The following is a 57,671-nucleotide window of genomic DNA, read 5'->3' as shown; positions in this document are numbered from 1 at the left end:
TGAAACTGATGCATCTCAGCCGATTCCCCGCGCGAGCAATGTAAACGAAAACTATGATTATATTATTTCGCTTCTTTTAAAAGCAGCCGATAACCTTCCTTTTTTTTCCGCAATGAAACCTGCTGATTATGGTAAAGCACATAAAACTGCAGCATGGGCTTATTTGTCTAAGGTATATCTATTCAAAAAAGATTATGCCAATGCGGCTAAATACGCCGATATGGTGATCAACTCCGGCCAGCATGATTTAATTAATACAGGTTTTGCCGATGTTTTTAAAGCTTCAAACAACTGGTCAAAAGAATATATCTGGTCGGTAGTTTGTACACCAAGCGGTGGCGGAACGGGCTGGGGCAGCAAGCTGCCGGGTGTAATGTTGACCAACAAAGCCTGGGGCATTTATAACGGATGGGGTTATTACCTGCCAACCAAAGAACTTTACGATTCTTACGAAGCCGGCGATCAACGCAGGGAAGCAACTATTTTAAAACCTGGCGATAAATTTATGTTTTTCGGAGCAGAACGTAGCTTTACCAAAGATGGTGGCGCCACTTCAAATTATCAGTTTAAAAAATATATGGAGCCATTTTCTTACGCCAACCCGATCCCAACCCATGTTAACCCCAACGGAGATAATGGAACAACTGATTTAAATGTACCCTTAATGCGTTATGCAGAAGTATTGCTGATTAAAGCAGAAGCTGCCATTAACCTGAGCGGTGCGGGTGCGGGCGATACCGAACTGAACAAAATCAGGCTGCGGGCAGGTTTAGGGGCTAAAACGGGAATGACTATAGATGACCTTAAACGCGAACGTAGAAATGAGCTTGCCGGAGAATGGGCAGATCGTCACCGCGATTTAGTGAGGTGGGGCGATGCCCAGGCTACATATGCCAAACCTTTGCATGATTATGATGGCAGTGTGATTTGGCCGGCAAGAACTTTCAATCCACAGGTACACGATGTTTGGGCCGTACCACAAAGAGAAATTGATAACAGTGCGGGTGTAATTAAACAAAACCCAGGATGGTAAAAAAAATAGCAATAAACTTTGCGGCAATGGCCTTTGTGCTGGGGCTGCAAAGTGCATCTGCCCAGGTGAGGCTAAACGCGAACCATGGGCATAGCCACAATGATTATAAACAGGACATTCCGCTTCTTACTGCATATTATGCCGAAATGGGATCCATTGAGGCAGACGTTTTTTTAAAAGATGGCGAATTGTATGTCGCACATGAAGCTTCAGAAATTAAGCCGGGTTTTACACTTAAAAAAATATACCTCGATCCGCTGGCCCGGTTTTTTAAAGCAAAAGGAAATCATCCTTACACCAATGCGGCCTTAAGGTTGCAACTGGTAGTTGATGTAAAAGAAGATTACCGGCATGTATTCCCGGTATTGCTAAAGGAGCTGGAAGCTTATGGAGAAGTATTTGATGCCAAAAAGAATGCTAATGCCATTAAAGTGGTAATTAGTGGCGATATGCCTGCTCCGGCCGATTTTAAAAATTATGATGAAAAATTATCTTTTGATGGCAGACCAACAACCATTTATACCGATGCACAATTAGGCCGGGTTGCGATGATCAGCGATGATTTGAAAAATCATACTATATGGAATGGAAAGGGCAACCCGACCAAAACCGATGAATTGAAACTGAGGGCCACAATAGACCAGGCACATCAGAAAGGAAAACCTTTCCGGTTCTGGGCTTCACAGGATAGTCCGAATACCTGGATTGTGCTCGAAAGGTTAGGCGCTGATTGGATTAATACCGATAAACCAACCAAACTGAAAGATTTTTATCTGAATCAGGATAAATTGAGTTATACCAATCCAAAGCCGTATACAACTTACACACCCACATACAAAACCGACGGGCAGAACAAGGCGCCAAAAAAAGTCATTTTGTTAATCGGTGACGGGATGGGACTGGCTGCCATCCATGCGGGTTTGATTGCCAATCACGGTGAGCTGAACATGGCCAAATTCCATTACATCGGCTTTTCTGAAACCGCTGCTGCTGATGCCGGAAACACCGATTCGGCCGCGGGTGGGAGTGCCATGGCCATAGGTTATAAAACCAATAACCGTTACATCGGAATGGGGCCTGATAATCAGAATAAAACCAATTTGGTAGATACCTTAGCTGCTTTCGGTATTAAAAGTGGCATCATCACAGCCGGCGATCTGACCGACGCAACACCAGCGGTATTTTACGCGCATCAGCTCGACCGATCCTACAATGGAGCAATTGCGAATGATCTGTTGACCAGCAAGGCCGAAGTTTTAGTTGGTTCTAACCGCAAAGCTTTCGAGCAAAATAAAAACAGCAGGCTTTTGGCTGATTTAAAAGCTAAAGGTTTTCACTTAACCAATAATCTAAGTGATTTTGAAAAGCAGTATGAGGGTAAACAATTGGTTTTGCTCGACGATTCGGCCACCAGACCGGTTATAAAAGGCCGTGGCAATATGCTTAAAAATTCCTTATCACATACCCTGCAGATTTTATCGAAAAACAAACCTGGTTTCTTTATCATGACTGAAGGTGCGCAGATTGATTACGGTGGTCATAGCAACGATCTGCCTTATCTGGTTACCGAATTTCACGACTTCGACCGTACCGTTGCCGAGGCACTGCGCTTTGCTGATCAGGACGGCGAAACATTGGTTATTGTAACTGCCGACCATGAAACAGGTGGACTAACACTTTTAGATGGCGATGCCGATAAAGGAATGGTTAGGGGCGAATTTAGTACCAACGATCATACGGGGATCATGGTTCCGGTTTTCGCTTATGGTCCTGGCTCACAAAATTTCAGCGGTGTTTATCCCAATAATCAAATTTTTCATAAAATTATTCAAGCCTTTCATCTGGCAAAAGCTAAATAAGTAAATAAGGGAAAAATATCCCTATAGCGGTGCCTGTATCTACTACAGCGCCGCTTTTTTCTTAATCCAGCATGATATCACAATACTCGTTTTAAATAATAACAAACTGATGGAAAGAAGATCTGCACTCAGAAGTATCGGTGGCCTTTTTTTGCTGCCAGCATTGTCGAAAGTTTCGTTAACTACTCAAAAAAAGCCTGTTTTAAGGCTTGCGCATCTTACAGATGTACACCTGAAGAACCAGTTTAATGCACCGGCAAGATTTGCCAGATGTTTGCACCATTTACAGTCCCAATCGCCAAAAGTAGATCTGATTTTAAATGGTGGCGATATTGTTTTCGATATGAACAAAGAAAATATTGGTGCCATTAACGGCCAATGGAAACTGGTACAGGAAACCATGAAAAACGAATGTAGCATCCCTGTAAGTTATTGTTTGGGTAACCACGATATCTGGTGGAACGAAGATAGCAAAGGCGAAGTTTTTTACGGGAAAAAATACGCTATGGATAAATTGCAGTTGGTTAAACCTTATTACAGCCTGATACAGAACGGATGGAAAATCATTATGCTGGATAGTACCCATTTGGATATAGATAATACCTGGTATATTGGTAAATTGGGTGATGAGCAATTCAACTGGTTAAAAAACGAACTGGAAAATACCGGTAAAACAATGCCGATGATGGTGATGTCCCATATTCCAATCCTTACTGCGTTATTGATGATAGAGGATGATGTTGTGAACAAATGGACGATGTTGGGTGGAGATATGCATACCGATACCGCCAAGATTATTCATCTTTTTTATTCGCATCCCAATGTAAGATTGTGTTTAAGCGGTCATTTGCACATGCGCGATAAAGTGGTCTATAACAATGTAACCTATATCTGTAATGGTGCGGTATCTGGTGCCTGGTGGGAGGGGAACAGAAGAGAAACTGCACCTGGTTACGGAATAATCGATTTATACGCTGATGGTAGCTTTGCGGAGCAATATATGGAGTATTGATGACTGAATTTAACCTGCTGTGCATCGCGATGTACCGGCTATTAAATAGTTCGTATTTTTTTTGAACGCTTTTTGAAAATGCATAAAACAGAAATTTCGTCTGATTAATACTTAAACAGTTACCGTAATTTTACCCTTTTTATGTCTTTCTATATGGATTCGGATTAAGATATGTTAAGTTTGGTGTAACCTATCTAAATTTGCTTATGTATTATAGTTGTGCAATTGTTGACGATGAACAGCACGCCATAGATGTACTGCTTGATTATATTGAAGACACACATTTTTTAAAATTAGCTGATGCCTTTGATAATCCTGTTGACGCATTAAAAACAATTAGTGCGGGCGACCAAATCGACTTTCTTTTTTTGGACATTGATATGGATGGGATGAAAGGTACTGAACTATCTCAGCATCTCCGCTCTAAAGCGAGGTTCGTAATCTACGCTTCCTCTCACCTGGAAAATGAAGTAAGGAGAATAGATTCTAATTTTGAATGTTATCTCGGCAAGCCGATTTCAATGAAGCGTTTTACCGGTACAATTGATAAACTGTTACGACTTAATAATTTGCCGATAAACAATTGATATCGCTATGATCCAACTTACTTACCTTTTTGAACAGGAACTTTCAGCAGCTATACCCTATCAACTGATGCGTGCAGGTATGACAGATCCTTGGTTGGTTATATCCGGATGTAAGGTATTAGGTATTATTGATCAAGTTGAAGGAAACTGGACCCAGATTGTAGGTGAAGATATTCCCCCGGTGGTTATTGAAAAGATGGGTGATTTAATAGATACACAGCAGTTTAGCTGGTTGCCCGATTTAATCAAAAGACAATGGCCAAGGTATGTGCTTGATGTGATTGTAGAAAATTTGCAGCGTTATGAAATAATCTGCCATAAAGAGGCTTGTACCAAAAGTTTTAAACAACGTTTTACATTGGGCATCCATGCATTGGCCGAGCGGGAATCGGCCCTTGTTTTTAACATACGCTGCTTTCAGAAATCAGATTCTTACCAGATAATCAAAGCTCCGGCAATAGACCGGTATGTTTAACCTCTCAGGATATGTTCACCTGAAGACCTGAATTCGATCATTATTGATTTAAAATACGGTTTCATAAACCTTCCATACCTGACCATTCTCCAGGCTGAAACTTGTTTTTACAGGTAGAAATAATATTTACAATGACTTGTAGCGACTTCGTAGTTAGCATCTTTTTAACAGGAACGACGCTGAAATGAATTACTATCGCTGAGCTTGCCTAAGGCTCGGTTTACTGTATACCTTTCCGCTGCGCTGCAGCGCAGCGTTTGATGGCTCCTTAATCGAAAAGCTTTTACAAGCTGCGGAGAAGTAGTATTAACAATCAAACAATTTATTAGCTCGCCTACTATAATGCTTTTATTGAACCTAATTCCAACCAAAAATAACCTAAACATCGGTTTGTTTATTTTAAGATGTCGGTGTAATATTTAAATTTGACCCAATAAAACAAATCTTCGATGACCTTTGCAGAAAAATTACAGGCCGTACGCCAATTAATGTTCGCTCAACAAGTAGATGCCTATATTATTACCGCTGCAGATCCGCACATTAGTGAGTATTTACCTGCACATTATAAGGCCATCCCCTTCGCCTGTGGATTTACAGGCTCTGCCGGTACGCTGGTTATTACTCAGGATTTTGCCGGTTTGTGGACTGATTCGAGATATTTTACACAGGCCGAAGCACAATTGACTGGTACTGGTTACGAACTGGTAAGACTAAAAGTGCCGCACACCCCGGAGTACATCAGTTGGTTATGCGAGACGCTGCCAAGAGGAGCAAAGGTAGGTTTTAATTACGAACTCATCACAGTGGCATTGGCCCAGGAGTTACAGCATAATTTAGCTCAGAATGAAATAGAAACAATCCATGTTGATTTGATTAGCGACATCTGGCAGGATAGGGTAGGGCTGCCTGTAGAAAATGCTTTTTTAATCAATGAGGAAGCTGCAGGACTTAGCATTTCAGCTAAAATTAATGAGGTGAGGACAGTTTTAAGCATAAATAAAGCAGATTATCATTTAATTTCATCACTTGATGATATTGCCTGGTTGTTTAATTTACGAGGGCAAGACGTAGATTATAATCCGGTAACTTTAAGTTTTGCTTTAATAACAACGGAAGAGGTTCAACTATTTATAGACAAACAAAAACTATCACAAAGGGATATCCAGACATTAAACCAGCAAGGTGTGGCACTGCATCCCTATACTGATGTGGCTACAGCACTAAAAGAACTACCAGAAGATATCCGGATTTTTATTGATCCAAAACGTACCTGTTTCGGCTTATTTGAATGTTTGCCAAAAGGTTGTAAAATAATTTCAGGTATTAATCCGAGCACGAATTTAAAAAGTGTAAAGAACGATACCGAAATTAAGCATATCCGCAAGGCAATGTTGTATGACGGTGTAGCGTTAACGAGGTTCTTTAAATGGATGGAAGAGCGTTCAGGTAAAGAACAGATTACAGAATGGTCTGCGGCAGAAAAACTGGCTTCATTCAGAGCAGAACAAGAATCTTTCGTAGGTTTGAGTTTTAATACCATAGCGGGTTACAATGCAAATGGTGCATTGCCACACTATAACGTAACAGCAGAAAGCAATCAGGAAATTTTAGGTGATGGTTTGTTTCTTGTCGATTCAGGAGGTCAATATTTATACGGCACAACCGATATTACCAGGGTGATGCCCATTGGTAAATGTTCAGCAACCCAGGCCGATGATTATACTTTAGTGCTTAAAGGGTTAATAGAAGGCTCTAAAGTAATTTTTCCGGAAGGCACCAAAGGTTATCAGATCGATTCGATCTGTAGAAAACCGCTGTGGGAACATGCTGTAAATTTTGGGCATGGAACCGGACATGGAATAGGCTTTTTTCTGAATGTACATGAAGGACCTCAGAATATTAGTCCGGCTAATGTAGACGTAGTTTTTAAACCAGGCATGGTAACCTCCATTGAACCTGGTATTTATCGCCCGGGAAAACACGGTGTACGAATTGAAAACCTTGTTTTATGTGTACCTGGCAGCAGTAGTGAATTTGGTCACTTTCTCACTTTCGAAACCTTAACTTTATGTTTTATCGATACCACTATCATCAATAAAACGCTTTTATCGGCAGATCAGATCGAGTGGCTGAATCAATACAACCAGATGGTGTTCCAGCAGCTAGAACCCATGCTGTTCGAGGAAGAAGCCAAATGGTTGAAAGGTAAATGTCAGCCTGTTTAATTATTTATTAACAGTAATATAAATAACGGTCGTAAATTCGCACGGTCGGAACCTCAATGTACAAACCGTACCAATGCATTATCATTTTCCAATCAGGTTGGGAATGGTGATGCGGTGAGTAAAGTGCTTTTCACGCCAATGTTTTCGAATAAGCTGACTTCTTAAGCTATCATCGTTGCTGAGATGGTCTTTTCAGCAGCCTATGTAATCCACTCCTGTATTATCTGCGTTTTCTGCGGGAAATTAAATGGGTTTAATATAAACTTTGTCAGTCTGAGCTTACCGAGGATCCTTCCACTTATCGATCAATTTTTTTAATGTTCTTATATCCCTTATGTAGTTAATAATTTGACGTAGGAAAGCAATTCATGCTATTTACCATCTGATCTGCCATTCACTTATCTTAGGGCGCTGAACTTACTATAAATACACCAATTCTTTACCGATTTTGCGCTATTTTAAGATTTCGGTACATGCTTTACTTTTAAATTTTACTTTTGGTTAACTAAATTCACAAAATCTGCGTTTCGTCATGATTATTGAGCCAATAAAAAATAAATATTTATTCTTAAACACTTTTAAAGCAATATTTTGCTTTATTTTATTTTTAGTGAATATTGAGGTTGTCCAGGCCCAGTCGCCGTGGATTGCCTTAGGGAAAAGGCCTTCCACTTTAGGTTTGGAAAATGGTTTTTCATCTTATAATGCCGGGGCGTTTAATTTAAAGCTCGTTAAATCATCTCAAACCGTAGCAGGTCTTCAGCCAAAATTGGTTAAAGATTTCGATTTTGTACCCGGCGATAGTTTAAAAGTGCGGAGTTCAGATGGTCTGTACCACTTGGGCGATATCAATTTAAAATTACGCTACACTGGCGAAGAAGGCTGGAAGAGCTACAGCACTGCGGCAAAACGGAGCCCTGTAAAAAGCATCCAGGTAGGTAAAAATGCCCTTGCAGCTGCTGATCTTGCAGCTACACTTCCTGCTGATATTCCATTACAGGTGAAAAGGACCTGGGAAATGCTTAATGGGAAACTTGTACTGCGTTTCGAACTTAAAAATAAAACGGATCGAAACGTTGAAATTGGTGCATTGGGAATACCCATGATTTTTGACAATATTTTAGAAGGGCGTACACTGGAACAGACCCATGCCAAGAATGTATTTTATGATCCATACATTGGAAAAGATGCCGGTTATTTACAGGTTACCCGCTTAAGCGGACATGCGCCTTCGTTACTGGTTGCACCATTAGGGCATACACCGTTTGAGGCTTACAATCCACTTAACGACGACCGTACGCCAAGAGGAATTGCTTTTGAAGGTTTTTACGAATGGATGGTGTATAGTAAAGCCTATGCTGAAAACGAGTGGAAAAATGCCGAGCAATGGAACACCCCAACTTCAACAGTTTTAAAACCAGGCGAAAGCAGGAGTTACGCCCTTCAGTTTATTCTTTCGGGTACCGCGAAAGATATCGAGAATAAGCTGATTGAAAACAAGAGACCGGTAGCCATATCTGTTCCGGGTTATGTGCTAGCGAGAGATGTTGAAGGGAAACTATTCATAAATTACCCCAAAAAGATTAAAGCTATTCAGGTTCAGCCCAAAAATGCCTTAAGAGTTGTGGCGTCAGGCTCAACCAAAAACGGTTGGAAAAGTTATTCGGTAAAGGGGGATACATGGGGAAGGGCAAGGTTATCCATTACTTATGAAGATGGCTTGGAACAAACCATAAACTACAAAGTGATCGATCCTGAAAGCAGTGTGATTGCGAGTTATGGTAATTTTTTAACTACCAGGCAGTGGTTTAACCAGCCGGATCCTGTTTTTAACAGAACTCCTTCGGTGATTACCTACGACAATGAAAAGCAACAGCAGGTAGTTCAGGATAACCGGGCATGGATTTCTGGTTTAAGCGATGAGGGAGGTGCAGGTTCGTGGTTAGGCGCCATCATGAAACAATTGGTACAGCCCAAAAAAGAAGAAGTAGATAAACTAAAACAATTTGTAGATAGCGTAATGTTTGGCAGGTTACAGCTTAAAAGCGGCCCCCAGAAATATGGTGTAAAAAAGAGCTTGTTTTACTATGCACCAGATTCACTTCCTAAGGGTACTTATGATGCAAACATTAATTTTAAAGTATGGTCTGCATGGCCAAAAAAAGAGGCTGATAACCTCGGCCGATCTTACAATTACCCGCATGTTGCAGCAGCCCACTGGGTGATGTACCGTTTGGCACGTAATTATAGAGGTCTTATAACAGAGCAGAGCTGGAAACAACATCTTATTGATGCTGCCGAAACAGGTATGGCTATGGTTAATATTGCACCTTACTATTCAGAGTTTGGCCAGATGGAGGGTACAGTATTCTATCTCATCTTAAACGACCTCAAGAATGAGGGATTAACCGCAGAAGCTACCCGGTTAGAAAATGAAATGAAAAAACGGGCCAACCACTGGCGCTCGTTGCAATATCCATTTGGTAGTGAAATGCCTTGGGATTCTACAGGTCAAGAAGAAGTTTACGTATGGTCGAGTTATTTTGGCTACCAGGATAAAGCAAATGTAACGCTTGATGCCATCCTGGCCTATATGCCTGTATTGCCGCACTGGGCGTACAATGGTAATGCCCGTAGGTACTGGGATTTTCTTTATGGCGGTAAACTTTCGCGTATAGAAAGGATGATCCATCATTACGGTTCAGCACTTAACGCCATTCCCGTTTTAATGGATTACCGTAAAAACCCTGGCGATTTCTATCTTTTACGAGCAGGTTATGGCGGCCTGTTGGGCGGCATTTCTAACATTACCCAGGAAGGTTTTGCGCCAGCAGCATTCCATGCTTATCCATCAACTTTGAAAAATGACGGGATTACGGGCGATTATGGCTCTGGTTTTTTTGGCTACGCGGTTAATACCGCCTCTTACATTTTAAATCATCCTGAATTCGGATGGTTAGCTTTTGGTGGCAATCTGAATAAAACTGGCAATACGGTCAATGTTAAATTAACTACGGCAGCAAAATCATCAGTTTACATTGCGCCAGCAGGGCTTTGGATCAGTCTTGATGCCGGTACCATTGATGAAGTAAAATATAATACGATAAATGGTGAAATCCGGCTAAAACTTGCTAAAGCGGGTGAATATACGGCTAACGCCTTACTGCGGTTATCGCAACCTGCAAAAGTTAAAGGAACTGGTGTTTATTCAGTAAGAAGTAAAAGCACAGAGAAAAGGGGAGGGTATGAATTCCCGCTTGAAAAAGATCACACCACCGAAGTCATTCTTCAAAAATAATAGACCATCACCTTTAAACATCTATCCGTTTTATCCGTAGCGTTTTGAAAGGCGCTACGGATGATGGAATAAAATAGAGTCTCCGACTCGTTGTTTCGCTATCGAGTTTAAAACTCAACACCATTCATTAATCCGTAGTACACCTGACAATACGGACAGACTGGAATTGAATAGAGTCTCTGAATCGTTGTTTCGCTATTGAATTTAAAAATCAACACCATTCATTAATCTGTAGTGATGCTGCGCTTAACCCTAGGGACAAAATTGAGATAACGATTAGATAATAAGAAAATCTAATTATGAGTTATTGAAATAAGATAATGAGCGGTTTGAAGTTTCTATATTATAGATAGATTTAATACCGTTCATTATATAAATTGATAATCAAATTGATAAAATTATTATAATATCTTTTTTAAAACGATCTGCTAATAAAAAATTGTTAAAATAATAAGTAATACTTTAAATGAAATATGTCAATATTTTAAATTTCAATAATTTATATATAAATTTTATAAATAACAAGCATGACAGCAGTATATGGCTTGATTTTTAACTGATTCTTCATTTCTATTTCGTTAAAATGAAATTTATTGTGACTTTTAGGGCGGATTAATAGCTTATAATTTGCAGATACATCCCATATTTTAGCCAGTGCAATTAATTGTTATTGAATAAAATTAGCTTTTGGGATATTTGCTTAACTGAAAAAATATGTTTGAAAAGAAAGTTTACCTCGAAAGAAGAGCAGCATTAAAATCAAAAATAAATTCGGGAATATTACTCTTTTTGGGTAATGAAGGTAGCCCGATGAATTACAAGGACAATACCTATCATTTTAGGCAGGATAGTACCTTTTTATATTATTTTGGTATCAACGATCCATCCTTAGGCGCCATAATTGACCTGGATGAAGAGGAGACAATTCTTTTCGGTGATGAAATGGGCATTGATGATATTGTATGGATGGGCAGGCAGAAAACACTTGAAGAAAAAAGCCTGGATGCTGGCCTAACCAAAGTATTGCCCTATGCACAGCTAAATACTTATCTTAAACAATACTTAGATAAAAAACGTGAGATTCATTTCTTACCACCTTACCGATCTGAAAATAAAATTAAATTGGCCAGCTGGCTCAACCTGTCTATTGATCAACTTAAAGAAAAAGCTTCAGTTAGCTTTATTAAGGCGGTAGTAGCACAACGGTCAGTTAAATCTGTTGAAGAAGTTGACGAACTGGATCGTGCGGCAGCAATATCTGCTGATATTCATTTAATGGTGATGCAGCAGGCTAAACCTGGTATGTATGAACGCGAACTTGCCGCTAAAATTCAAGGTGCTGCATTGGCTTCGGGCGGAAATCTGGCCTATCCTGTTATTTTAACCGTTCGCGGAGAGATTTTGCATAACCATTACCATGGCAATCAGCTCAGGGAAGGGCAACTGGTATTAAACGATTCCGGTGTAGAAACCGGTTTAGGCTATGCTGGCGATCTTACACGTACTTTTCCTGTAGGCAAGAAATTTACTGCTGAGCAAAAAGATGTTTATGATATTGTATTGAATGCTTATACGCATGGCAAAAATATGCTCGCCCCGGGCGTAAGGTACTTAGATGTACATTTGGCTTCTTGTAAAATGCTGGCGCAGGGTTTAAAGGATATTGGCCTGATGAAGGGTAATATAGAAGATGCGGTACAGGCCGGTGCGCATGCCATGTTCTTCCAATGTGGAACCGGACATATGATGGGCTTAGATGTACATGATATGGAAGATTTAGGTGAGCAGTATGTAGGTTATACCGATGAGCTGACCAAAAATACTACCCAGTTTGGCTTAAAATCGTTAAGATTGGGCAAAGCGCTGGAAAAAGGATATGTGTTAACGGTAGAACCAGGTGTTTATATTATTCCGGAACTGATCGATCGTTGGAAAGCCGCTAATCAGTTTGCCGAATTTATTAACTACGATAAATTAGAGCAATTTAGAAACTTTACTGGCATCAGGGTTGAAGATGATTTTCTGATCACAGATAATGGAAGCCGGATGCTGGGGAAATATTTGGCCATAACTACTGAAGAAATAGAATCGGTTAGAAGCGAAGCTTATTAAGATAGGCTGCTATTTGGAATAAAAGATTTTTTTGTTTTGGAGCGCAGGGTCATTCGTTTTTTTTAAAGGAGGTTCCTGCCATCCGCTTTATTCCGATGCTAATTTCAGTGCCGATTTATCGGTAAAGGATCGGAATGCCCGCTCCTGTCAGGGCTAAAAACACAGGCTGATGCACGGGATAGAAACGGGATGTTTGGCACAAACCCAGGTTAAATAAACCTGATAGAACGGATGCTCCCGATTCTTCATCGGAGCAGGAGGGATAGCAGGGCTGCCGTAACCGATGAAAAGCTGAAAGTGCTTTTCAAATTAAGCATACGCTATTGCAACATGATAACCAGCAAAAAAATATGAAAAAAATAATCTCCTTAAACCTAGTTTTCTTAACGTTGAGTACCCTGCTATTTGCGCAGTCACCAACAAAAGTTTATACTTTGGCCGACACCTTAAGGGGCAGCCTGAATGCCGAACGGACCTGGTGGGATGTACAGCGTTACGAACTGGCTGTTAAGCCAGATTACAATGATAAAAGCATCATGGGTTCAAATAAGATCGTTTATAAAGTAGTGCGTCAAAATAATGGCAACACCCGCATGCAGATCGATTTGCAGGAACCCTTAATTATTGACAGCGTTTTATATAATGGCGGTTCAAAGTTAAAATTCGAACATGTAGGCAGTGTGTGGTATGTACATGTACCTGCACAAAAGTTATCTGCTTTGAATAATGTCCATATTTTTTACCATGGAAAGGTTCACCAAGCCAAAAAAGCACCCTGGGATGGTGGTTTTATTTTTACTACCGACTCGCTTTCGCGACCGTGGATGACAGTGGCCTGCCAGGGCTTAGGTGCTTCGGTGTGGTATCCGAATAAAGATCATCAAAGCGACGAACCGAATTTAGGTGCTTCTTTAACCATGACCGTTCCGGATACGTTGATCGCCGTGGGTAATGGCCGCCTGGTATTTAAGAAAGATAACCACGATGGAACCGCTACCTATCAGTACAATGTTAAAAATCCGATCAGCAATTATTGCATTATTCCTTACATTGGCAAATACGTAAATTTTAAGGAGAAATATGCCGGAGAAAAGGGCGCACTTGATGTGAACTATTGGGTACTGGATTATAATTACCCCAAAGCGAAAACCTACATGCCTGATCAGGTACATAAAATGATGAAAAGCATGGAGTATTGGTTCGGGCCTTATCCTTTTTATGAAGATGGTTATCAGTTGATCGATGCTTCGCATACGGGTATGGAACATCAATCGGCCGTTTCTTATGGCAACGGTTATAAATTCGGCTATAGAGGTAAAGATATGTCGGGTAATGGTTGGGGGTTAAAGTGGGATTTCATCATCATTCATGAAAGTGGGCACGAATGGTTTGGCAACAACATTACCACTAATGACCTGGCCGATATGTGGGTGCATGAAAGTTTCACCAACTACAGTGAAACACTTTTTGTAGATTATACTTTTGGCACTAACGCTGGAAACGAGTATAATTTCGGTATTAGAAAAGGTATCAGAAATGATAGCCCCATTATTCCGCCTTATGGCGTAAATGCACAAGGCAGCGGCGATATGTATCCAAAAGGAGGCAATATGCTGCATTCCATCAGGCATAGTTTAAATAACGACCAGCTTTTTAGATCCATATTGCGGGGGCTAAATCAAACTTTTTATCATCAAACGGTAACTACTGCACAGATTGAAAATTATATTTCCAAAAAAGCAGGTTACAATTTTTCAAAAGTTTTTGATCAGTATCTCCGTACGGTGCAGATTCCGGTATTCGAATATTACCTTAAAGATGGCAAAGCTTTTTACCGGTATAGCAATTGTGTTAAGGGGTTCAACCTGCCTTTAAGTCTGAAAAAAGAAGGCGTTACAACATTAAAAATAATACCTTCGCAAAACTGGCAGCAGGTTAGTCTGGCCAAAGGTCAGGATGCACTTTTTACAACATCGGGTATCGAATTTATGTATTACCTTCAGGTGAAAAATACAAAATAAATATCTTCGGATAGAATAGGTAACAGGTATTTTTCTATTCAGCTGATTTAGAGGAGTTGTTGTGCAATAGGATAACTTTTTTATTCATCTCTCGTTCTTTTTATTAATGAATTTTGCTTTCTAATACCAGATTTATCTGGTTGAAGTGGCGCATTTACGACCATTATCGGTTAAAATCTAACAATATTGCTGCCTGGTGATTCCCTAACTTTGAACATCATTTAAACGCATTGATTGTGGATCAATGATGGGGTAATATTTGCCGATGTATCCTGGCTTTTTGGGAATTGGCGAGATGAATTTTGAAAATATTTATTAAAACATAACATTAAAATGAGTATCAAATGGACTGGGGTTTTCCCGGCTGTAACCACTAAATTTACAGCAAACGATGAGTTAGATTTTCCAGCGTTCGATTTAAATATCGAAGCGCAATTAGAAGCAGGTGCTGAAGGAATTATATTAGGTGGATCGCTGGGCGAAGCCAGTGTACTAACGGATGAAGAAAAGTTTGGTTTGTTATCACATACCTTAACAGTGGTAAATGGTCGCGTTCCGGTTTTATTGAATATTGCAGAATCAACTACAAAAAAAGCAATCGAAGTAGCTAAAAAAGCAGAATCACTTGGTGCGCAAGGTTTAATGCTGTTGCCGCCAATGCGCTATAATGCCGCTCAGGATGAAACATTAGCCTTTTTTGGTGCTGTTGCAGAAAGCACCAGTCTGCCGATCATGATTTATAACAATCCTGTTGATTATAAAATCGAAGTAACTTTGGACATGTTCGAGGTTTTAACCAAATACGACAACATCCAGGCCATCAAAGAATCAACAAGAGATGTATCAAACGTAACCAGATTGATCAACCGTTTTGGCGACCGTTTTAAAATCTTTACCGGAGTAGATCCTTTAGCAATGGAAAGTATTGTAATGGGTGCACATGGATGGGTTGCAGGTTTGGTTGATGCTTTCCCTAGAGAAACCGTTGCTATTTTCAGGTTGGTTAAAGAAAATCGCATTGCCGAAGCATTGAAAATTTACCGTTGGTTTTTACCTGTGCTTGAGTTGGATATTCATGCAAAATTGGTACAATACATTAAATTAGCAGAGGTGGCAACCGGATTGGGAACTGAAGCGGTTCGTGCCCCGCGTTTACCATTAAGTGGTGCAGAAAGAGAGAAAGTATTGAAAATTATTAATGATGCATTAGCTGTTCGTCCGGAATTACCTGCAGGTAGTTGGGGCAAATAGTTTAAAAATCAAATATGAACGGAAAAAATATTGTAGCCGGTACTTATATTGAAGTTAATGAAAGAAGCCTTAAAGCTGTTAATCCCGCAACGGGATTAACGCTTGATGGCGAATTTTTCAAAGCTAACGAAAAACTGGTTGATGATGCCTTAACAGCAGCAACAGCTGCTTTTCAAAGCTACAGAAACTTAAACAAAGATCTTAAAGCAGCATTTTTAAATGCCATTGCCGATGAAATTGCCAATCTTGGTGAAGAACTGGTAAACAGGGCTTCAGCAGAAAGTGGTTTGCCTTTAGCCCGTTTACAGGGTGAGTTGGGCAGAACTACGGGTCAGTTAAGGTTATTTGCCAGTTTGGTTGCAGAAGGCTCTTGGGTTGATGCCATTATTGATACGGCATTACCTGACAGACAGCCTTTACCGAGACCAGATATCAGGCGAATGCTCATTCCAATCGGACCAGTAGTGGTTTTTGGTGCAAGCAACTTTCCGCTTGCTTTTTCTGTTGCAGGCGGCGATACCGCATCAGCGCTAGCTTCTGGTTGTCCGGTGGTGGTTAAAGCGCATCCCGCACATTATGGAACCAGTGCTTTGGTAGGTGGTGCCATTATTAAAGCAGCAGAAAAAACGGGAATGCCTAAAGGTGTTTTCTCTTTGTTATATGATGATGGTTACGCTGTTGGTGCTGGGCTGGTTCAACATCCCTTAACTAAAGCCGTAACGTTTACCGGTTCGTTTAAAGGCGGTATGGCCTTAATTAACCTTGCTCAACAACGTGAACAACCAATTCCGGTTTTTGCAGAAATGGGCAGTATAAACCCTGTAATTTTTCTCCCGTTTGCCATAGAAAATCAGGCAGAAGAACTGGCTAAAAAATATGCAGCATCCATTACCTTGGGAGCAGGTCAGTTTTGTACCAATCCCGGGTTATTGTTAGCCATACAATCGCCTGCACTCGAAAACTTTAAGACTGCTTTAAAAGAGGCCATTTCAACCGTTCCATCGGCAACAATGCTTACCGAAGGTATTGCCCATAATTATGGCAAACTTTCTGCTGAAGTTGTAAATGAAGATGGTGTCGTGCTTTTATCGGCATCAACGGTGAAAAATACGGAACTTCAAAATCAATCAGAAGCGAAAATAGCTCAGGTAAGTGCTGCCGATTTTATTAAAAATCCAAAACTACGCGAAGAAATTTTCGGACCATATTCTCTGTTGGTTGTTGCCCAGGATCATGCTGAACTGGAGCAGGCCGTTGAAGTGTTAGAGGGTCAGCTTACCGTTACTTTAATGGCCGAAAAACAGGAGCTTAGAGATTACCAGGCTTTGGTAAACAAGTTAACTGATAAAACCGGAAGAATTATACTGAATGGTGTGCCTACAGGTGTAGAAGTTTGTGCGGCCATGCAACATGGTGGTCCATTCCCTGCAACCAACGATAGTCGTTTTACTTCTGTAGGCTCTACCGCTATCAATCGTTTTGTCAGGCCTTTGGCTTATCAGGATTGGGAGCAGGAGTTATTACCAGATGAATTGAAAGATGGCAACCCGCTGGGTATTTTCAGAACGGTCAATCAACAATTAACGAAATCTCATGAGTAAAACTTTTTTTTGTGTAGATGCACATACCTGCGGAAATCCGGTTAGGTTAGTGGCAGGTGGAGGGCCTCAGCTTACCGGCTCGAACATGAGCGAAAAGCGTCAGCATTTTCTGCAAGAATTTGACTGGATCAGGAAAGGCCTGATGTTCGAACCACGCGGGCATGATATGATGTCGGGTAGTATTTTATATCCACCTCATGATCCGGCTAATGATGTAGCTGTACTTTTTATCGAGACCAGTGGATGTTTGCCAATGTGTGGGCATGGTACCATCGGTACCATTACCATTGCTATTGAAGAAGGGCTTATCCAACCGAAAATACCAGGGCAGATCAGAATGGAAGCGCCAGCAGGATTGGTATTGATCGAGTACAAGCAGGATGGAAAAAAAGTAAAGTCTGTTAAGCTGAAAAATGTAGCTTCTTATCTCGCGGCTGAAAATCTCCAGGTTGAATGTCCTGATTTGGGTACGCTTACTTTTGATGTAGCTTATGGTGGAAATTTCTATGCCATCGTCGATCCTCAGGAAAATTTTCCGGGATTAGAAAATTACAGTGCTTCGCAGTTGATTAGCTGGAGCCAGATCATCAGAAAACGCATCAATGAACTTTACAGCTTTGTTCATCCACAAGATCCTACGATAAACGGCTGTAGCCATATATTATGGACGGGAAAAACTATTGATCCTACATCAACGGCCAGAAATGCTGTTTTTTATGGTGATAAAGCCATTGATCGTTCGCCATGCGGAACCGGTACTTCTGCCCGTTTGGCACAGTGGTTTGCCAAAGGAAAGCTAAAACGGGGAGAGGATTTTATCCATGAGAGTTTTATTGGTAGTAAGTTTATCGGAAAAGTAGAGGAAGTTGTTGACCTAAACGGAATCCAGGCCATTATACCAAGTGTAGAAGGCTGGGCAAAAGTTTACGGCTACAATACCATCAAAATAGATCCCGAAGACGATCCATATGCATATGGGTTTCAGGTGATCTAAAAGTAAAAAAAAGAAATATCAGCAGAATAAGTTAAAAGCATGTCGAAAGTATTAATTATAGGTGGTGGAATAGTAGGTCTGACGTCAGCATATTATTTGCAGAAAAGGGGCTACGAAGTAACAATTTTGGATAAGGGAGATATTACCGACAACTGCTCATTTGGTAATGCAGGGATGATTGTGCCGAGCCATTTTGTTCCTCTGGCAGCGCCGGGAATGATACAGCAGGGGATCCGCTGGATGTTCGATAGCAAAAGCCCTTTTTATGTGCGCCCTTCATTAAACGCAAACCTCGTTAGCTGGGGCTTGAAATTTATGAAACATGCCACAGCAAAACATGTAAGCCAGGCGGCAGTACCATTACGTGATTTATCTTTGCTGAGCAAAAAACTATATGAGGGCCTGGCTAAAGAGCCGGAGTTCGATTTCGAATTAACCAAAAACGGCATTCTGGCATTTTACAAAACAGAAAAAGCTGCTGAAGAGGAGGCGCATTTAGCTGCACGTGCAATAGAACTTGGGCTAGATATGGCCGTACTTACTGCCGATGAATGCCGTGCTTTACAGCCAGATTTAAAATTAGATGTTTTGGGAGCAGTACACTATCGTTGTGATGCCCACCTTTACCCAACAAAATTGATGGACGCCCTGCTCAAATATCTAATAAAGAATGGCGTTAGTATACAGCGTAACAAAGAAGTTGATAAAATTGAAACATCAGGAAATCGCATTACTAAGGTTTTTGCGGGTAATACCTCCTGGGAAGCAGATGAATATATTTTAGCAACCGGTTCGTGGTCGCCTGCAGTGGCTAAAATGGCCGATGTTAAAATATCTTTAATGCCAGGTAAGGGGTATTCATTTATGGAGCCCGAACCTCAGCAACGCGTAACTATCCCGGCATTGTTATGTGAAGCCAGGGTGGCCATCACACCAATGAATGGTCAGATCAGGTACGGCGGAACAATGGAATTAGATAAGATCAATACCCGCATTAATATGCAACGGGTTAAAGGGATTGTTGAATCCGTTCCGGCATATTTCCCTGATTTAAAACCGGCAGTTCCTGCAGAAAAAGATATCTGGTATGGTTTCCGCCCCTCATCACCTGATGGTTTGCCATATATTGGCAGATGCAAAAAAAGAGAAAACCTGATCATTGCTACCGGCCACGGTATGATGGGCTTAAGCTTAGGACCTGCAACAGGTTTGTTGGTTAGTCAGATCGTTTCAGGCATCGCAACTGATATCAATATTGAACCCTACGCATTGGTTCGATAATTTTTAGATTTAAGTTAGTCGGGATTTTTAATCCCGACTTCAACTTTTCAGTCCTATAATAGTAGATTACAAATCCAGTTACGTCCGGATTTCAAATCCAAACCAGCCTGTTAGTCGGGATTTTCCGACATATTTCAGATCCCAGCCAGCATTTCCATTACCGGTTTTTTTAATTCTCCGTTAGTCCCGTCTTTAACTTTCAATCCTTTAACAGTGGATCACAGATCCAAAGTTCGCAGGGGTCTGGATTACAAATCCAGACAAGCTTTTGTTAGCCGGCATTTGTAATCCCGACATATTTCAGTCACTTTGGTTTGGTTATCCAACAGGCCGGTATAATCTTAAACATTGGATTTTTAACGGGTTATGATCGACCCAATTATATTAATGGTGCTTCATAATCATCTGGTTGAGGCCTAAAATCCGTCATATTTTATCAAATTATAGCAGTATTTTAACCTTATCTGAGTTTTATTGGGTTATTTGAGTTAATATTTATATATTCAATTCATAATAATCAACCAAACCAAACTAACTGGATTATGAAAGTATTACCTTTTACCATGCTTGTTCCTGATGACAAAAGTGTGATATCGGAACAAATCGAATCTCCATATTTTTATCAATACCTGCACCGCCACGATGAATGGCAGATCACGTATATAGAAAAAGGTGAGGGGACATTAATTGCTGGAAATGATATGCATGCCTTCCGGTCTGGAGATGTTTTTTTAATTGGAGCCAAACTTCCGCATCTGTTTAAAAGTAATCCCGAGTATTTCGCCATCGACAGTAATAAAACCATTAAAGCATGTTCTATTTACTTTAATCCAAATGGCATATTAGCTGCTTTGTTTAATCTCCCTGAAATGAAGCTGGCCAGTGCTTTTTTAGCTAAAAACAAGCATGGTTTCAAAGTTCCGGCTGCATTTACCAAAAATATAGTAGGTAAAATGCTGAATGTGCACCACGCAGCAGGGGTTGATGTATTGTTTAACTTCCTGAAAATGGTTAACAGCCTTCAGGATTTGAATGAGAATGTAGAACCTTTATGCTCCGATATGTATTCTTCCAACGTAACCGAAAATGAAGGTATGCGTCTAAGTAAGATCATTAATTTCATCACCGAAAACTATAACAGCCAAATTTCATTAGAAGATGTGGCGAATGCAGCGTTTATGACGCCTCAGGCTTTCTGCAGGTATTTCAAAAAACATACTGGTCATACTTTCGTGTCATTTTTAAATGAAGTTAGAATCAATGATGCCTGCAAAAGTCTGATATCGGGAGAAAAAGCGGATTGCATTTCAGGCGTAGCCTATAAAGCTGGTTTTAATAGCATTACCAATTTTAACAGGGTGTTTAAAAGCATTATCGGCCAATCACCAAGAGCATATATTGATACCTATAACAATGTAAGCAGGGTAAACTACATCGGCGCTTAAACAACTGCTTTTTTAATATAATGTAACCATTTTTTACAAATGGAGGCAATGCTATTGCCTGTTTTAACCAAACCACATGCAAAATAAACTAAACCTTTTTGCCCTTTTCTTATTGGTGTGCCTGTTATCGGGCCCTTTTGCATGGGCTCAAACTTCAAATGAAAGTTTGTACGAACAAACCAGCGAAATGGGTACGCTGATTGTAGGTTACCAAAAGGATGTTGATGCCATCAACGATTTCTACTATCCTTATTCAGCAGGTGTAACTTATTCTTATCCAATGGCTACTTTTAAAAGTCCGGCCCAAAGGAAACGCCTGCAGGATATTAATCACGATTACTTAAACAAGCTAAAAGCTGCACAATTTGAAAATTTCAGCATTTATGGCAAGGTGGATTATATTTTGCTTAAAAAACAGATCGAATCGTCGGTTTGGCTTTTAAGTAGAGAAGAAACAGATTATAATGCTTTATCAAAGTATTTTACCTTTGCAGACGCCATTTACGCACTCGAAAACCTAAGAAGAAGAGGTACTTATCAGGATGGTGCACTGCTGGCCGCCGGGATAGAAAAAATTGCGAAACAAGTTGATTCCCTAAATCTGAATTTCAAAAAAGGAGCACTTAAACCCGATCAGCTTAAAATGGCAAAAGCCATCAGTTTGAGTTTGAAACATCGGTTAAAGGGCTTTTACCAATTTTATATGGATTATGAGCCGGGTTTTACCTGGTGGGTGCCTAAACCTTACGAGAAATTAGACCTTGCCTTAGCCAATTACGCCAAACTTTTTGATGATGCTGATGCCGTTCCTGCTGTAAAATCAAGTAAACCGGAAATTAAAGGAAATCCTATTGGACGAGAAGAACTCATCAGGCAGTTAAATGCTGAGCTTATTCCCTACACACCTGAAGAACTGATTAATCTTGCCGAAAAGGAATTTAAGTTTTGCGATGAAGAACTTTTAAAAGCATCAGCCGCTATGGGTTATGGAAATGACTGGAAAAAGGCACAGGAAAAAATCAAAAATAGCTATGTGCCATTGGGCAGGCAGCCGGAATTGATTGTAAAATTACAGGATGACGCGCTCAATTTTATCAAAGCCAATAATCTGATCAATATTCCGGCACTTGCAGAAGAAACCTGGGGTATGGTGATGATGTCTGCCGAAAGACAATTGGTGAACCCATTTTTCACAGGTGGGCGCGAAATCAGCATTTCCTATCCTACCAATACGATGGAGGAAGACGATAAGTTAATGAGTATGCGTGGTAACAATCCTTATTTTTCGAGAGGAACGGTGCAGCACGAACTTCTACCAGGCCATCATTACCAGTATTTTATGAATAGCAGATATAAAAGCTATCGCGATCCTTTTCAAACCCCTTTTAGCATAGAGGGCTGGCCTTTATACTGGGAACTTTTGCTTTACGATAAAGGTTTTGCCAAAACACCTGAGGAAAAAATGGGTATGCTTTTCTGGCGGATGCACCGTTGTGCCAGGATTCTGTTTTCGCTGAACTTTCATCTGGGCAGGTGGACCCCTCAGCAGTGTGTGGATTTTCTGGTCGACCGTGTAGGGCACGAACGTGCCAATGCAGAAGGTGAGGTCCGCCGATCTTTCAAAGGCGATTATAGCCCTTTATACCAGGTAGCCTACCTTACCGGCGGTCTTCAGCTCTTTGCGCTGAAAAAAGAGCTGGTAGATAATGGCAAAATGAGCTTTAAGGATTTTCATGATGCCGTGATCAAACAAAACTTAATCCCTATCGAAATGATCAGGGCTACTTTAACTAATCAGCCTTTAACCCGCGACTTCAAAACCTCATGGTATTTTTACGATCAGCTTAAGTAAATAAAATCAACAACCAACCTTCGAACCACCAAGCAAACACAACATGACTGAAAAAGAAACCACACAATTTAAACCCTCGCTTAAGCTGATGGATGCAACGATGCTTGTAGCCGGAAGTATGATCGGCTCGGGTATTTTTATTGTAAGTGCAGATATTACCCGAAATGTAGGCAGCTCTGGCTGGCTATTAGTGGTTTGGCTAATTACAGGCTTCATGACGCTTACTGCTGCATTAAGTTATGGTGAATTAAGTGCCATGTTTCCAAAAGCAGGAGGACAGTATATTTATTTAAAGGAAGCGTACAACCCGCTGATCAGTTTTTTATATGGCTGGAGTTTTTTCACGGTAATCCAAACCGCAACGATTGCCGCCGTAGGTGTTGCATTTGCCAAATTTACTGCTTATCTCATACCTGCATTAAGTGAAGATCTGGTTGCCATTGATTTGGGCTTTTTTACCATCTCACCCGCACAACTGTTGGCCATTGGGGTAATCATATTACTCACCTACATTAACAATAGAGGGGTAAATGGCGGTAAGGTAATCCAAACGACCTTCACGGTGGCTAAATTATTAAGTCTGTTTGGTCTGATCGCTTTCGGATTGTTCTTTCTGAATAAAGGAATCTGGAAAACCAACTGGGAAAATATGTGGGTTTTAGGACCGTTATCTGCCGATGGAAGTATTGGTTCTTACACCACTTTCGCGGCTTTCGGTGCCATCGCTGCAGCGATGGTGGGTTCAATATTCAGCAGCGATTCCTGGCATAATGTGACCTTTATCGCCGGCGAAATTAAAAATCCTGCACGCAATATTGGTTTAAGTTTAGCCTTAGGAACCATTATCGTAACCGTACTCTACCTCCTCACCAACGTAATGTATACCGGGGTGCTTTCCTTACAGGATATTGCCCATGCAGATAAAGATCGGGTAGCTGTTTCAGCCGCCAACCATATTTTCGGTACAGCCGGTACTAACATTATTGCTTTAATGATTATGGTTTCAACCTTTGGTTGTAATAATGGTTTAATTATGGCTGGTGCAAGGGTATATTACTCCATGGCCAAAGATGGACTTTTCTTTAAAAAAGTGGGTATACTCAACAAAAATGCAGTCCCGGGATTTGGATTATGGATACAATGCATTTTTGCCTGTTTATGGTGCATTAGCGGAAAATACAGCGACCTGCTGGATATGATTTCTTTTGTGGTGGTAATGTTTTACATGCTAACCATTTTCGGAATCTTTATCCTCCGTAAAAAACGCCCTGAGGCAAACAGGCCTTACAAAGCCTTTGGTTACCCAGTGCTGCCAGTCGTTTATATCCTAATGGGACTTGCCTTTTGCATACTGCTGATCATTTTTAAACCCAAATTTACCTGGCCGGGATTGATCATCACTTTAATGGGAATCCCGGTTTATTATCTGATTAGAGGAGGTATCGTGCGTCAGGAATTGAAAACGAAAGACCCGGTTGATGTAAAGGGTTAAAATAATAATGATATTCATCAAAATTCAAAAAAGACCTGCAAAACAGCAATACTATATTTACCACAAAAAATCTGTAATGAGCATTTACGCTACCGTTAAAAAATCAATAGCCTTTACTTTATTAAGTTTTGTTTCCGTTCAGTTGCTTGCACAGCAAACAAAGTTGCAACCATATCAGCCTAATGCTGCTGAAGTAGCAGCTGCTTACCAGTTATCGTTGAGAATGGATACTACATTACGTAATATTCCAACCAACAATGAAATTACCCCCTTCTGGAAAAAAGATGGTACCGCATTCTGGTATAGGAAGAATCTTCCTGATAGAACATGGGAATATTATTATGTAGATGCGGCAACAGGTAAACGTCAAACCGCATTTGATCATGATAAACTTGCTCAAAATATAGAAAAGCTTACTGGCAAAAAACAGCATCCGCAAAAAATTCAGCTGGCAGAGCTATATTTTGCCGATCAGGGTACTGCAAAATTAAAAATAGCCGATAAATGGTATCAGTTAAATCTGAGCAATAATAGTTTAACCAATACCACCGATAGTAATATTTATCGCTACAATGCCAGGCGGCCTTTACAACAACGCAGATCGCGCTGGCAGGGAAACCGCGAAATCAAAAAATCGCCAGATGGCAAAAGTGAAATCCTGATCCGTGGTGGCAATCTGTTTGTAATTGATCTGGCTACAAAGGCAGAAACCAGGTTAAGTGCTGATGGAAGTGCTGATAAACCTTACGGTGAATATGCCTGGTCACCTGATAGCAGAAACATAGTGGCCTACAAAATTGATCCGAAAGAAATCAAAAATGTATATTATGTATTAAGTTCTGTTCCCGGAACTACACGTGGCGAATTAAAAACGAGGGAATATGCGCAACCTGGTGATGACTTTACGGCTTATCAGCCCTATGTTTTTAATGTAGCAAAGAAAACGGCCATTAAAGTAGATGCAGATCCGATTGATTTCTTTGGTGCACCAGAATTGCATTGGCGCGGCAATAACAGCAGGTATTATACTTATGAGAAAGTAGACCGCGGTCATCAGCGTTTCAGGGTAATCGAAGTAGATGTTTTAACAGGAAAAACGAGAAACATCATCGACGAGAAAACCAAGACCTTCATTTATGAAAGTCGCATTTATACCAGATACCTGCCCAAAACAAATGAAATATTGTGGACAAGCGAGCAGGATGGCTGGCAGCATCTTTATCTGGTAAATGCCTTAACCGGAAAGCAGCAGTTAATTACAAAAGGAAATTATGTGGTTAGGGACATTGATAGTGTAGATATTGTAAAACGCCAGGTATGGTTCAGGGCAAATGGCATGCATGCTGGTGAAGATCCTTACTTTATCCATTATTACAGAATAGGCTTTGATGGTAAAGGACTGGTAAACCTCACACCAGAAAAAGGTAATCATAGCCTCAGCTTCTCGCCTGATCGAAAATATTATATTGATACTTATTCTCAGGTAAATGTACCACCGGTTAGTGAATTAAGGCTTACTGAAAGCACCAAAAAGGTAAGTGAAATAGAACATGGAAAAACAGATGCCTATTTAGCTACAGGGGTTAAACTGCCAGAAGTATTTGTAGCCAAAGGAAGAGATGGCAAAACCGATATATGGGGAATTGTTTGCTTCCCTTCAAAAATGGATGCTAACAAAACATACCCTGTTATCGAAAATATTTATGCAGGTCCTCATGATAGTTTTGTGCCAAAAAGTTTCTTGCCGGCCAGTGAAATGCAGAGCATAGCCGAATTAGGTTTTATTGTGGTGCAGATTGACGGAATGGGTACGGCTAACCGCTCTAAAGCTTTTCATGATGTATGCTGGAAAAACATAGCCGACTCCGGATTTCCTGACCGGATATTATGGATGAAAGCGATGGCGCTTAAGTATCCAAATGCGGATATTTCCAGGGTAGGGATTTATGGTACTTCGGCGGGTGGACAAAGCTCTACTGGTGCACTGTTATCGCATCCTGAGTTTTATAAAGCTGCGGTTTCAGCCTGTGGCTGTCACGATAATCGCATCGATAAACAATGGTGGAACGAACAATGGATGGGCTATCCGGTAGGGCCGCATTATGGCGAACAGTCTAATATTACCAACGCGGCTAAATTACAGGGCGATCTGTTTTTAATTGTAGGTGAAGCAGATGAAAATGTACCACCAGAATCGACCTACAGATTGGCCGATGCACTGATCAAAGCCAATAAAAATTTCGATATTTTAAGCATTCCAGGCATGGGACACAGCGATGGAGGTGTTTATGGACGTAGACGTAAGCGTGATTTCTTTGTAAAACATTTACTCAATGCCGAAGCGCCAAATCCAAATATTTCAAAGTAAGGTTGGTTTGTTGGTCATTAGTTAATTGGTTAATGTTTCACTGGCTCATTAGTAACTGCGAACTGTTTATTGCCAAGTGTTAACTTCAACTGATCAATGCATACTGAAAATCGAACATAATTTGTTATTTTAGCTATGATAAATTAGGCTATGAAAAATAACTTTTTGGTTTTGGTTTTCTTATGCTTAGCTGTTTCTGCTTTTGCACAGGTGAAGAAAGCTGCAGTAAAAGATTTGGCATTTATGTCTGGAACCTGGGTGCAGAAAAGTGACTGGGGCGATCTGGAAGAATTTTGGAGTGAGCCAAAGGGCGAAAGCATGATGAGCAGCTTTCGGTGTGTTAAGGATGGTAAAGCCTTATTTTACGAATTTGTAGTCATTGAACTTGAAGAAGGTTTGCCCGTGATGAAAATGCGGCACTTTGAGCGCGGAAACATGGCTTGGGAAGACAAAGAAAAGCCCTTACTTTTTCCTTTGGTAACCTTAAAAGGAAAACTTGCGGTTTTTGAAATGAAAGATAAATCGGTAAGGTTAAGTTATAGATTGATTGCTAAAAATAAATTAAGCGTTATACTGGAAGAAAAGGATAAAAACGGTCAGTTAAAAAAAGATATTTTCAGTTTTACCCGAAAACTTTATTAATTTTCCATCTTAACAATCAATCCTAACATGTTGTCCAAAATCAAAATATCTTGTCTGCTTTTATTTTTACTGTTATCTAGTGCATTTGCAGCTAATGCCTCAATAGATTTCTATCAGATTAAAATTTACCACCTCAAAACCGATGCCCAGGAAGAGGTAGTAGACGATTATTTGCAAAAAGCGTATTTGCCTGCATTACATCGCAATGGAATAGCTAAGGTGGGTGTGTTTAAGCCAATAGTAAGTGATCAGGCCGGAGTTACCGAAAAACTCATTTATGTATTTATTCCACTAAAATCGCTTAATGGAATTTTGGAACTGGATAAAAAGCTTGCGAAAGATAAGCAATATGCAGTTGATGGTAAGTCCTATCTGGATGCCGTTTACACCGATGCCCCTTTCGAGCGGCTGGAATCTATTGTATTAAAAGCTTTTGAAGATGCACCTCATTTTATGCTGCCCAATCTAAAATCGCCAATGAAAGAAAGGGTTTACGAATTAAGAAGCTACGAAGCACCTACGGAGAAATACTTTCAGAACAAAGTTCAAATGTTCAATAAAGGCGACGAGATCGGTTTGTTCAAAAGGTTAAATTTTAATGCCGTATTTTATGGGGAAGTAATTGCCGGAAGCCGCATGCCTAACCTCATGTATTTAACCACTTTTGAAAACAAAGCCGATAGAGATGCACACTGGAAAGCCTTCTCAGCAGATGATTATTGGAAAAAATTATCGGCTATGCCAGAGTATCAGCATAATGTTTCTAAAAACGATACCAAATTTGTTTACCCAACAGACTATTCTGATTTTTAGGGAAGTGGAGAGTGTAAAGGCTAAAGCTTAAAGACCAAAGCTAAAAGACTAAAGCTGAAAGCAAAAAAGATAAACTATTCCGTGTAAATCTGTGCTTCCCCGCCTGAATGGTGGGGCAGGCGTGGCGAAAATAATGTAATCAAGAGAGATCCTGAAACAAGGCGCCATGTAAAGATTCGATTAGTGCGGTCGTCATCTCGACCGGAGCAAAGCGGAGTGGAGAGATCTTTGTAGCAGATTATTAAATCACTCATATTGTCTTTATCCAATAAATTATCGTTCATGATGGCGATTGAATGGTGATGACAGTTGCATGGCGATGATTGCGTGGGCTTGGATGGAAATCTAGATTTTCTTCATTCCGTGCGATTTTGCGTTTCCGTGGCAAAAAAAAAATGCAATTGGAAAGATACTGAAAGAAGTTGTCACTTACAGCTTCCTATAAATATTCGGTCGTCATTCGGCCTGAGCGGCGCGGAGTGAAGAGATCTCAATAATTATCCATCAATATGACGATTTCGGAGATGTGGAATGTATGGATTGAACCATACCTCGGCAAATTGTATCTTTACACCCGCTAACCAATTTTTAGCTACTGGTTTGCCTTTTAATGATGAAATTTATCAAAGCATTTGGTTTTACCCTGCAATGCCTGCTGTTTTTTAGCAGCATCAAAGCACAGGTAAAGGATCAAACGGCTATTCCGGAACATTATGTACTTAAAACATACGGTATTAATGACGGTCTCCCCTCTAAAAATACCACTGTTGCACTAAAAGATAAAAGAGGTTTTGTCTGGATCGGTACAGAAAACGGACTCTGTAAATTTGATGGTTATTCTTTCAAAATTTATGTAAACATCGCTGGCGATAGCACTTCCTTAACCAATAACTACATCAATGCAATGGTAGAGGATAGCCATGGCGTGTTTTGGGTGGGTACCATGAACGGCTTAAACAGGTTCGATCCGGTAACCGAGAAATTTGAACGTTTTTACCATAAAGAAAACAGTAAAACGTCACTCAGCAATAACAAGATCTGGTCTCTGCTGATCGATAAAACAAACAAATTATGGGTAGGTACCGATGATGGGTTTAATCTTTACAACAGCAAATCGAAAACATTTAAGGTTTATCAGCCCGATCCCAAGAACGCTTATGCCATTAAAGGAAAATCGGTGAATGCCATTGCCGAAGACGCGTCTGGCAATTTATGGCTCGGCAACTGGAGCAATGGGCTGAATAAATTCGATCAAAAAACAAAGCGGTTTACCAATTATATGCAAAAGGAAATCGCCGGTCAAAAAAATCCAAATGACATCTGGACGCTCTGCATCGACAATGAGGGCATGATCTGGATCGGGTGTTATTGGAAAGGCGATCTGTTTCGTTTTGATCCTGAAAAGGAGATGTTTACCACTTACAATAGCGGTAACACAGGTAATTCTGCTGTATTTAACATTTTGAGTTTAAGTGCCGGAAAATTACTGGTAGGCGGAAGCGCAGGAATATTTTGGGTAAATACAAAACTCAATAAATGGGATAAAATAGATAAACTCGAATTTTTTGCCAATGGAAGCTTTTACCGTGATAAAACCGGCGTGATCTGGCTATGTGGTAAAAATGGTCTTAGTAAAATTGATTTTAACCAGTACAAGTTTAATTTCATCTCGCTCCCTTTCGGACAGGCAGAAATCAAATCAATCATTAGCAATGAGGGCAATTTTTGGCTGGGTACCAACAAAGGCCTTTATAAATATAATCCGGATAACCGTTCCATTACCAGACTTTCGCACAATAACAACTTAAACAGTTTATCCAGTAATGATATTATCAAGCTTTCTGTTGATTTGAGAGGTGATTTATGGGTAATGAGCGAGAATGGGTTTGACCGTTATAACGAAAAAGAGAACAAGTTTCTACATCACCACCATCGTTCTGCACTGGGTATTTTTTTCAATGAAGATGTTTTTAGGGATCTGATAGAAGTAAACGATGGCGAATATTATTTAGCTACGGATGCCGGCTTAAAAATCTATAACAATAAAACCAAAGCTTATACGCATTATTATAACGATCCCAAAAATTTAAGTTCATTAAGTAACAATCATTTAAACTGCCTTTTAAAAGATGCTCAGGGCAACATCTGGATAGGAACCTACGGCAGTGGCTTGAGCCGTTTTAACACTAAAACCAAAAAGTTTACGAATTACAGGATCGATAATTCAAAAAAAGGCGGCATTAGCAATAATATTGTAACTCGTCTTTATCTGGATTCGCATCAAAATATTTGGATCTGCACCCGGGATGGATTGAATAAATATGTAGCCAAAACAAATACTTTCGAGGTATATTCAAAACAAAATGGTTTCGCCAGCAATGTTTTTACCGACCTGGTAGAAGATAACAATGGCAAGTTATGGGTAACTACCGAGCAAGGTATTTCGCTTTTCGATCCGGTATCCAAAACGGTTAAAAATTATGATGAAAAGGACGGCGTTTACGCCAATGAGGCCATCTGCAAAAATGCTAAAGGAGAAATTTATGTGGCAGGTAACAAAGGTATCGTTCATTTTAATCCACAACAACTCAAATATAATAAAGAAGCGCCTGCGGTTTACTTTTCTGATTTTTCGATTTTTAACAAACTGATTCTCCCTGGCGACGACTCCCCTTTAAAATCACCTGTTTACATGACGAAAAGTATTACCCTGCCTTACGATCAGAGTGTGCTTTCTTTCGGTTTTGTGGCCCTGAATTATACACTTTCAGAAAAAAACCAATATGCTTATTTTCTGGAAGGTTTTGATAAAAAATGGAATTATAGCGGTAGTGAACATAAAGTAACCTATACCAACTTAAATCCCGGTAAATACACCTTAAGGATCAGGGCATCAAACAATGATGGCATTTGGAATATGACCGGAAATTCGCTCCAGATTATCATTACGCCACCTTGGTACCGCACCTGGTGGGCTTTTTGTTTATATGGTTTGGCTTTCTTTGGTATGGTGTATGCTTATCTTAAATATCGCGAGTACCAATCTGATTTAAAATTTCAGATTAAACTGGCCCACATAGAAAGCGAAAAAGAAAAGGAGCTGAGCGAGAAGAAACTATCTTTTTTTACCAACGTATCGCACGAGTTCCGCACACCGCTTACCTTAATTATCAATCCGGTTAAAGAACTTTTGTACAAAAATGACAATAACGTTGATACTACCGATTTAAATATTGTATACCGGAATGCCAAGCGGCTGTTAAGTTTGGTTGATCAGCTATTGTTGTTTAGGAAGGCAGATACTTATGGCGAAAAGTTAAAGGTAGCACCGATAAATCTGGTAAATCTGTGTAAAGAGGTATTTCTTTGTTTTATACACCAGGCCCGGTCAAAAAATATAACGCTTGAGTTTAGCTGTACCGATGAGATGATTGCTTTTTATGCTGACCGCGAAAAAATGGAAATCGTGTTCTTTAACCTGCTTTCAAATGCAATAAAATTTACGCCAGAAGGCGGGACGGTGAAGATGATGGTAGATAACAGCAAGGAAAATGTAGTCATTAGTGTTGAAGATTCCGGCTGTGGTATTGTAGAAGTAGCAGGAGAAAAACTGTACGAGAAGTTTTATCAGGATCCCGGTAATAAATCAGCCAAAGGCGGTTTTGGTATAGGTTTATACCTGGCTAAAACTTTTGTTGAAATGCATGGAGGCACCATAAACTACACCAGCGCGGAAAATAAGGGAACTACCTTTAATATTGCTTTATTACGCGGTTTAAGTCATTTTAAAGATGCTGTTATATTGGAAGAGGCGTTAGTGGATACCGAATCTTCGTTGTTCAAAGAATTGATAGAGGATGAGATCAGTGCCAACAAAGTTGTAGAGGCTGCCGAGGGGCAGGTAATCGAAAACCAGCTCACCATTGATTCAAAAAGCATGATTATTATTGATGATAATCTGGAGATCAGAGAATACCTTAAACAGGTTTTTAAAATGGATTATCATCTTTATGAAGCCAGTAATGGAGAAAAAGGTTATGAAATGACGAAAGAGCTGTTACCTGATATTGTGATTTGCGATGTAATGATGGACGGCATGACGGGCATAGAACTTTGCAGCAAAATAAAAGAAGATGTTTCCATTTCTCATATCCCGATTATTTTACTTACGGCCATTTCTGCACCGGAAGTTAAACTTAAAGGGATAGAAGGTGGAGCCGACGATTATATCAGTAAACCTTTTGATAAGGATTTTTTAAAAGCAAGGGTGGCCAGTATATTAAAAAGTAAAAACGCACTGCAAAAGTACTTTTATAATGAAATTACACTTAACTCCAACCATATTAAAATCTCTGCAGAATATAAGGAGTTTTTAGATAACTGTATCCGCATTGTGGAAGAACACCTTACCGATCCTGATTTTAATATCGATACCTTATCGGCTTTATTAGGGATGTCGAGATCTAACTTATACCGTAAAATTAAATCCATTTCAGGTCAGTCTGCCAACGGCTTTATCCGTTTCATCAGGCTAAGGAAAGCGGCCGAAATTTTTATCAATACTGATAAAACCATTCAGGAAACTTCGTACCTGGTAGGCATTACCGATCCCAAATATTTTAGAGAGCAGTTTTATAAATTGTTTAATATAAATCCATCGCAGTACATTAAAAAATTCAGGAAGCCATTTTCTAATCATATCCAGGTAAACACAACGGGTAAAAAAAGTAAACCATAACTGTATTTACTCCCTGTTTCTCAAAATATGCCTTAAAACCTCATTTAAGCTCATTTTCGGTCTGTTTACCCCTTAAATTTGGATTGTTTGTACCCTTTTTATGTGGTTTGTTAGCACTACTTTAGCCCCTTATAAAGCAGTTCTATCACTATAAAATCTGATAACAACATTCTGTTTATCTAAGTGTAGATCTGATCTGCTAACCAAATATTAATGTGCAAACCAAATGAGAAAAAAAAATCTGAAGGAATTTTCGCCTTTAAAATGCTTTAAAATTAAAGCACTGGCTTTTCTATTTATCTTATCAATTAGTTTACCTGTAGCCGCTTCTTCCTTTGCTATATCGGCAGAAAAAATGAAACTGGCACGGGAGATTGTGGTAACGGGTACTGTTACAAGTGACGGAGTGCCATTTCCGGGAGTAGCAGTTAAGATTAAGGGAACTGAAAAAGCAGTTCAAACCGATGCAAAAGGTAAATATAGCATTAGTGTAGCATCCACAACTGATGTATTGGTTTTTTCTTACGTGGGTTACACCAGTCAGGAACAAACCGTTGGAGATAGAACAACCATTAATGTTCAGCTGAGTGCCGATACGAAAACTCTGAACGAATTAGTGGTGGTGGGTTACGGAACCCAGAAGAAAGCAACCCTTACCGGATCAATATCGCAGGTAAAAGGAGCCGACCTGGTGAAAAGTCCTCAACCCAACTTATCCAATTCTTTAGCTGGCCGTTTTTCCGGCGTAGTGATCAACAACAGAAGTGGTGAACCTGGTTATGACGGTTCCAACATCACCATCAGGGGCCTGGCTACCACAGGGAGTAATAATGTATTAATCGTTGTAGATGGAATCCCCGGACAGATTGGTGGACTGGAACGTTTAGATCCCAATGATATTGAAAGTGTTTCAGTACTAAAAGATGCCTCTGCAGCTATTTATGGTAACAGAGCGGCCAACGGTGTTATTTTAGTAACCACCAAAAAAGGTAAAACCGGCAAACCAACTATCAATTATAGTTTTAACCAGGGTTTTAGCTCACCAACAAGATTGCCCAAAATGGCAGATGCTGCTACTTATGCGCAGATCATGAACGAAATCAATTTTGATTCTAATCCTTCAGGCGGACTTAATCAGTCTTACACGGCAGATCAGATCGAAAAATTCCGTAACGGCTCCGATCCTTTGTTGTACCCTAATACCGATTGGATCGACCAAACCTTGAAAAAAACAGCTTTACAGAGCCAGCATAGCCTTTCTGTTAATGGCGGCAGCGAAGATGTTAAATACTATGTTTCGTTAGGTACAATTGCTCAAGATGGTATTTATAAAAATGGCGCAACCAAGTACAACCAATATAATTTCCGCACAAATGTAGATGCTAACGTATCCAAATACCTTAAATTGGGTTTATCGGTATCGGGAAGACAAGAAAACCGTGTGTTTCCTCAGGTTGGAGCCGGCGATATTTTTAGGTCTATTTACAGGGCAAAACCAATTGTAGCCGCATATTATCCAAATGGTTTACCAACAACCGGTATAGAAAATTCCAACCCTGCGGTGCAGGTTACCGATATCGGTGGAACCAGTAAATCGCCAACGCAGGTGTTAAATGGTATTTTAAGAGCTACTTTTATTATTCCTGGCGTAAAAGGACTTTCTGTTGATGGTTTCTTTTCGGCTGATAAATCTAACGTATTTACCAAAAGTTTCAATAAACCCTATCTATTATACCAATACAATTCTACATCTCAAACTTATAACAGTGTAATTACGGGTGGCAATAACCAAAGAGCTACCCTGACTGAAAGCCAGAAAAACGAGTCATTGCTTACTTCAAACATCAAGCTGAATTACGCACGTCGTTTTAACCTGCACGATATTAATGCATTTGTAGGTTATGAGCAAAGCGAAAACCATTTAGAATATTTCGATGCACAACGTTTTAACTTTCTGTCTACCAATTTGCCCGAACTTTCACAAGGGGGTGCTGCCGCTACCGATTATCTCAACTCGGGTTACAGCACCAACTATAACCGTAAGAGTGTAATTAGCCGTTTAGCTTATAGTTATGATGATAAATACCTTTTTGAAGGACAGTTACGTATTGATGGCTCATCTATATTCCCGGAGGGTAAGCGATATGGTTATTTTCCTTCTGCATCTGTGGGATGGGTAATCTCAAAAGAAAATTGGTTCAGCGATAATGTTAAATTTGTTGATAATTTGAAAATCAGGGCATCATACGGCGCATTGGGTAACGATAATGTGAAAGGTTTCCAGTATTTTGATAATTATGTATTGGTTGGAAATGGATTTGTAGCTCAAAGCCCGGGCGCCACATCATCAACCATACAACCGGGCGTAAATCTGGTTAAACTGGCAAATCCAAACATTACCTGGGAGGTAGCCAAAAAGCTTGATATTGGTATTAATGCCACGGTGTTTAAGAATTTTAGTATTGAGGCCATTTATTTCCAGCAGAAAAGATCTGATATCTTAACCACACGTAATGCATCAGTACCAGGTTCTTCAGGTATTGTAAATCCATTTAATGATAACAGCGCGAACTACACGCCATTAGTACCTTCAGAAAATATAGGTAAAGTGAATAACGAAGGTTTCGAAGCTACTTTAGATTACAACCACAACGGCGAAAACTTTAAATGGAATGCATCAGGTAACTTTACTTATGCTAAAAGTAAAGTGATTTTTATTGATGAAGCCAGTGGAACATTAGATTATCAGCGCCAGACCGGAAGACCATTAAATGCCGGCCTACTGTACAATGCGATCGGTATATTTAGAACACAACAGGAGTTGGATGCTTACCCGCATGTTAGCGGTGCCAAAGTTGGTGATCTTAAATACCTGGATTACAATAATGACGGTAAAATTACTGCCGATGACCAGACCAGAACACCATATAGCAACATCCCTCAAATTACGTATGGATTTACACTTGGTGCTTCTTACAAAAACTTTGATTTATCGATGGTATTAGCCGGACAAACCCAGGTAAGCCAATACGTTTTGCCAGAATCAGGTAGTGTAGGTAACTTTTACAGCAGTTGGGCCGATAACAGGTTTAGTGCTGCAAACCCTAACGGAACCTATCCAAGGGTAACCGACCGTGCATCTAATGCCATTAGCGGTGGGCAGTTTAATAATACCTTTTGGTTAAATGATGCCTCGTTCTTAAGGCTTAAAAACGTAGAGCTTGCCTATAACATTAAGGCCAGCTTCTTAGATCGCATCAACGTTTCCGGAGTAAGGGTTTATGCCAGTGCCTTTAACTTATTCACCATTTCTAAAGTGAAAGATTACGATCCGGAAGGAACCAGTGGTAGCGGACAGTTTTACCCTCAGCAACGCATCATTAACTTAGGCGCCAATATTAAATTTTAAACATCATGAAAATCAAATCAATATATATAACACTTTTAGGCCTATCCCTTGTTTCAGGGGCTATGGTGGGCTGTAAAAAAGAAATTTTAAACGTCGAACCAACCGATATTCTTTTGCCTGCTACCATAGAAAATGATACGACAGCATTAGAGGCTTATATAACCAACCGGTATCTGGGTACACGCTTACAGGATAAAGAAGGTGATGGATCTGTACCAGGTTTTGGCAGAGGTTTTGAATACAGCATGTGGAGTTCTTTTACCGATGAATCTGTTTACAATAATGATGATGCGACCTGGTTAATCCAGAGAGGGCAGCTGGCTCCCGAAAATTTAGGAAGCGCCGGCGTATATTGGGGAAGAAGTTATCGCGGTATCAGAGAATGTAATTACGCACTATCAGTACTGTCCAAAATTTCAATGAGTGCAACACATAAAAAACAATTGATAGCTGAGATTAAATTCATCAGAGCGTTTCGTTATCAGGATTTAATCAGAAACTACGGCGGCATCGTCTTAATGGGGGATAAGATAGTTGAACTTTCGGACAATCTACAAGATCCGGCATTGTTTCAACGTGCTTCGATTAAAGAATCTATAGATTATGTGGCCACTCAACTCGATCAGGCTGCTGCAGATTTACCTTTAGATAATAGTGGCAGCTGGTTAATTGGTAGAGCTACTAAAGGTGCGGCATTGGCACTTAAGTCGCGTTTACTGTTGTATGCCGCAAGTCCGTTGTACAATGCAGGTACCTGGCAGGCCGCTGTTACGGCAGCCCAGGCGGTGATCTCTTTAAATAAATATGGAATATATACCGGGGGATACGCAAACTTGTTTTTAACCGACCAAACCAATGAAGTTATTTTTGCAAGGTTGTTTACCAAGAATGCCAATCATACCCATTTGGAAATTGCAAATGGACCAAACGGTTATGGTGGTTGGGGTGGAAATTTACCGATGCAGAACCTGGTAGATGATTACGAAATGGCCAACGGTAAACCGATTACCGATCCTACCTCTGGTTATGATAGCAACGAACCGTATAAAGGTCGTGATCCACGTTTTGCAGCTACCATTTTGTATAATGGTGCAGCCTACCGTGAGCGTAACGTAGAAACCTTTGTTCCGGGAGGAAGAGATAGTAAAGATGGAAATGACAACTGGAATACAAGTAAAACCGGATATTACCTTAAAAAATTCATGAATGATGCCTATCCATTACAAAACCCTTGGGGCAATGCAGGTTTTCAACCATGGATTTATTTTAGATATGCAGAAATTTTGCTTAACTATGCTGAAGCTGCAAATGAAGCTTACGGACCTGATGCTGTTCCTTCGGGATCTACCATGTCTGCAAGAGATGCTGTAAACATGGTGAGGGCCAGACCAGGCGTTAACATGCCTGCATTGGCTGTCGGACTTACGCAGGCACAAATGCGCGATGCGGTTCGTTATGAGCGTAGGGTAGAGCTGGCTTTTGAAGAACATCGTTTTTATGATGTGAGAAGGTGGAAAATCGCAGAGGTAACCGAAAACAAACCTGCTGGCGGAATAATCGTGACCAAAACCGCTACTGGTTTTACTTACACCCCTAAAGTTGCTTTAGATGGACGTAAGTTTGAAACCAAACACTATTGGTTACCAATACCAAGAGCCGAAATTTTAGCATCAGGTGGTAAATTGCAGCAAAACCCAGGTTACTAATCAATAGAAATTAATTGTTTACATGTTGAAGTCATCCTCCAATCTAAACCGTTCTTTTATCTGTCTGGCCTTATTTTTATATGGTAGCGCAACGCTTGCACAAGAAACGCCTCTAAAAATAGAAATAGATCCTGCCGTCACATTCCAAACCATAGAGGGTTTTGGCGCTTCTGATGCATGGACTTGTCAGTTCGCAGGTTTATGGCCCGCAGAAAAAAAGGATAGAATGGCCGATTTGCTTTTTAGCACCCAAACCACCAAAGTGGGGCAACCCCTGGGCATTGGGCTTAACATGTGGCGTTTCAGCATTGGAGGCGGTAGTGCCGCCCAAGGTAAGGCAAGCGATATTGGCGACGAATGGCGTCGTCAATACGCTTTTCTGCAGCCTGATGGTACTTATGACTGGAACGCAATGCCCGGTCAAACCTGGTTTTTAAAAGCAGCCCAAAATCGCGGCGTAAAGCAGTTTATCGGCTTCGTAAACAGTCCGCACGTATTATTTACCAAAAATGGCAAAGCCTATTCTACAGATGGAAACTGCAACCTGAATTTTGATAAACTTCCGCAGTTTGCCGATTACCTGGTTAAAACCATTAAAGGAATAAAGAAAACAACAGGAATAGAACTCAGCTACCTTAGCCCTGCAAACGAGCCGCAATGGAAATGGAATGAACATAATCAGGAAGGCTGTCCGTATAACAATACCGAACTTGCTCAACTTTACCGGGGTGTTAATGATGCTTTGGTTAAGAATCAGGTGAAAACCAAAATACAGATAGGAGAGGCCGGTCAGCTCGATTATTTATATAATAACGGAAATAGTGCGAAGGGAAACCAGGTACAGCAGTTCTTTAATCCGGCATCTCCCAATTATGTTGGCAACCTTGCAAATATAGATGAATCTATCTCTGGCCATAGTTATTTTACCACCAGTCCGGAAGAAAAGTTTATTGGTGTCCGTAAGAAAACAGCCGAAGCCGTAGCGCAAATCAAAGGGTTAAGGTATTGGATGTCTGAATATTGCGTACTTGGTGATGAGGTGCTTAAAGGCGAAAAACGTGATTTGGGCATGGTTACAGCACTTTTTATCGCCAGGCTGATCCATCATGACCTCGTGATATCTAACGCAACCTCATGGCAATGGTGGCTGGGCGTATCCACCGGCGATTACAAGGATGGTTTGGTTTATATCGATAAAAATAAAACAGATGGACAGGTTTATGATAGTAAACTGCTGTGGGCTTTGGGTAACTATAGCCGTTTTATTAACCCTGGCAGTAAGCGGCTTCAGGTTAAAACCCTGGGGGCAGATGTGCCTCAGGTTAATATATCATCCTATCAGCAAAATAAAAAGATCGTAACCGTAGTGGTTAATCCTACAGAAAACGATCTTGAGCTGAACATGGAGGTAAAGGGAAGTAAGCAAAGTGCTGTACAAACCTATGTTACATCAGATCAATACAATTTGTCGCCCTATAAACAATATCAGGATACCAAACAGGTGCGTATTCCTGCTAAATCTGTTACCACCGTAATCAGCAATTAAACCTGATTAATTTGAAATGATAACGTTACTCATTTCATAAATCCTTAACATTTGGTTTGTGCTGTAAAGCATTTTACAAAATGATATGGGAAAACTATGCTTTTGATTTTTTAAATAATACCTTTTTGATGAAACCTACCTTAAAACACCTATGGATTAAAGTAATTTTAATTACTTGTTTTGCCAGCTTTGGTGCATTTGCGCAAAGTAAGCATACTTTTAAACTGGCAGACTCGGTTTTTCTGCTTGATAACAAACCCTTTCAGATCATTTCGGGAGAAATGCATTATCCCCGGATACCGAGAGAAGCCTGGCGCGATAGAATGAAAATGGCCAAAGCCATGGGCCTCAATACTATTGGTACTTATGTGTTCTGGAATGTACATGAGCCGCAGAAAGATCATTTTGATTTTTCTGGTAATAATGATATTACCGAATTTGTTCGTATTGCAAAAGAAGAAGGTTTATGGGTATTGCTTCGCCCGAGTCCGTATGTATGTGCCGAATGGGAATTTGGCGGTTATCCATACTGGTTGCAGAACATTAAAGGTTTGCAGGTAAGGAGTAAAGAAGCACAATATTTAAAAGAGTACAAGGAATATATTACCGAGATTGGTAAACGCTTGGCGCCTTTGCAGGTTAACCGTGGTGGCAACATTTTAATGGTACAGGTAGAAAACGAATATGGTTCTTATGGAAATGATAAAGAATATTTGAAAATTAATGAACAGCTCTTTAAAGATGCCGGTTTTGATGGTATACTTTCCACCTGTGATCCGGTTCCGGCATTAGCAGGCGGACACCTGGCTGGTTTACTTCCAGGCGTTAACGGGATCGATAATCCTGATCAGATCAGAACCTTGATTAACAAGTATAACAAGGGTAAAGGCCCTTACTTTGTACCAGAATGGTATCCGGCCTGGTTTGATTGGTGGGGTACCAAACACCATGAGGTAGATCCAAAAGCATATGCCAATAAATTAGATACTGCACTTAAAGGAGGCATTTCCATCAATATGTATATGTTTCATGGTGGTACAACCCGGGGTTTTATGAATGGTGCAAACTATAACGATTCAACCGCTTACGAACCGCAGATCAGCAGTTATGATTACGACGCGCCCTTAGATGAAGCGGGTAATGCGACACCAAAATTTATGCTTTTCCGCGAAGTGATCAAAAGGAATTTATCGGCGAACCAGGTACTTCCCGAGGTGCCAGCGGCTAAACCTGCTGCGGCATTGCCAACCATTAAATTTACCAAATCTACCGATATCTTTAGCCTGATCGGTAAACCAAAGTTAAATGAACAACCATTAACTTTCGAAGCACTTAACCAACCCTATGGTTTTGTGCTGTACAGCTCTACCATAAAAGGTGGACGTAAAGGTGTAATCAAAATTAACGAACTGCGCGATTACGGCCTGGTATACATCAATAAAAAACTGGTTGGTGTTTTAGACAGGAGGCTTTATCAGGATAGTTTGGCCGTTAGTCTTCCTGCCGGTAATGTACAATTGGATATCTTAGTTGAAAACCTGGGAAGGATCAACTTTGGTCCTTACCTGCTTAAAAACAACAAAGGGATTACCAAAAATGTAACTTTTAATGGTAAGGAGATTAAATCGTGGAAAATGTATTCTTTACCTTTTGATAATATAGACGCCCAAAAACTACAAGACAAAGTAAACAGCCCGTCGGCAGCAGCACTTAAATCAGCCAGCTTTAATTTAACCAAAGTTGCCGATACGTATCTGGATATGCGCCAGTGGGGCAAAGGACTGGTTTGGGTTAACGGACATAACTTAGGTAAATATTGGGGCATTGGTCCGCAACAAACCATTTATCTGCCTGCAGAATGGTTGAAAAAAGGAAAGAACGAAATCGTGGTTTTCGAATTGCTTAAACCAAGACAAAATATTTTAACAAGCCTGGATAAGCCTATTTTAAATGAGTTGAAAAGTAAATAATAGTCAGATCTTTTTAAGATTACAAAAGCCAGTACGTTAAATGAAAGCGTAATGGCTTTTTTCATTGTGAATTTCTGAAGATTATTTATTTATACAAAATGAGGTTGATTAAACTTTATTTCCTTCTCGTTGAGTCGTCATTGCGAGAAGGCTTTTTCAGCCGACGCAGCAATCTTTCATGCCAATGATTTTTGTCCGTAAAGATTGCTGCGTCGTTCCTTCTCGCAATGACGACTTTCCCAGTGGGGGTCCGTCGTAAGTACGAAGGATCTTTTAATAAAAGATTTGCTTCGCAGGGCCTACCTGTTCTCAACTGCGTTCAGAATGACAATTAAAGGTTTTCCTGGTTCAGATTATTAAGGCTTGTTCCGGAGTCTGCTCAATGTTTCCAGCCTCATCCCCACAAAGGAAGCGATATACTTCAATGGGATCCGGTTAATGAGGTGCGGATAAGAAACCATGAACCTTTGGTAGCGTTTTAACGCCGTCGGAAGCCTGCAGATATACGCCCTTTCAGAGGCGCCCTGAAAATAAATCTGGGTCATCTTTCTGCCCACATAATTTGCGATGGGGAAATTTTCATAAAGCATTTTCGACATTTCATGCGGAATGGCAATCGCAAATACCGGATCTATCGTTTCAATATATTCATCAGAGGCTTCATTCTCCCATAAATTTCTGATGGTTCCTGCCAGTTCATTTTCAGCAGCAATCCATGTGGTAATTTTTTTATTTCCCATTTTAAGGTAGCCATGCACTGCTCCTTGTAAAATCAGAAAAATGTAACGGTTGCGTTTTAGTGGTGAGGCAATATGTTTGTTTTTGGCAAAATGCACAGGAAATGTATCGCGGTTAATAATGTCTTCCATCTCTGGAGTAAGCGGATGGTAAGAACTAAAGACAGAAATAATTGGTGAAAAACCCCCAAGTGTAGCCCATTTATCTTCACCATAAATATTTTCAATATTCATTAAAAATCAAGTATGTATTAAAGAGTGAAAATAAGTAAGGAAATAAAAAAATCAATAAAATTATTTACAACAAATGGGAATTTTAATCATACATGCATACCGGTATAAAAAATATGAAGGTCGCTTATCCTTCAATTATGATGTTTGTACAAGGTTTTTAAGGAGAAAGAAAGATATTTTTTATCAAACCTTGTTCATTTGTGGTTAAATCTCTTCTAATAATGATTTTTTTGTCCTTGTTCAACCAAATGATTTCTAAATATTTAACCCTATTTTGTGATGTCAGCGTTAACTTTCTGTTAAATATTTTGCATTTACCTTTTGCAAGATTGAATTTAATTCCTAACTTCGCAGCCTCGAAAGGGAGAAAATGATTCCGTAGCTCAGCTGGTAGAGCATTACACTTTTAATGTAGTGGTCCTGGGTTCGAATCCCAGCGGGATCACAGAAACCTTCAAGCCTAAAGCTTGGAGGTTTTTTGTTTTTATACTGGCTTGACTTCGAGCAGAAGGGGAGACCGGGTTCGATTCAGGAAGGCTGCGGCAATGCGTTCGGGCCAATGCAAGCTTGATCACACCAAAAGACTATCAAAATGTAGAAAACCCTGCAATCGAACGATTAGCAGGGCTTTTTGCTTTTAGGGAATTGCCAAAATTCGCACGAATTCACAAAAATTGGTGAGTGATTCGGTGAGTAAGGCAAAACGGTTAAAATTGACTCACCGAATTGTATATAATCATTTATTGTACAGGTTGTTACAAACTGAACATCTTGTGTAGATTTAGTTGCAAAGCTATCTTTGTTTCACCTTTAATCGTTAGATTATGAAGACCAATTTTAGCCTGCTTTTCTATCTGAAAAAGCAAAAGAACTATGTAAGTGGAAATGTGCCGATCTACATGAGGATTACCGTAGAGGGAAACCGTGCGGAGATGGCCACCAATCGGGATTGCGACCCTAAGCGATGGAACGCCAAGGGTGGCAGAGCTATCGGCTCAAAAGAAGAGATCAAGGTGTTGAACACCCATCTTGACCAATTGCAGAATGCAGTGCATTATGCCCATCAACGTGTTTTCGATATGGGGTTGCCTATTAGTGCCGATGCCATCAAATCAAGTTATCAAGGTACGCTTACTAATTCACACACCCTTTTGGAAGCGGTTGCCGATCATAATTTAAAGATGGAACAGCTTGTAGGTAAAGAATATGTGCGGGGCACATTGAACCGTTATAAAGTTCTGGAAAGACACCTTAAGGTTTTTATCCCTTTGAAATATGGTGTAGCCGATATGGACATTAGATTTATCGACCAGGCATTTCTGAATGGATTTGACCATTATCTAAGGTCTGATAAGAACTGTGCGAACAACTATGTGGTGAAGAACATCAAAAACCTCGGGAAAATCCTTCGTATCTGTATGGAGAACGAATGGATAGACAAATCCCCATTTACTGCTTATAGGGGCAAAACGAAGAATGTTGACCGCTTTTATCTGAACAAAGAGGAATTGGCTCATATCGCGGGAAAAGAGTTTTTATCGGCGAGATTGAGGCAGGTAAGAGACGTTTTTATTTTCAGCTGTTTTACTGGTTTGGCTTATGTCGATGTTTTCAAACTGAAACAGGAGAATATCAGAAAGGGAATTGATGGCGACCGATGGATCTTTACCAATCGGCAGAAAACCAAAACAAGGTCATCGGTTCCACTATTGCCAACAGCGGTTGAGATTATCGACAGGTACGCAACCAACAAAGTTTGCCTTAACAAGGGCGCACTCCTTCCAGTTCCCAGCAACCAGAAAATGAACGAATACCTAAAGGAAATTGCCGATTTGTGCGGAATTGAGAAAAAACTCACCTCGCATATTGCCCGCCACACGTTCGCCACAACGGTTACGCTGTTGAACGGTGTACCGATAGAAAGCGTATCTAAGATGCTCGGACATACCAACATCAGGACTACCCAGCATTACGCGAAAATTTTGGATATCAAGGTAAGCGAAGACATGGCGGTGTTAAAGAAAAAGTTAGCTATGATATAAATTAATAAATTTAATAATAATAGTTAACTGACAAATATTTAAAAATATTAGGCATTAATTCCTGTTTTAGTTAGATTTGTAGGATGTTAAAGGAATTGAATAAAAGAGTAATCGTTGTGCACTGGAAAAGATTTGCCAGTACAGATATCGATGTGTTTTCAAGTCTGAAAGGATTTTGCGACAGCTACCCAACCTATAACTATCATACATTGAACAACTATCTTTCGAAAAAGAAGATTCCGTTCGAAAACGATGAAATCAAGATTGAAAGACAGCCACTGATACAAAAGGTCAGAAGACCAGACCTTCCAAAGGTACTATTCTGGGATTTCGATTTCGAAAAACTGGACTGGAACAGGAGTTACAAAACGGTTATCGAACGTGTGCTTGATAAAGGCAATACAATGGATTGGGAAGAGATGATCAGGTTTTATGGTAGAGAAAATGTTGTGAAAGCCCTTATAGAAGACATCACCTATCTTTCTGATATGACCATGGAGGCCGTTTGCAAATATTTTCAGTTGAGCAAAGAAAAACTTAGATGTTACACAAAGAAACAGTTACACCAAGGACACTGGATTTAATCCAGGCACTGATGGAAGACCATCAGCTCAGCTCCTTTTACCTTGTAGGCGGTACCGCACTATCTTTAAGGATCGGACACAGGGAATCCATAGATATCGACCTTTTCAGCTCATCAGACTTTGATGGTGATGAACTCGCCGTACACTTAAGGAACAGCTATGGCGCAGACGTAAAACGCCATAAGGGCAATTATGTAAGTGGTAGTATTGGCGAAGTTGATTTTGACTTTATCTCGCACAAGTATCCATCTATCAGGCCAATAGAAACCATTGAAGGAATACGGATGATGTCCAATCAGGATATATCGGCCATGAAAATCAATGCAATTGTGAATAGCGGACAACGGATAAAGGATTTTATCGATATGCATTACCTGTTAATGGAAATGCCTTTGAATGAAATATTAGATTACTACTGCCAGAAATATCCAAATGTCGACTCTAACACTGCTAAGTCGTCTCTAATGTACCATAACGATATCGACTTTAATGTTCCCGTAAAACTAATGGACACAAAGCTAAAATGGCAGGATGTGCAGGGAAGTATTTCAAAAGCGGTACTGGAATATACCCGTCTATTAGAAAGTAGTGAATTGTATCGTAAGCTTCAGGAAGCAAGAAATAGTCAGAAAAACGACCGTGGCAAAGGAATGAGTCGCTAGATTTTCACAATAAGATAGCTTGTCACGAATTGTGATAAGCTATCTTATTTTAAGGTACCAAATTGGCGCCTAAAGTTAGAGTAGATAATTGAAATAATTTTTAACGTTCAGTTTCGCATTAATTTGAAACAAGATGTGTTCTGCAGTGGGTGTCCGTTTAAATTATTATATATTTCCCATTTCTGATTTATTTAGCAAGTTTCTTGCTATCGCTACCTTTGTACATATTAAGTTAGAAATAATTGCCAAAGTTGCTTTTCGCTAGTTTGAGGGACTTCTTCTGTGGAACTTGCCTGCCTGTGATAAAACTTTCCGTTTAGTTTACACGGATCATCCTTTGAATTGACTTTCAATATGATGATTGACTTATCATTATAAGTAAAAATGTCGAAATTTTTTAAAATTTGCGATTTATAGTAATCTGGTTGAATCTCTTGACTTTTAATGTAATCTTTAATTTTCAACACATAATCGTCTATTGAAATACCTCTGGCTTCGACTTCACTATCAACTCCAAGGATGTAAAAATTTTCTTTTTTTGTGAAATTAGACCTGTAAAAAATTTTATGTGCATTTGCAATAGCTTCCTTGTCTCCGATTCCCAAAACAACGTATCCCACGGCATTTTTACCTTGATTTACAAATGCACTTAGAGTTTGTAATATCTTAGGAATAATATTCTTATCAGATTTATCCATTTGATATATCCCCTGTTTAAAATCATATGACGTGCTTTCTGCTTTCGCTGCAGACAGCAATGTTTCCAGTTTTATCGTTCCATTACTTAGAGCTGGGTCAGTTGACTCCCTTTTAGCAAAATGAATTTCTATATTGGCTGCAATTGATTTGATACACCTTTGTCTAGCTGCTCGATGCCTTAATTCATCCACTGAAGGAGTAATAAGCTTATCACCAATGCCAGATAATTCTCGGTTTAATTTTTCATAATTGATGATTTTCATCTCCTTTTCTACAAGTAGCTTATAAAAGGATAGGAAAATAATTTGATAAGCGTAATTATTATACTTACTTTTTTGTTTGAAAATCAAGTCTCTAAATTTAGATTTATTACAATCTAATACTCTCTTTATCTCACCGAAAATTGCTTCGAATTGAATTATTAAAAACTCACTTCCACCAAACTCCTTAATAAGCCTCTCGGTATCAATATTATCTTCTTCATCGTCACTTAATCCATATGCTCTGTTCAACGATGTGGAAGAAATATTAATTTCATTTTTCATTATTATTGCTAATATCAAATAAGCAATCAGCTCCTCGTCGCGCGAAGCTCTGATATTATTCTCAGTCAAGATATAATGGTTAAACCAAAATATGGTCTTTATATCAATACCGTATTTCAAACCCTTATTATTAATGCTGATGTTTCTCATATTACCCAGTAAAAGCTTATCAGATGGAGAAACATCTTTACGGATATTTTCCGCAATCGTTCTAATTACATAATTAAATGAGGTTAGGGAACCGGCCTGTCTAAGTTCGTGACTTGATAAAACTTTCCCGTAAGAGTTGATGCGACGAAAAATTTCTTCAATTTCAGCTTCATTCTCGTAGTTTGTGATGGAAAATGGAACTTGATAAGTAGTTATGGTCAAACAATCATCAACGGATAGCTTCGGAGCCCTTTGGACAAGTTTTCCTTCGTCTTTTAGTTTTTTAGTTAACGCAAAAGTTTCTAAATTGAAATAATTTCCATCAAGGTGAATTTCATTTTCTATAAAGGATATAATCGAATTTAATCTTTGCATACCATCTATTATTTCATAAACGGTATTTTCCTTATATTTTGTTATAGCAGTTAAAATTAATGGGATAGGTAAAGACTTATGTAGACTGTCGATGAATTTTTCTTTTTCTTCAATCGTCCGAACCAATTTGCGTTGGTATTTCCTATTAACCAATAACATCCGTTTACGATATAATGTGTAAATCGATTCAACAGATTCTGGTTTTACATCTAGTTTTGAAATGAGAGCCATATTTTATTAGATTTTTGTTTAAAGTACAAAGATATTTTTACTTCTAGCGAGTGAAATAACAATTAAAATTTGATCTAACACTTCAAAACCATTCTGGTAAAAATTCTTTCATTGAACACCCTAAATTATCTATAGTATTTTAATTATTCAATTCCATCATAGTCTTCATTAAAAAAATCGCTCAAACTCACGCCAAAACAATTTAAGATATTGATTAATGTGCCAATTGTGATATTGGTATTACCTGCCTCATATTTACCGTACTGCGAACGGTTCAGATTGTTCTCATAGGAAAACTTATCCGGACTAGTATAACCTTTAGATTTGCGGAGGGCTTTTAGTCTTAAGCCTATTTTCCTCAATTCTTTTTCGCTTGTTAAGAGATTGTCTTTTACCATGAAATAAAGTAAAACAAATACTCCATTTTAACACACTCCATAAAAAGAGTATTTTTATTTGGAGTATTGCAAATAACTGATTACCTTAGGGTATTGAATAATCGGAATATATAAGATTAGACAACGACAAAATACTAAGGGTCTTGCGGTTGCATTTCTGAAGCCGTAACGCAAGACAGCAGAACACCCAGCCTATTTATTAATATGCTATATTTGCGTATTCCTAAAATAGGTGCGGGACTGCTGTACACTCGTGTTACGTAAGGCTTCAGAAACTTTTATGCAACCACGAGATGCAGTTCCGCATCTATTTCTGCATCTCCAGGACTCATTTAAATGCTACTAACTAAATGAGATCAATATGGAACCAAAATTATCACCAGAAGCCGAACACGCTGTCCATTTCAGGGAGTTTATCCATCGGCTCGCCCAGAAGTTCGAACCGCTACAGATCTTCAACTTTTCGCAGAACAGCTACACTTATAACTCCCAAGGCTGCTTTAATCACAATCAAGGCTATTTTAAATGTGACCATTGCCTATTGGTAGTTACCGAAACTGCGACCCGAATAGATTATGAAATGCAGGATTTTGCCAATAGATATTATCAGCATGGATCGATTACTGTGATCTCCCATGGCAAGCAATCCGTTCTCGACGCGGTACAGCAAAACAGCCGCTTTTTTATTGGCGTGCTTACATACGGAAAACAGCTCTATAGTAAGGATGGACTGTTAGATAGTGATCCAATACCTGCGTTTATCCCCACAAACGGCGCAATCAAGGCAATAAGGCATTATGAACACCACATACCAATGGCTGATGGTTTTCTGATGTGCGCATCTGAATGTTTGGAGAAAGAACAGTTTGGGATTTGTGCCTTTATGCTCCATCAGGTCGTAGAACAAACTTGTATCTGTTTGGTGCGGGTTCACATTGCTTACCGTTCGGAGTTCCATAATCTTTACCGCCTGCTCCGTTTGTGTCAATGCTTTTCCGAACGCCCTTTTCAACTTTTCTTGTCCACTCTCGAAGATGAAAGACTGTTTGATATCATGGCAAAAAGTTATTCTGGTTCCCGTTACAAAGATGATTTTACAGTTTCCCGGCGAGATGCGGAGTCTCTCTATCAAAGGGTGGCTTCTTTTCTTTTGTTGGCAAAGGAGATGTGCAACGAGAAAATAAAACTGTTTGCCAAATCGGCATCAGGTCATGCAGCTTTAATAAGCACCGACCAAGTATAGATCGAAAAAGTATTACAGACCAATATGTGAAACCATGAAGAAGCATACAAATAAAACATCGGATAACAGGATCGTTTATCTTGAAAGTGATGAAATAACAGATCCGATAAACGTGGTACACGAGTTTTTTAGTCACGCATGGTTGCCCTATCATTTAAAGATGCTAAAACGCTGGCGGAACGATGTTGCATTTAAATCTGAAGAACCAAAAAAATTTAGCCCAGCCTTCCTAGTGTATCATTACGAACTAACCATAAAGCTGATAGAAGCCGCCTGGCTCTTAAAGCAACAAAAGCTTGGCAAGCTTGACTTCAATGATAAGCAAGAAAGTGAATTCATAAAATGCTATATCAAAACGGAAAAGAAGAAGCTAAGAAACTATCCTCAAAATCTGAGCATTCGAGAGATTGTAAAGCCTTCATCTGTACTCAAGAAAATGTTCAGGATTTATAAACTGGACGGTTACAAAACAATCCTTCACACATGGCTTCACAATGCGCTCAGTACTTCCTTTATGGAAGAAAGCCTTTCCAAGGGTGAAGTATTACCGTTTACGAACAATTGGTTAAACTGTTCGAGGCTACGTGGCTGATCAGTCAGCGAATAAAAGATGGCAATTAGAACTTTATTTTCTGTGCCGACGGAACAAATGGCCTAACAGAAAGGTGATTAAATGTTCGTGTGACTTGGTTGATATTGATTCTTATGGCCTTGAGTTCCTTTCTGATGCTGGTGAGTTCTTCCATGGGTGCATTCATGGTTACATCCCTATGCATGCAGTTGATCTTTTCCCTTTTAATGGGCTTTCTGGCAAGTTCGCCCACGCTCTTGCAGTTGCTACTAGCAAGCAGATTTTACAATCGTCGATAAGTCTCTTTATTAACCCTTGTCCTGATTGGGCAGCAAAAATTTTTCCGTCGCTTATCATTTTTTACGTTACTCATATTGGCACATATCAAAAGTTCAGGCAGGCACGAGTTCCGAGTGGCTGCTCCGACCATAAGGGCGGCAAGATTTTTTTGTCCTGTGGACAAAAATACATCTTGCCAAACACTCGGGTGTTTGCACTTGGCCCATAGAACAGTGGTGCTGAACTTGGATTTTACTTGATTAATGGTTATTAGGATTGTAGTATTTCGATCTGTTTTTTTTAAAAAAATCAGTGGCGAGCACTTTTATTTTTTCCCTCGATCAGTGCCGCCACATCATCGTACTTGTAAAACATTAAACCACCGACTTTGCTGAATTTTAATCTCCCCGAATCACGTAGACTTTGTAACGTTCCAGGTGATATGCTCAAAAGTTTGCGGACTTCATAGCTTTTCAGCAACTCTTTTTGCTCGCTGTTTTTGTGCAGCTTTTGCCCTGGTCTTCTTAATTCCGAAAACAGTTCCTGTTTGAAGTGTTCTAAATCTTCTTTTGTGATGAGTTCTATATTTGCCATATGCTTTTTAAAATGATAATCCAAAGTTGGGAATGACAAATGGGAGTTTTTGGGTACTACTTGGGTAGTACCTAAAAATAAATTAAGAATATTCGGGTGTGTGTGTATTTGTAATGGAAAGCTTTCCCGTAGTAAGATAGCTTAATCTTGTAACGCTACAAGTTTGGATAAGAAAGCTAATTATACCTTAAATCACAGAAAGACTTTTTTAAGTAATTTGTCTCCAAACGTTGCTGCTCAATACGGTGAGATATGTAATATATGAATTTATAACATCTTTTTTAGAAGCCTAAACAGAGATGCTCTATAGTTTTGTGTAGAACTTTAACTTCCCATTTTATTCAATTCATTTATATCAGTATATTTGGCAATTACTCATCTAAGTTAAAAGCTAAATTACAATGAAAAAATTAACACTCTCTAAAGGCAGGGCTATGGCTTGCCTAATTCTAATGTTCCTATCATTAGCACAAGCCTGTCGAAAAGACAGAGGTTACCTACCCGAACATGAAATTAATAATGGACAGCTGATTCAGCATACAGAAATTATAAAATGGTTTGAGACCAGCAAAAATGCCCAGCTCGTAGCGCTAGACTGGAAAAAGGCAAGACAGGGAATTGTGGATGGGAAAAATGTCGTTCGAATTCCAACACTCAATGTAGATAAGATCACAAAGCTGAGTAGTCCGCCAAGCCTTAAAAACAACTCATTGAGCAGTAATGGTATAGCAAATGGTATCAGCAATAAAGCAGCTGCAGATGTAAATAGCGGCAATATCAACTATAATGCTGCGCACCCACCGGAACTGTTCCTAATACAGGATGGCCCCAAAGGTAAGATTAATTCATTCCTCCTCAATTTTATTCCAAAGAGCAAAAATAGTGAAGCAGGAGAAAATGGTATATGGACAGGAAAGCTATTGGAATGGAATCTTAAGGGTGATACTATTTTAGTTCAGCAGCTGGAAAGGAGTATAGTGAAGGATTTTTATGCTATGAAAGTAGGCGCTTCTTCACCTAGCAATCTAAACGCTATAGTAAAAAACAACAAACTTCAGTCGCTTAAACCAATAAAAGATAAACAGATCAGTGGTTTCTTTGGATGGTTGATTGATAAACTTGGCGAGTTTATAGGCTGGGCTGGAAGTGCGTTTGGTTTATCAACTTACCAATATTATACTTATGATGCATATAACGACTCGTTTGATAGTGAATGGCGACTTGATATTGATTTTAGCTGGCTCACAGGAAGTGGTACACCAACTACGCCAGGCACCCAGGTAACCATCCCTCCTCGTCCACTTGTTATGCTTTATACCGGAGCTGGACTACCTATATATGAAAGTTATGCTATCGGTTACAACGGCGGTGGCGGTGGTAATCCAGGCAGTTATAATCCTAATGATCCGAATAACTTTGAGCCTTCTCCGATAGATTATGGTGAAGGTCCGATTGACGACCAGCCGCATGGGCCAAATGTGAATTTCAACAATCTTTCGGCACAGTACCTTGTTAATGAAGGTTGGGTAACCGGAGATGCTAATATTTCATTTATCAATACCCACAAAGACATTGCAGATGCAATTGTCACCTATACAGAAAAGATAATTAACCGAACTCAAGGTGATATCGATTTTGTCAACTGGGGGATAGAATATTTAAATGCAAATAAGAATATCAGCATTGAAGTTTTTAAAAATCAATTTCTTGGTAAATCGGAAGGGCAAGACGGTGGCTTCAATGAAGCTTATTGGAATGATTCAATTTTAAGTATTCCTAAGCAAGATTTACCAACATGGACAAATTTTTCCAGCAATTTTCCAGATAACAAAATAGGATCACCTTACCCAACATACGTAGATTTATTAACTCATTTAGGTGGGGATGTTGGAGCATTGTATACACCTGGTGGTACCGCTATCAATACATGTGCGATAAGAGTTTCTTATGCTCTTTTAAAAAGCGGCATATCCATTCCCAATATTGCAGCTACAACTATAAATGGAATAAATTATCCTGCTCAAACCTTAAAAGATAAAGATGGAAAATATTATTTTATCAGAGCTAAAGAGTTAAATGCTTGGATGCGACGAACATTTGGAACAAATGATGGAGATACTAAAACGCCTCATAATGCGAATCATTCAAAAATTACAGGAGCTCAGGCAGGGGAAAGAGGAAAAAATCTTCCATCATTGTTATCAAATAAAAAAGGAATTTACTGTTTAGTTTCGAGTAACCCTCTTTGGGCTAGCGGACACGCAGATTTACTTTATGATAACGCAACATGTGGTGTTGAATGTCATTTTGGCGATGCACCTATTGATTGGATTGACATATGGATTTTAAATTAACTTTATGAATATAAGAAGAAAAATTTTCATACCTTTTTTGGTAATACTATTCGGGTGTAATACAAGTTACCAATACCCAAAATTTGATTATATAAAAAGTACAGGTGCGAATCCCTGTATAACCGCATTTAAAGACCGTGTATTTTATTGTATAATGAGAGAAAGTTTAAAAGGCACAAATGCCATATCAGAAATAAGCAAAAAAGATGTCGGTAACACTTTTGAAGGTATTTATTCTGCAGAATTATTTAGAAGAATTGATACCATTGGTCAGAATTTTGTTAAAAATATGCCACCACCAGTGTTGTGCGATGAATGTGTTAAAGGTCAGAATTATTATATCGCTCAAGCACTACATTTTTATACAAGCAGAGATTTAGATTCAATCGCTAAAATTGAACTGCAAAAATTTGGTATGTATAAATGCAAATGATACATTCGGCATATTACATCTAATGAAACAGATTGTCTCGAAATTTAAAGCAACCTTCTTTATATTCATGTTTATATATAAGTGTCTGGAATTTCAAATAACTTTGTGGATTTCTTCAGCTTTAACGCTTTGCTAGCAATAAATTGTATGAAAATAACTGCTTTGTATTGATGCTAATAATAAATGGGAAATAAAGATAAGATAATAAATGACTTTTTTAAACAGTTTTTTAGCCAAGAATTAAATGCCGTTTTTAAAGAGCAAACACCAAAGGATATGATGGCCTCAACTGTGGATGATAACGGTTGGCATAATTGGAAGCCTATGAATGGGACATTTAACCTGGAGGATTATCAAAATATCGAAAAAAAATTCAAGGTCAAATTTCCCGAAAGTTTTATAGAATGGCATAAGTTATACTTTTTCTTGGATTGTGACTGCGCTCTAGTGCGATTACCGCATTCTTTTCCCAGTGAACCGTTGAAAGAGATCATAGATGTTTTAGACAATGACGTTGCGGAAGAATTGATTGCTATTAAAATTTACCCATTTGGGGCTGAAGGAAATGATATGGGCCCATTGGTTTTTGACGGGAGAAAGGAAATGATAAATAATGAATTTCCAATAAGGTTTTTTGATTATGATTATTATAATGATTTTGAAGGATTAAGTGAAATTATATTTTCTTCGTTTTTAAAATTACTAGAATGTATAACTTATTTCCTAAAAGAAATTGAGACTAGAAAAATCCATGAAATAATTCCTGATTTTTTTAAAATTGATCCAGATGGGGCTGGAAAAACAGGTATAGATTATTGGTTAGCACAATCTGCTATGGCAAAAGAAAATGATGAACTTTTTGGAAATCAATAGAATTATTAAAAACTTCTCTAAATAATGCTAGAAAAAACTCTAAGTTACCAGTTATGGTATATTTGTTCTTAGAATTATATCCATCATAGCTTTTTCCATCTGCACAATTGAATTGTTGATATCGCTACTTGCCTATGTTGGGTATTTTCCATCAGATAAAAGAGGTCATGTTTAAACCAGTAAAAGAATATCATGAGATGTCTATTAGTAGTGTACAAACCTTGGATAATTGGAGGTGAGGATACTTAAGTTTATGAATAAAATTAACTCGATAGGCTATTTTTCTCTTTATTAGGGGCATATTCATTTTTTCCGTTGAGTACGCTAGATAGAGAGACTAAATATATCATCGGGATAAGCTTTTCCGATGCATAATTAACATTTTCCTTAATTATCGGGCAAATCTGGAGGTACCAGGCATCATATGCCAGGTGATCCAAACGCTGTTCAAGGCTCGGTAAGAATGTTTCGGGGGGCTGCCGTAATTAAGTCAGAACATATTTATTATCAGAAAATAAATGAATATACGGACTTGGCAGAAGAAATGCGTGATGAATTTATTCTGGTACTACAGATAGATCTATGCGATAAGCGAATCAGTCTATCAAATTATCATGAAAATTGTTAATACTTTGGTATTCATAAGGATGGTTTAAAATGCAAAAACTTCAATAATACAAAGCTTGTTATTCAAAGTACTTAAATTGATGACTTCAAGTATATTCAATAGGCTGGCAATGTATTTCAACAAAACAAAAGAAGATAAATAATAATAAGTTTTTAAATATCAAATCAATAAATTATATTTATTTACAAAACAAATTGTTCTTTCAAAATTAGTCAAATCGTATCAAAATAACTGGTGCCCTATTTGGTGCCCAATAGGAAATGACGATTAGCTATTATTTATAACTTGCTCATATAGTACCGCTTAGATTATTAAGTTATTATCCCAGCGGGATCACAAAAAGCCTCAACGAAAGTTGGGGCTTTTTTGTTTTTATCCCTGCTCAGGTTCGATCAGAACGGCAGGCCGGGTGTTCGGGCCGAAAGTGACTTAGCCACTCCCAGCGGGATCACTATCTAAAATTTAAATGAATCACCAATCCGGGTATCCCTTAAAAAAGCATACATATTTTTTAAATTAATTATATAATATCGCTCTTACTTTTTGCAAAAATGAATTTATTTTGGCTTCTGAACGGTTTTGTAGGATGATGATCGTTTTGTCATTGTCCAAATGCCTTTCTATATAAGTGGAATACCCTGGCCAGCCACCAGAATGATACACGATTTTGCCATATTTTTTCGAATTCCCTACGAACCACCCAAATCCATAATGAGTTTCCTTTCCATCGTTGGTTTTTACAGAATTAAATATAAGGTCTTTATCTTTTGCATCTACCAATTTGTCAGTATAAAGTGCGCTGTCCCATTTTAACAGGTCCTCTGTTGTAGAATTTACTGTTCCGTCCCCCACAATTCCATCCAGATAATAAGTATAAAATTCTTTTCCAAAACTATCAGTAAGCATCTGGTGGCCTAAACTATCTGTAACATACCCAATCGCGTAATTCTTTATTTCTTTTGGTTCAAATCTCCTCCTGTAGATAAACGTATTTTTCATTTTTAAGGGTTGAAAAATATTTTCACTTAAAAATTTTCCAAAGGTCTTACCTGATATTCTCTCTATAATCAAAGCTAACAAAGTGTAACCTGTATCGCTGTACTGGTATTTTTCACCTGGTTCAAAAATAACTTTTGGTCTGTATTTAGCGAAGACATTAACAATATCCTGATTGGTCGCAATTTTTGTTTTATCCCATTTTTCTTCAAAAATCTCCATATAGTCAGGAAGCCCGCCAGTGTGATGAGGTAAATTTCTGATGCTGATGTTTCCGTAGAAATCCAATTCAGGAATATATTTTGAAATTTTATCGTCATAGTTAAGTTTTCCCTGTTTTGCTAACAAAACAATTCCCATGGCCGTAAATTGTTTGGAAACGGATGCCAATTCAAATATGGTTTGGTTATTAATTTTTTGCCTGGTTTGCTCATTAGCAAAGCCATAACTCTTTTCAAATAGGATTTTCCCATTATCCGCAATCAGCACATTTCCATTAAACATTTTCTGCTTAAAAAGAGCATTGAATAAGCTGTCAAACTGTTTGTACTGAACAGATTGGCCAAATGTAAGGTTACATAACAACAGTCCAATGGTTGTCAGTAAAAAGGTTCTTCTCATAGCGTATTATTTAAAATTGCCGGTAGCGGGGCAGTTATTTCCGAATGGCAGCATTTGATGTCTTTTAGTTTAGTAAATATACAAATTATGATACAAGGACATTCTCATCAAATAGTTGGAATATAAACTTTGTTCTTTTGAAGTTAATTTCACGTCTGGCAATTGTAGCTAAAACATATTGAAAAAAAGGTTAGCGATTGGGTGAGTCAATATCAACAATCCCATTAATGTAATTTAAAGGCTGGCTGTGGCACCAGTTTTAAGTTTTGGCAGGATTATACAATTGCGAAATAAATCACTAATGAACTGAAAATTGATTTTTTGAAAAATGTTGCACGTGATCGAAAAGAGATGATGAGCACCAGTTAAGTTCCCATATGCATAGGGCGATTTTTGCGTTAATTTGTTAAAAAATCATCAAATATGGAGTTCAGTCCCAACCATCCGGTCATCAAGCTTTTAATGAAAGGTATGCACCTGAATAAAACAAGGAATGCAGAAGAAGCCGCTAAAACATTCCTCCAGGCCTGGAATGAAGCCGCAGACGATTTTGAAAAGTCTATCTCAGCCTGGTACATGGTCAGCCTGCAAACCGCTATTCCCGGTAAAATTGATTGGTATAAAACTGCATTGGAGCATGCCTTGAATGTACATCCCAGCGGGATCATGAAAAGCCATACAGAAATGTGAGG

Annotated in this window: 39 protein-coding genes and 1 tRNA gene (1 of these 40 only partly in view); 35 read left to right on the top strand and 5 right to left on the bottom strand. The window is 39.2% G+C overall.

The window, feature by feature from the left end; all coding sequences use genetic code 11:
• The 24 genes from ACIQXP_RS00965 to ACIQXP_RS00850 all read left to right on the top strand — a co-directional run.
• On the top strand, nucleotides 1-1,033 hold the 3' portion of the coding sequence (locus ACIQXP_RS00965) for a RagB/SusD family nutrient uptake outer membrane protein (protein WP_387504345.1). 491 nt of this gene lie to the left of the window's left edge; only the last 1,033 of its 1,524 coding nucleotides appear in the window; its start codon lies beyond the left edge, outside the window; its stop codon occupies nucleotides 1,031-1,033.
• Nucleotides 1,027-2,892: an alkaline phosphatase gene (locus ACIQXP_RS00960; protein ID WP_387504346.1), complete on the top strand. Its 1,866-nt coding sequence runs from the start codon at nucleotides 1,027-1,029 to the stop codon at nucleotides 2,890-2,892. Before ACIQXP_RS00965 ends, ACIQXP_RS00960 begins: the two co-directional genes overlap by 7 nt.
• Nucleotides 2,893-3,001: 109 nt before the next feature.
• A complete protein-coding gene (locus tag ACIQXP_RS00955) occupies nucleotides 3,002-3,904 on the top strand; it encodes a metallophosphoesterase family protein (protein WP_387504347.1) in 903 nt (300 codons plus the stop codon).
• 206 nt (nucleotides 3,905-4,110) lie between these two features.
• The gene (locus tag ACIQXP_RS00950) at nucleotides 4,111-4,491 is read left to right on the top strand and encodes a LytR/AlgR family response regulator transcription factor (protein ID WP_293743535.1); all 381 of its coding nucleotides are present in this window, start codon (nucleotides 4,111-4,113) and stop codon (nucleotides 4,489-4,491) included.
• 7 nt (nucleotides 4,492-4,498) lie between these two features.
• Nucleotides 4,499-4,966 (top strand): hypothetical protein, encoded by a 468-nt coding sequence (locus ACIQXP_RS00945; protein WP_293743536.1) that lies wholly within the window; start codon nucleotides 4,499-4,501, stop codon nucleotides 4,964-4,966.
• Between the two features lie 449 nt (nucleotides 4,967-5,415).
• The gene (locus ACIQXP_RS00940; protein ID WP_387504348.1) at nucleotides 5,416-7,191 is read left to right on the top strand and encodes an aminopeptidase P family protein; all 1,776 of its coding nucleotides are present in this window, start codon (nucleotides 5,416-5,418) and stop codon (nucleotides 7,189-7,191) included.
• Nucleotides 7,192-7,801: 610 nt separating this feature from the next.
• Nucleotides 7,802-10,489 carry a DUF5695 domain-containing protein gene (locus ACIQXP_RS00935; protein WP_387504349.1) on the top strand — a complete coding sequence of 896 codons (2,688 nt, stop codon included), beginning with the start codon at nucleotides 7,802-7,804 and terminating at the stop codon, nucleotides 10,487-10,489.
• 714 nt (nucleotides 10,490-11,203) lie between these two features.
• On the top strand, nucleotides 11,204-12,601 hold the full coding sequence (locus ACIQXP_RS00930; RefSeq protein ID WP_387504350.1) for an aminopeptidase P family protein: 1,398 nt from the start codon (nucleotides 11,204-11,206) through the stop codon (nucleotides 12,599-12,601).
• A 350-nt stretch (nucleotides 12,602-12,951) separates the two neighbouring features.
• Nucleotides 12,952-14,622: a M1 family metallopeptidase gene (locus tag ACIQXP_RS00925; protein WP_387504351.1), complete on the top strand. Its 1,671-nt coding sequence runs from the start codon at nucleotides 12,952-12,954 to the stop codon at nucleotides 14,620-14,622.
• A gap of 333 nt (nucleotides 14,623-14,955) precedes the next feature.
• Complete coding sequence (locus ACIQXP_RS00920) at nucleotides 14,956-15,873, top strand: dihydrodipicolinate synthase family protein (protein ID WP_387504352.1); 918 nt, start codon at nucleotides 14,956-14,958, stop codon at nucleotides 15,871-15,873.
• A gap of 14 nt (nucleotides 15,874-15,887) precedes the next feature.
• The gene (locus ACIQXP_RS00915) at nucleotides 15,888-17,474 is read left to right on the top strand and encodes an aldehyde dehydrogenase (NADP(+)) (RefSeq protein WP_387504353.1); all 1,587 of its coding nucleotides are present in this window, start codon (nucleotides 15,888-15,890) and stop codon (nucleotides 17,472-17,474) included.
• Nucleotides 17,467-18,468, top strand: coding sequence for a 4-hydroxyproline epimerase (locus ACIQXP_RS00910; RefSeq protein WP_293743543.1), 1,002 nt, complete (start codon nucleotides 17,467-17,469; stop codon nucleotides 18,466-18,468). The genes ACIQXP_RS00915 and ACIQXP_RS00910 overlap by 8 nt, the downstream gene beginning before the upstream one ends.
• Before the next feature lie 39 nt (nucleotides 18,469-18,507).
• Nucleotides 18,508-19,749 (top strand): NAD(P)/FAD-dependent oxidoreductase, encoded by a 1,242-nt coding sequence (locus tag ACIQXP_RS00905; RefSeq protein ID WP_387504354.1) that lies wholly within the window; start codon nucleotides 18,508-18,510, stop codon nucleotides 19,747-19,749.
• A 542-nt stretch (nucleotides 19,750-20,291) separates the two neighbouring features.
• Nucleotides 20,292-21,194: an AraC family transcriptional regulator gene (locus ACIQXP_RS00900; RefSeq protein WP_293743545.1), complete on the top strand. Its 903-nt coding sequence runs from the start codon at nucleotides 20,292-20,294 to the stop codon at nucleotides 21,192-21,194.
• A 76-nt stretch (nucleotides 21,195-21,270) separates the two neighbouring features.
• Entirely contained in the window at nucleotides 21,271-23,046 is a 1,776-nt protein-coding gene (locus ACIQXP_RS00895; protein ID WP_387504355.1) for a DUF885 family protein, read from the top strand.
• A 43-nt stretch (nucleotides 23,047-23,089) separates the two neighbouring features.
• Nucleotides 23,090-24,538 (top strand): APC family permease, encoded by a 1,449-nt coding sequence (locus ACIQXP_RS00890; RefSeq protein WP_387504356.1) that lies wholly within the window; start codon nucleotides 23,090-23,092, stop codon nucleotides 24,536-24,538.
• A 7-nt stretch (nucleotides 24,539-24,545) separates the two neighbouring features.
• The gene (locus ACIQXP_RS00885; protein ID WP_387504357.1) at nucleotides 24,546-26,906 is read left to right on the top strand and encodes a S9 family peptidase; all 2,361 of its coding nucleotides are present in this window, start codon (nucleotides 24,546-24,548) and stop codon (nucleotides 26,904-26,906) included.
• A 150-nt stretch (nucleotides 26,907-27,056) separates the two neighbouring features.
• A complete protein-coding gene (locus ACIQXP_RS00880) occupies nucleotides 27,057-27,548 on the top strand; it encodes a DUF6265 family protein (protein ID WP_293743549.1) in 492 nt (163 codons plus the stop codon).
• A gap of 27 nt (nucleotides 27,549-27,575) precedes the next feature.
• Nucleotides 27,576-28,361, top strand: a complete 786-nt coding sequence (locus ACIQXP_RS00875; RefSeq protein WP_387504359.1) for an NIPSNAP family protein — start codon at nucleotides 27,576-27,578, stop codon at nucleotides 28,359-28,361.
• Nucleotides 28,362-28,971: 610 nt separating this feature from the next.
• On the top strand, nucleotides 28,972-33,099 hold the full coding sequence (locus tag ACIQXP_RS00870; RefSeq protein WP_387504360.1) for a hybrid sensor histidine kinase/response regulator transcription factor: 4,128 nt from the start codon (nucleotides 28,972-28,974) through the stop codon (nucleotides 33,097-33,099).
• Between the two features lie 226 nt (nucleotides 33,100-33,325).
• Nucleotides 33,326-36,508, top strand: coding sequence for a SusC/RagA family TonB-linked outer membrane protein (locus ACIQXP_RS00865; RefSeq protein ID WP_387504361.1), 3,183 nt, complete (start codon nucleotides 33,326-33,328; stop codon nucleotides 36,506-36,508).
• 5 nt (nucleotides 36,509-36,513) lie between these two features.
• A complete protein-coding gene (locus ACIQXP_RS00860) occupies nucleotides 36,514-38,214 on the top strand; it encodes a RagB/SusD family nutrient uptake outer membrane protein (protein WP_387504362.1) in 1,701 nt (566 codons plus the stop codon).
• A gap of 22 nt (nucleotides 38,215-38,236) precedes the next feature.
• Nucleotides 38,237-39,760: a glycoside hydrolase gene (locus tag ACIQXP_RS00855; protein ID WP_387504363.1), complete on the top strand. Its 1,524-nt coding sequence runs from the start codon at nucleotides 38,237-38,239 to the stop codon at nucleotides 39,758-39,760.
• A 128-nt stretch (nucleotides 39,761-39,888) separates the two neighbouring features.
• On the top strand, nucleotides 39,889-41,730 hold the full coding sequence (locus ACIQXP_RS00850) for a glycoside hydrolase family 35 protein (protein ID WP_387504364.1): 1,842 nt from the start codon (nucleotides 39,889-39,891) through the stop codon (nucleotides 41,728-41,730).
• Nucleotides 41,731-42,086: 356 nt separating this feature from the next.
• Here the strand turns inward: ACIQXP_RS00850 and ACIQXP_RS00845 are convergent, their stop codons facing one another.
• The gene (locus ACIQXP_RS00845) at nucleotides 42,087-42,701 is read right to left on the bottom strand and encodes a Crp/Fnr family transcriptional regulator (RefSeq protein WP_378936009.1); all 615 of its coding nucleotides are present in this window, start codon (nucleotides 42,699-42,701) and stop codon (nucleotides 42,087-42,089) included.
• Between the two features lie 372 nt (nucleotides 42,702-43,073).
• Between ACIQXP_RS00845 and ACIQXP_RS00840 the strand changes: the two genes are divergently transcribed.
• The 4 genes from ACIQXP_RS00840 to ACIQXP_RS00825 all read left to right on the top strand — a co-directional run bounded on the left by ACIQXP_RS00840 (nucleotide 43,074) and on the right by ACIQXP_RS00825 (nucleotide 45,989).
• Nucleotides 43,074-43,146: transfer RNA gene (locus ACIQXP_RS00840), tRNA-Lys, on the top strand.
• A 379-nt stretch (nucleotides 43,147-43,525) separates the two neighbouring features.
• Nucleotides 43,526-44,743 carry a site-specific integrase gene (locus tag ACIQXP_RS00835; protein ID WP_387504365.1) on the top strand — a complete coding sequence of 406 codons (1,218 nt, stop codon included), beginning with the start codon at nucleotides 43,526-43,528 and terminating at the stop codon, nucleotides 44,741-44,743.
• 83 nt (nucleotides 44,744-44,826) lie between these two features.
• Nucleotides 44,827-45,327, top strand: coding sequence for a DUF6922 domain-containing protein (locus ACIQXP_RS00830; RefSeq protein WP_391527774.1), 501 nt, complete (start codon nucleotides 44,827-44,829; stop codon nucleotides 45,325-45,327).
• Nucleotides 45,285-45,989, top strand: coding sequence for a nucleotidyl transferase AbiEii/AbiGii toxin family protein (locus ACIQXP_RS00825; RefSeq protein WP_387504367.1), 705 nt, complete (start codon nucleotides 45,285-45,287; stop codon nucleotides 45,987-45,989). Before ACIQXP_RS00830 ends, ACIQXP_RS00825 begins: the two co-directional genes overlap by 43 nt.
• Before the next feature lie 227 nt (nucleotides 45,990-46,216).
• Here ACIQXP_RS00825 and ACIQXP_RS00820 read toward each other — a convergent pair whose 3' ends face one another.
• Together ACIQXP_RS00820 and ACIQXP_RS00815 are read right to left on the bottom strand one after the other, a co-directional pair.
• On the bottom strand, nucleotides 46,217-47,989 hold the full coding sequence (locus ACIQXP_RS00820; protein WP_387504368.1) for a GmrSD restriction endonuclease domain-containing protein: 1,773 nt from the start codon (nucleotides 47,987-47,989) through the stop codon (nucleotides 46,217-46,219).
• A gap of 143 nt (nucleotides 47,990-48,132) precedes the next feature.
• Nucleotides 48,133-48,387 carry a helix-turn-helix domain-containing protein gene (locus ACIQXP_RS00815; protein WP_387504370.1) on the bottom strand — a complete coding sequence of 85 codons (255 nt, stop codon included), beginning with the start codon at nucleotides 48,385-48,387 and terminating at the stop codon, nucleotides 48,133-48,135.
• A 361-nt stretch (nucleotides 48,388-48,748) separates the two neighbouring features.
• Between ACIQXP_RS00815 and ACIQXP_RS00810 the strand changes: the two genes are divergently transcribed.
• From ACIQXP_RS00810 to ACIQXP_RS00800, 3 genes are all read left to right on the top strand, one after another.
• Nucleotides 48,749-49,630 carry a HEPN domain-containing protein gene (locus tag ACIQXP_RS00810; RefSeq protein WP_387504372.1) on the top strand — a complete coding sequence of 294 codons (882 nt, stop codon included), beginning with the start codon at nucleotides 48,749-48,751 and terminating at the stop codon, nucleotides 49,628-49,630.
• A 34-nt stretch (nucleotides 49,631-49,664) separates the two neighbouring features.
• Complete coding sequence (locus ACIQXP_RS00805; RefSeq protein ID WP_387504373.1) at nucleotides 49,665-50,222, top strand: hypothetical protein; 558 nt, start codon at nucleotides 49,665-49,667, stop codon at nucleotides 50,220-50,222.
• Between the two features lie 94 nt (nucleotides 50,223-50,316).
• Nucleotides 50,317-50,709, top strand: a complete 393-nt coding sequence (locus tag ACIQXP_RS00800; protein WP_293743563.1) for a hypothetical protein — start codon at nucleotides 50,317-50,319, stop codon at nucleotides 50,707-50,709.
• An 80-nt stretch (nucleotides 50,710-50,789) separates the two neighbouring features.
• On the opposite strand, the gene ACIQXP_RS00795 is transcribed toward ACIQXP_RS00800, so the two are convergent.
• On the bottom strand, nucleotides 50,790-51,074 hold the full coding sequence (locus ACIQXP_RS00795) for a helix-turn-helix domain-containing protein (protein ID WP_387504374.1): 285 nt from the start codon (nucleotides 51,072-51,074) through the stop codon (nucleotides 50,790-50,792).
• 401 nt (nucleotides 51,075-51,475) lie between these two features.
• On the opposite strand from ACIQXP_RS00795, the gene ACIQXP_RS00790 reads away from it, so the two are divergent.
• The 3 genes from ACIQXP_RS00790 to ACIQXP_RS00780 all read left to right on the top strand — a co-directional run bounded on the left by ACIQXP_RS00790 (nucleotide 51,476) and on the right by ACIQXP_RS00780 (nucleotide 54,734).
• Entirely contained in the window at nucleotides 51,476-53,428 is a 1,953-nt protein-coding gene (locus ACIQXP_RS00790; RefSeq protein ID WP_387504375.1) for a T6SS effector amidase Tae4 family protein, read from the top strand.
• 4 nt (nucleotides 53,429-53,432) lie between these two features.
• Entirely contained in the window at nucleotides 53,433-53,861 is a 429-nt protein-coding gene (locus tag ACIQXP_RS00785) for a hypothetical protein (RefSeq protein ID WP_293743566.1), read from the top strand.
• Nucleotides 53,862-54,044: 183 nt separating this feature from the next.
• Entirely contained in the window at nucleotides 54,045-54,734 is a 690-nt protein-coding gene (locus tag ACIQXP_RS00780; RefSeq protein WP_293743567.1) for a hypothetical protein, read from the top strand.
• A 1,144-nt stretch (nucleotides 54,735-55,878) separates the two neighbouring features.
• Here the strand turns inward: ACIQXP_RS00780 and ACIQXP_RS00775 are convergent.
• Nucleotides 55,879-56,979 (bottom strand): serine hydrolase domain-containing protein, encoded by a 1,101-nt coding sequence (locus ACIQXP_RS00775; protein WP_387504376.1) that lies wholly within the window; start codon nucleotides 56,977-56,979, stop codon nucleotides 55,879-55,881.
• A gap of 423 nt (nucleotides 56,980-57,402) precedes the next feature.
• Here ACIQXP_RS00775 and ACIQXP_RS00770 point away from each other — a divergent pair, with 423 nt between their 5' ends.
• Nucleotides 57,403-57,669 (top strand): hypothetical protein, encoded by a 267-nt coding sequence (locus ACIQXP_RS00770; protein WP_387504377.1) that lies wholly within the window; start codon nucleotides 57,403-57,405, stop codon nucleotides 57,667-57,669.
• Nucleotides 57,670-57,671 lie beyond the last annotated feature (2 nt).

Origin of the sequence: Pedobacter suwonensis, assembly GCF_044762335.1 — a bacterium.
Taxonomy (GTDB): domain Bacteria; phylum Bacteroidota; class Bacteroidia; order Sphingobacteriales; family Sphingobacteriaceae; genus Pedobacter.
The sequence above is the reverse complement of the archived record's forward strand: the minus strand, read 5'-3'. Positions and strand labels throughout refer to the sequence as shown.

Excerpts from the sequence above, each read along its gene's own strand:
- ACIQXP_RS00960 (WP_387504346.1), top strand. The coding sequence starts at position 1,027 with ATGGTAAAAAAAATAGCAATAAACTTTGCGGCAATGGCCTTTGTGCTG.
- ACIQXP_RS00955 (WP_387504347.1), top strand. The coding sequence starts at position 3,002 with ATGGAAAGAAGATCTGCACTCAGAAGTATCGGTGGCCTTTTTTTGCTG.
- ACIQXP_RS00950 (WP_293743535.1), top strand. The coding sequence starts at position 4,111 with ATGTATTATAGTTGTGCAATTGTTGACGATGAACAGCACGCCATAGAT.
- ACIQXP_RS00945 (WP_293743536.1), top strand. The coding sequence starts at position 4,499 with ATGATCCAACTTACTTACCTTTTTGAACAGGAACTTTCAGCAGCTATA.
- ACIQXP_RS00940 (WP_387504348.1), top strand. The coding sequence starts at position 5,416 with ATGACCTTTGCAGAAAAATTACAGGCCGTACGCCAATTAATGTTCGCT.
- ACIQXP_RS00930 (WP_387504350.1), top strand. The coding sequence starts at position 11,204 with ATGTTTGAAAAGAAAGTTTACCTCGAAAGAAGAGCAGCATTAAAATCA.
- ACIQXP_RS00925 (WP_387504351.1), top strand. The coding sequence starts at position 12,952 with ATGAAAAAAATAATCTCCTTAAACCTAGTTTTCTTAACGTTGAGTACC.
- ACIQXP_RS00920 (WP_387504352.1), top strand. The coding sequence starts at position 14,956 with ATGAGTATCAAATGGACTGGGGTTTTCCCGGCTGTAACCACTAAATTT.
- ACIQXP_RS00915 (WP_387504353.1), top strand. The coding sequence starts at position 15,888 with ATGAACGGAAAAAATATTGTAGCCGGTACTTATATTGAAGTTAATGAA.
- ACIQXP_RS00910 (WP_293743543.1), top strand. The coding sequence starts at position 17,467 with ATGAGTAAAACTTTTTTTTGTGTAGATGCACATACCTGCGGAAATCCG.
- ACIQXP_RS00905 (WP_387504354.1), top strand. The coding sequence starts at position 18,508 with ATGTCGAAAGTATTAATTATAGGTGGTGGAATAGTAGGTCTGACGTCA.
- ACIQXP_RS00900 (WP_293743545.1), top strand. The coding sequence starts at position 20,292 with ATGAAAGTATTACCTTTTACCATGCTTGTTCCTGATGACAAAAGTGTG.
- ACIQXP_RS00895 (WP_387504355.1), top strand. The coding sequence starts at position 21,271 with ATGCAAAATAAACTAAACCTTTTTGCCCTTTTCTTATTGGTGTGCCTG.
- ACIQXP_RS00890 (WP_387504356.1), top strand. The coding sequence starts at position 23,090 with ATGACTGAAAAAGAAACCACACAATTTAAACCCTCGCTTAAGCTGATG.
- ACIQXP_RS00885 (WP_387504357.1), top strand. The coding sequence starts at position 24,546 with ATGATATTCATCAAAATTCAAAAAAGACCTGCAAAACAGCAATACTAT.
- ACIQXP_RS00880 (WP_293743549.1), top strand. The coding sequence starts at position 27,057 with ATGAAAAATAACTTTTTGGTTTTGGTTTTCTTATGCTTAGCTGTTTCT.
- ACIQXP_RS00875 (WP_387504359.1), top strand. The coding sequence starts at position 27,576 with ATGTTGTCCAAAATCAAAATATCTTGTCTGCTTTTATTTTTACTGTTA.
- ACIQXP_RS00870 (WP_387504360.1), top strand. The coding sequence starts at position 28,972 with ATGATGAAATTTATCAAAGCATTTGGTTTTACCCTGCAATGCCTGCTG.
- ACIQXP_RS00865 (WP_387504361.1), top strand. The coding sequence starts at position 33,326 with ATGAGAAAAAAAAATCTGAAGGAATTTTCGCCTTTAAAATGCTTTAAA.
- ACIQXP_RS00860 (WP_387504362.1), top strand. The coding sequence starts at position 36,514 with ATGAAAATCAAATCAATATATATAACACTTTTAGGCCTATCCCTTGTT.
- ACIQXP_RS00855 (WP_387504363.1), top strand. The coding sequence starts at position 38,237 with ATGTTGAAGTCATCCTCCAATCTAAACCGTTCTTTTATCTGTCTGGCC.
- ACIQXP_RS00850 (WP_387504364.1), top strand. The coding sequence starts at position 39,889 with ATGAAACCTACCTTAAAACACCTATGGATTAAAGTAATTTTAATTACT.
- ACIQXP_RS00845 (WP_378936009.1), bottom strand. The coding sequence starts at position 42,701 with ATGAATATTGAAAATATTTATGGTGAAGATAAATGGGCTACACTTGGG.
- ACIQXP_RS00835 (WP_387504365.1), top strand. The coding sequence starts at position 43,526 with ATGAAGACCAATTTTAGCCTGCTTTTCTATCTGAAAAAGCAAAAGAAC.
- ACIQXP_RS00830 (WP_391527774.1), top strand. The coding sequence starts at position 44,827 with ATGTTAAAGGAATTGAATAAAAGAGTAATCGTTGTGCACTGGAAAAGA.
- ACIQXP_RS00825 (WP_387504367.1), top strand. The coding sequence starts at position 45,285 with ATGTTACACAAAGAAACAGTTACACCAAGGACACTGGATTTAATCCAG.
- ACIQXP_RS00820 (WP_387504368.1), bottom strand. The coding sequence starts at position 47,989 with ATGGCTCTCATTTCAAAACTAGATGTAAAACCAGAATCTGTTGAATCG.
- ACIQXP_RS00815 (WP_387504370.1), bottom strand. The coding sequence starts at position 48,387 with ATGGTAAAAGACAATCTCTTAACAAGCGAAAAAGAATTGAGGAAAATA.
- ACIQXP_RS00810 (WP_387504372.1), top strand. The coding sequence starts at position 48,749 with ATGGAACCAAAATTATCACCAGAAGCCGAACACGCTGTCCATTTCAGG.
- ACIQXP_RS00805 (WP_387504373.1), top strand. The coding sequence starts at position 49,665 with ATGAAGAAGCATACAAATAAAACATCGGATAACAGGATCGTTTATCTT.
- ACIQXP_RS00795 (WP_387504374.1), bottom strand. The coding sequence starts at position 51,074 with ATGGCAAATATAGAACTCATCACAAAAGAAGATTTAGAACACTTCAAA.
- ACIQXP_RS00790 (WP_387504375.1), top strand. The coding sequence starts at position 51,476 with ATGAAAAAATTAACACTCTCTAAAGGCAGGGCTATGGCTTGCCTAATT.
- ACIQXP_RS00785 (WP_293743566.1), top strand. The coding sequence starts at position 53,433 with ATGAATATAAGAAGAAAAATTTTCATACCTTTTTTGGTAATACTATTC.
- ACIQXP_RS00780 (WP_293743567.1), top strand. The coding sequence starts at position 54,045 with ATGGGAAATAAAGATAAGATAATAAATGACTTTTTTAAACAGTTTTTT.
- ACIQXP_RS00775 (WP_387504376.1), bottom strand. The coding sequence starts at position 56,979 with ATGAGAAGAACCTTTTTACTGACAACCATTGGACTGTTGTTATGTAAC.
- ACIQXP_RS00770 (WP_387504377.1), top strand. The coding sequence starts at position 57,403 with ATGGAGTTCAGTCCCAACCATCCGGTCATCAAGCTTTTAATGAAAGGT.